This window comes from Pseudomonas sp. BF-R-24 (genome assembly GCF_019947335.1).
GTDB classification, from domain to species: domain Bacteria; phylum Pseudomonadota; class Gammaproteobacteria; order Pseudomonadales; family Pseudomonadaceae; genus Aquipseudomonas; species Aquipseudomonas jessenii.
In genome coordinates, this window is sequence record NZ_JAGYGG010000003.1 from 57672 (window position 1) to 115342 (window position 57671).

Consider the following 57671-nt stretch of genomic DNA (forward strand, 5'->3'; position numbering starts at 1 on the left):
GTGATCTCGCCGATAACGTTTTTAGCAACGGCGTCAGGCTTGATGATGGAGAAAGTACGTTGAACAGCCATGGTGTAACTCCAGAAACGGTAATTTACGAAAAATTAAACCCGCGAATTATACGCGGGTTCTCGGGTATTGCCTAACCTGCTCGACAGACTCAGTCTGCCTCTTCGATCCAGGCGGCCTGAATGGCTTCAAGCACTTTCTCGCCGCCGCGGGTCGGATCATCGCTGAACTCCGGCAATGCCAGCACCCATTGGTGCAGATCGACGAAGTTCACGTAACGCGGGTCCACCTCAGGCTTGCTTTCAGCCAACTGGATCGCGATTTCCAGCACATCAACCCATTTCAGACTCATTTCAGATCCTTGAATCAGTGCGGTGCTTCGGCCGCATGGTTGAGCGAATACTTCGGAATCTCGACGGTCAGGTCTTCGGTACCGACCTTGGCCTGGCACCCCAGACGGGACTCGCGCTCAAGACCCCAAGCCTTATCAAGGTAGTCCTCTTCCAGCTCATCAGCCTCTTCCAGCGAGTCGAAACCCTCGCGGATGATGCAGTGGCAAGTGGTGCAGGCACAAACGCCGCCACAGGCACTTTCCATCTCGATGTGGTGCTCGTGGGCCAGTTCGAGGATGGAAATACCCGTCTCAGCTTCAACAACCATGCCTTCGGGGCAAAACTTCTCGTGTGGCAGAAAAATGACCTGCGGCATCGTTATTCCTCAATCTCATTCAGGTTGCGCCCCGCCAGCGCGGCTTTCACCGTCGAGTCCAGGCGGCGGGCAGCAAAGGCGTCGGTCACTTGCGACAGACGCTTGGTCTGCTGCTCGATGGCGTAACCATCGGTACCTTTCATCAGTTCGGTCAGTTCCTGCACCTGCAGGTCGATGACCATGCGCTCGTCGGCGTCGAGCAGTCGGTCGCCGTCGGCCTCCAGAGCAGCCTGCACCGCCTCGATCAGGCGCTGGGCATCGACCTGCTGCTCACGCAGTACGCGGGCAACCTTGTCATCGTTGGCGTGCTGGAACGAATCCTTGAGCATCTTGGCGATTTCGCCGTCGGTCAGACCGTAGGACGGCTTGACCTGGATGCTGGCTTCGACGCCCGAACCCAGTTCGCGGGCGGACACACTGAGCAAGCCATCGGCATCGACCTGGAAGGTCACGCGAATCTTCGCTGCGCCGGCCACCATCGCTGGAATGCCACGCAGCTCAAAGCGCGCCAGGGAGCGGCAGTCGCTGATCAGCTCGCGTTCGCCCTGCAATACGTGGATGGCCATGGCCGACTGGCCGTCTTTGTAAGTGGTGAAGTCCTGGGCACGAGCGACGGGGATGGTGGTGTTGCGTGGAATCACCTTCTCCATCAGGCCGCCCATGGTTTCCAGCCCCAGGGACAACGGAATCACGTCAAGTAGCAGCAGTTCATCGCCATCGCGCTTGTTGCCGGCCAGGGTATCGGCCTGGATCGCAGCACCGATGGCCACCACTTGATCCGGATCGATTTCAGTCAGCGGCTGGCGACCGAAGGCTTCGGCGACGGCTTCGCGAACGCGAGGCACGCGAGTCGAACCACCGACCATGACCACGGCATGCACGTCTTCCAGTTCGACACCGGAATCACGCACCGCGCGGCGGCAGGCCTTCAGGCTGCGAGCGACCATCGGCTCGATCAACGCATCAAAGGCTTCACGGGTCAGTTCGGCTTTCCAGGCGCCATGCGCCACTTCGACCGACGAGGCACTGGTCAGCGCTTCTTTGGCGGCACAGGCAGTCTGCAGCAGTTGACGCTGCGCGCCCGGATCAAGGTCGGCCGACAAACCGGCGCCCTCAATGATCCAGCCGGCAATCGCGTGGTCGAAGTCATCGCCACCCAGGGCGCTGTCGCCGCCGGTGGCCAACACTTCGAAGACACCGCCGGTCAGGCGCAGAATCGAAATATCGAAGGTGCCGCCGCCCAGGTCGTAAATCGCGACCAGACCTTCGGCGTGCTGGTCCAGACCGTAAGCCACGGCTGCCGCGGTCGGCTCATTGAGCAAGCGCAACACGTTCAGACCGGCCAGCTTGGCCGCGTCCTTGGTGGCTTGACGCTGAGCGTCGTCGAAATAGGCCGGAACGGTGATCACCGCGCCCACCAGCTCACCGCCCAGGGTCGCTTCGGCACGCTGACGCAGAACCTTGAGGATGTCGGCGGAGACTTCCACCGGGCTTTTCGGGCCCTGGATCGTCTCGATGAACGGCATGTGCGATTCGCCACCGACAAAGCGGTACGGCAACTGATCACCCAGCTGCTTGACGTCGGACAGACCACGACCCATCAAGCGCTTGACCGACAGCACGGTGTTCAACGGATCGGTGGCGGCGGCCAGCTTGGCGGATTCGCCAACTTCGACGCGATCGGCATGGTAGCGCACGGCAGACGGCAGGATGACCCGCCCTTCTGCGTCAGCCAGAGGCTCGGAAAGTCCACTGCGCAATGCAGCGACCAGCGAATTGGTAGTGCCCAAGTCGATCCCCACAGCCAGACGACGCTGGTGCGGTTGAGGACTTTGGCCGGGTTCGGCGATCTGCAGTAGGGCCATCGTTATCAGGACTTATCTGTATATCAGGCGTGCGACCGGAGCGGCACTGGGTTAATCGTCGAGGCGCTCTTCTAACTGGCGCACTTCGTAGGTGAGCTTGTCGAGGAACTGCATGCGCCGCATCAGGCGTTCGGCCCGTTCACGGTGCGCGGCATCGTTCCAGCAAGCTGCGAAGCTTTGGTTCAGTTCATCCTGGGCAGCCTTGAGGCGGCGCTTGAAGACGGCAACGCCATTCAGGTCGGCGCTGTCCTGCAGGTCTTCGAGCTCTTCGCGCAACTCCATCTGCTGCAGCAGGAACTCCGGATCATGCACCGTGACCTCCAGCGGCAGCTCGCCACCATTCAAGGCGAGCAGGTAACGCGCGCGCTTGGGTGGACTCTTGAGCGTCTGGTAGGCCTCGTTGAGGCTCGCGGATTGTTCCAGCGCCAACCGCTGCTCGCGCTCGGAAGCGTCAGCAAAACGGTCCGGATGAACGCCGCGCGCCAACTCACGGTAGCGCGTAGCCAGCTGATCGAGATCCAGATCGAAACTCGGTTGCAGCTCAAATAAAGCGAAATGACAAGGAGTACCCACGACAAGCCTCAGATGTTGAAGCTTTCGCCGCAGCCACATTCACCGCGTACGTTGGGGTTGTTGAACTTGAAGCCTTCGTTCAACCCTTCCTTGACGAAATCGAGCTCGGTGCCGTCCAGGTAGGCCAGGCTCTTCGGGTCGATGATCACTTTCTCGCCGTGACTCTCGAACACCTGGTCCTCTGCAACCACCTCGTCGACAAACTCCAGCACGTAGGCAAGGCCGGAACAGCCCGTGGTGCGAACACCCAGACGAATCCCTTCACCTTTGCCGCGCCCGTCGAGGGAGCGCCGCACGTGTCGAGCAGCCGCTTCTGTCATGCTGATAGCCATCGGTGACTCCTTACTCGTCGCCAAAACTCGAAAATCAGATCAAGCCTTTCTTCTGCTTGTAATCGCGAACAGCCGCCTTGATGGCGTCTTCAGCGAGTACCGAGCAGTGGATTTTCACTGGCGGCAGGGCCAGTTCTTCAGCCAGCTGGGTGTTCTTGATGGTTTCCGCTTCGTCCAGGGTCTTGCCCTTCATCCACTCGGTGGCGAGGGAGCTGGAAGCGATAGCCGAACCGCAGCCGTAAGTCTTGAACTTGGCATCTTCGATGATGCCGGCTTCGTTGACCTTGATCTGCAGGCGCATCACGTCGCCGCACGCCGGAGCGCCGACCATGCCGGTGCCGACATCAGGATCTTCCGCGTCCATCTTGCCGACGTTGCGCGGGTTTTCGTAGTGGTCGATGACCTTTTCGCTGTAAGCCATGATTCTCAATCCTCACTCATCAGGGCCGCTCTTGAGACCCTGTAGTTACGCTGCATGTACCGCCGCGCTGCTACAGGACCCGTATCCGGCGGCTTCTTTGTTTAGTGTGCCGCCCACTCGATCTTCGAGATATCGACGCCGTCTTTGTACATGTCCCACAGCGGCGACAGAGCGCGCAGCTTGGTAACGGCCTCGCAGACTTTCTGCGCGGCGTAATCGATTTCTTCTTCGGTGGTGAAACGGCCGAAGGTGAAGCGGATCGAGCTGTGTGCCAGTTCGTCGTTGCGGCCCAGGGCGCGCAGTACGTACGAAGGCTCAAGGGACGCCGAGGTGCAGGCCGAACCGGACGAAACCGCCAGGTCCTTGAGCGCCATGATCAGCGACTCGCCTTCAACGTAGTTGAAGCTCAGGTTCAGGTTGTGCGGAACGCGGGCGGTCATGCTGCCGTTGACGTACAGCTCTTCCAGGTGCTCGACCTGCTTGTAGAAACGGTCGCTCAACGCCTTGATGCGCGCGTTCTCGGCAGCCATGTCTTCCTTGGCTACGCGGAAAGCTTCACCCATGCCGACGATCTGGTGGGTCGCCAGGGTGCCGGAACGCATGCCGCGCTCGTGACCGCCACCGTGCATGGTCGCTTCGATACGCACGCGCGGCTTGCGGCTTACGTACAGGGCGCCGATGCCTTTAGGACCGTAGGTCTTGTGGGCGGAGAACGACATCATGTCGACTTTCAGCTTCTGCAGGTCGATCTCGACCTTGCCGGTGGACTGAGCGGCGTCGACGTGGAACAGGATGCCCTTGGAACGGAGCAGTTCGCCGATCGCCGCGATGTCGTTGACGGTGCCGATTTCGTTGTTCACGTGCATGACCGAAACCAGGATGGTGTCGTCGCGCAGTTCGGCTTCGATCATCTCCGGGGTCACCAGGCCATCGGTACGAGGCTCGATGTAGGTCACTTCGAAGCCTTCACGCTCCAGTTGGCGCATGGTGTCCAGGACAGCCTTGTGCTCAATCTTGGTGGTGATCAGGTGCTTGCCTTTGGTGGCATAGAAATGTGCCGCACCCTTGATTGCCAGGTTGTCGGATTCGGTGGCACCGGAAGTCCAGACGATTTCACGCGGGTCGGCGTTGACCAGGTCAGCGACCTGACGACGAGCGTTTTCAACGGACTCTTCAGCTTTCCAGCCGAACACGTGGGAACGGGACGCCGGGTTACCGAAGTTTCCGTCGACCAGCAGGCATTCACTCATTTTTTGCGCAACACGCGGATCAACCGGGGTGGTCGCAGAGTAATCAAGGTAAATCGGCAATTTCATGGACTATCTCCTAAATCAGGCTGGCTGGCGTGCCGCTAGCTCTTTGGCTGTCATTCGACGGCGGACGCTTCAATCTTGTCCAGGCGTGGCGCCTTGCTGTTGCAACGGCGCTGGTCCTGACGCTGGGCTACTTCTTGCACCTCACGGCGAGTCACAAGGTCAGCCAAGCTGATACCGCTCAGAAATTCGTGAATTTGCAGGCTCAGATCGCACCACAAGTGGTGGGTCAGACAGGTGTCGCCTTGATGGCAATCACCCTGGCCCTGGCATTTGGTTGCATCGACCGATTCGTTCACCGCATCGATCACCTGGGCGACCTGGATGCCCTGCATGTCGCGGGACAATTGGTAGCCACCACCCGGACCGCGCACGCTGGACACCAGATTGCTGCGGCGCAGCTTGGCGAAAAGCTGTTCGAGGTAGGACAGGGAGATGCCTTGGCGCTCGGAGATATCGGCCAGGGACACCGGCCCGTGCTGCGCGTGCAACGCCAGGTCAAGCATGGCGGTCACGGCGTATCGGCCTTTTGTAGTCAGTCGCATGGACAATTACCACGGAGTTCGGAATGAGGCGAGTATGCAATTCCCGAGTATTTAAGTCAACTATAAGACCTAGTACTTTAGTCAGGTTTACCCGCAAAAGAGCGGCAGCATCATAGCAAAGGCCGGCCATATACAGCCAGCAGTACCGCGTTATCGTTCATCGCGAGCAAGCTCGCTCCCACACTGGACCGCGTCAGCCTGTACAACTTGATCACCTGTGGGAGCGAGCTTGCTCGCGATGAGTTCGACTCGGTTTAGCTGGCCTGACTCTGATCCTTGTCCTTCACACAGGCGAAATCTTCTTCGCGCAGCTCAGGCAGATCTTTCGCACAGTAATTGCTGCCCAGGTCCTTCAACGCCCCGCACATCCCCTCCAGACGACCATCGACCGCCTGCAGGTGATCGAGCAGCTGACCAATGGCACGCGCCACCGGGTCAGGCATGTCTTCGCTGAGGCCGTAGGCATCAAAACCGATCTTCTCGGCCATGGCCTTGCGCTTGGCGTCCTGCTCGACATCGGACTTGACGATGATCCGCCCCGGAATACCCACCACCGTGGCACCCGGCGGCACTTCCTTGGTCACGACAGCGTTGGAACCCACCTTGGCACCGGCACCGACAGTGAACGGGCCGAGCACCTTCGCGCCCGCCCCGACCACGACGCCATCACCCAAGGTCGGGTGACGCTTGCCCTTGTTCCAGCTGGTGCCGCCCAGGGTCACACCCTGATAAATAGTGACGTCATCGCCGATCTCGGCGGTTTCACCGATGACGATGCCCATGCCATGGTCAATGAAGAAACGACGACCGACCTTGGCCCCCGGATGGATCTCGATCCCGGTCAGCCAGCGGCCGAAGTTCGACACCAGCCGCGCCAGCCATTTCAGGTCCGCGCGCCACAGCATCGCCGACAAACGGTGGATCCAGATGGCATGCATGCCCGGATAGCAAGTCAGGACTTCAAAAGCGTTACGCGCCGCCGGGTCTCGGTGGAATACGCTCTGGATATCTTCACGCAAACGCTCGAACATCATTAATCCTTCCGCTTAAGGAGCTCACCACGGGCCGCTTTTTGGGTTTCCGTGAGGATGCCACGCAAAATATTCATTTCCGCCCGGCTGACCGAGCTGCGTCCGTACAACCGGCGCAGGCGCGCCATCAAGTGCCGTGGCTTTTCCGGATCGAGGAATTCGATGGCCACCAGGGTCTGCTCCAGGTGCTCATAGAATCGCTCCAGCTCGTCCATGGTCGCCAGCTCAGCGCTTTTGACCGAGGCCACTTCTTCCTTCTCGACCTTGCTCGGCTGACCTTGGGCCGCCAGCCAGGACATGCGCACTTCATAACCCAACACCTGCACCGCCGCCCCAAGGTTCAGCGAACTGAACTCAGGGTCTGATGGAATGTGCACGTGATAATGACATCGCTGCAGCTCTTCGTTGGTCAGGCCGGAATCTTCACGACCGAACACCAGAGCGATTTCCGCACCCTGCCCCGCTTCCTCGACCACCTTCGTTCCGCATTCGCGGGGGTCGAGCAGCGGCCAGGGAATGCGCCGGTCGCGAGCACTGGTACCAAGCACCAGGTTGCAACCGACCAAGGCATCTTCCAAGGTGGCGACGACTTGCGCGTTTTCAAGGATGTCCCCGGCACCGGAGGCACGGGCATCGGCCTCGTGATGCGGGAACACACGAGGCTCGACCAGCACCAGCCGCGACAGCCCCATGTTCTTCATGGCACGCGCAGCCCCGCCGATATTGCCCGGATGGCTGGTATTGACCAGGACGACACGAATGTTTTGCAGCAAGGGAGGCGCTCTCGAACACAATAATCGGGAGCCGAATCTTACAGCTGAACCTACCGTTAAGCCATGAAAGCGAACGTCGTCCTTCTCCTGTAGAAACTTTCTGATAGAATGCCCGGCTTTCTTTAACAACCTTAGGTGACACATCCATGCAGCCCATGCTGAATATCGCGCTGCGCGCCGCCCGCAGCGCCAGTGAATTGATCTTCCGCTCCATCGAGCGCCTGGATACCATCAAGGTCGACGAAAAAGACGCCAAGGATTACGTATCCGAGGTGGATCGCGCCGCCGAACAGAAAATCATCGACGCCCTGCGCAAGGCATACCCGAATCACTCGATCCTGGGTGAAGAGACCGGCATGCACGCCGGCACCGGCATCGAAGGCGAAGAGTACCTGTGGATCATCGATCCGCTGGACGGCACCACCAACTTCCTGCGCGGCATTCCTCACTTCGCTGTCAGCATCGCCTGCAAATACCGCGGTCGTCTTGAGCACGCTGTTGTTCTGGACCCGGTTCGCCAGGAAGAATTCACCGCCAGCCGTGGTCGCGGCGCTCAACTGAACGGTCGTCGCCTGCGCGTCAGCGGTCGCACCAGCCTCGACGGCGCCCTGCTGGGTACCGGCTTCCCGTTCCGTGACGACCAGATGGACAACCTCGACAACTACCTGGGCATGTTCCGCGCCCTGGTTGGCCAGACTGCCGGCATCCGCCGCGCCGGCTCTGCAAGCCTGGACCTGGCCTACGTGGCCGCCGGCCGTTTCGACGCCTTCTGGGAATCGGGCCTGTCCGAGTGGGACATGGCGGCAGGCGCCCTGCTGATCCAGGAAGCTGGCGGCCTGGTGAGCGACTTCACCGGCGGTCACGACTTCCTTGAAAAAGGCCACGTCGTTGCCGGCAACACCAAATGCTTCAAGGCAGTCCTGACGGCCATCCAGCCGCACCTGCCAGCCTCGCTGAAGCGCTAAGCTTCCAGCGACAGAAAAAGCACCCTTCGGGGTGCTTTTTTTATGCCTGGAATTTGCCCCCCCCCTCAAACACCGCAAATCCAAATGTGGGAGCGGGCTTGCTCGCGAAGAGGCCGTGTCAGTCAATTGAGATGGCGACTGACACACCGCCTTCGCGAGCAAGCCCGCTCCCACAAGGGATTGGGGTGGTGCATAAATCGCGGGCACAAAAAAGCACCCCGCAGGGTGCTTCTTTTTTAATCCAGCGTCAGCAGATCAGTGAGCCGTCTGATTATCCGACAAGATCAACTTGCCCTCTTTATCCACAGGGATCTGGTTCCCCGGATCACGATCCATGCGCACCTTGCCTTCCTTGCCGTCCAGCGAATAACGCACGTCGTAACCTACAACCTTGTCACTGATGTCGTTAACCGTGTTACAGCGAGTCTGGGTGGTGGTGTAGGTGTCACGCTCCTGCATGCCTTCCTGCACCTTGTTACCGGCGTAACCGCCACCGACAGCACCTGCGACCGTGGCGATCTTCTTACCGCTGCCGCCACCGATCTGGTTACCCAGCAAACCACCTGCCAATGCACCGACCACCGTACCGGCGATCTGATGTTGATCTTTCACCGGCGCCTGCCGGGTGACCGCTACATCCTTGCACACTTCACGTGGAGTCTTGATTTGTGTCTTGACCGGCTCAACGGCGAGTACTTGTGCGAACTCCGGGCCGCTTTTAACCAGGCTGTAGGTGGCCACAGCACCCCCGGCAGTCACACCGACAGCACCCAGTACAGCACCAACCAGCATCGACTTGTTCACATGAACCTCCTGGACCATCACATGCGGGATAAACCCGCGCTTCTCCCTGCCTTGGAGCACAAAAAAAGGCGCGAGTTCAACTCGCGCCTTTTTCGGACTACATCGCTGAAAGAAGCTTCCTTCAAGGACGGTCGTCGACTTCCTTCTCGGTATTGGCCGGAGGAATCAGGTCTTCCGTGCTCAGGTTCAGCCAGATCAGCACCACGTTCGCGATGTAGATCGACGAGTAAGTACCCGCCAGAACACCGATGAACAGGGCGATGGAGAAGCCGAACAGGTTGTCGCCACCGAAGAACAGCAGGGCCGCGATCGCCAGCAAGGTGGAAATCGAAGTCGCCATGGTCCGCAGCAGGGTTTGCGTGGTCGAGATGTTGATGTTCTCGATCAGGCTGGCCTTGCGCAGTACCCGGAAGTTCTCACGAACCCGGTCGAATACCACGATGGTGTCGTTGAGCGAGTAACCGATGATCGCCAGCACCGCCGCCAGTACCGTCAGGTCGAAGGTGATCTGGAAGAACGACAGGATACCGATGGTCACGATCACGTCGTGGATCAGGGACACGATCGCACCGACCGCAAACTTCCACTGAAAGCGGAACGCCAGGTAGATCAGGATGCCGCCCAGCGCCATCAGCATGCCGAGGCCGCCCTGGTCGCGCAGCTCTTCACCCACCTGCGGGCCGACGAACTCGACGCGCTTGACCGTCGCCGGGTTCTCGCCGCCCACCTTCTGCAAGGCTTCGGCCACCTGGTGACCCAGTTGCGGGTCTTCGCCAGGCATGCGCACCAGCAGGTCGGTGGTTGCACCGAAGTTCTGCACGATGGCTTCGTGATAACCCGCGGTCACCAGCTGCTCACGCACCTGGGTGACGTCGGCCGGACGCTCGTAGGTCAGCTCGATGAGCGTGCCGCCGGTGAAGTCCAGGCCCCAGTTCATGCCCTTGGTGGCGACGCTGAACAAGGCCAGCACCGTAAGGAACAATGTGACGCCGAACGCAAAGTTGCGAACGCCCATGAAGTTGATTGTACGTAACATGGCAGCCCCTTAAATCCACAACTTCTTGAAGTCACGACCGCCGAAGATCAGGTTGACCATCGCGCGGGTCACCATGATGGCCGTGAACATCGAGGTAAAGATCCCGAGGGACATGGTCACTGCGAAGCCCTTGACCGGGCCGGTGCCCATGGCAAAGAGGATGCCGCCGACCAACAGTGTTGTCAGGTTGGCGTCGAGAATCGCGGTGAATGCCCGGCCGAAGCCTTCGTTGATTGCGCGCTGCACGGTCATGCCGGCGGCGATCTCTTCACGGATCCGCGAGAAGATCAGCACGTTGGCGTCGACCGCCATACCCATGGTCAACACGATACCGGCGATACCCGGCAGGGTCAGCGTTGCACCCAGCAGAGACATCAAGGCCAGCAGCATCACCATGTTCACCGTCAGCGCGACAGTGGCGATGATGCCGAAGAAGCGGTAGATGGCGATGATGAACAGCGAGACGAACAGCATGCCCCACAGCGATGCATCGATACCCTTGGTGATGTTGTCGGCACCCAGGCTTGGACCGATGGTGCGTTCTTCAGCGAAGTACATCGGAGCGGCCAGACCACCGGCACGCAGCAGCAGCGCCAGTTCGGACGACTCGCCCTGGCCGTTCAGGCCAGTGATGCGGAACTGAGCACCCAGCGGCGACTGAATGGTCGCCAGGCTGATGATCTTCTTCTCTTCCTTGAAGGTCTGAACCGGCACGTCTTTCTCGACGCCGTTGACCACCTGCTTGGTGTAAGTGGTAACCGGACGCTGCTCGATGAAGATCACCGCCATGCTGCGACCGACGTTCGAACGGGTCGCACGGCTCATCAGCTCGCCGCCGTGGCCATCCAGACGGATATTCACTTCTGGCCTGCCGTGCTCGTCGAAGCCAGCCTTGGCGTCGGTTACCTGGTCACCGGTGATGATCAGGCCACGCTCGATCAGCGCAGGAGGACGGTTGCCCTCACGGAACTCGAAGGATTCGGAAGTGGCTTTCGAAGCACCCGGCTCAGCCGCCAGACGGAACTCGAGGTTGGCCGTCTTGCCGAGGATACGCTTGGCTTCGGCAGTGTCCTGCACGCCCGGCAGCTCAACCACGATGCGGTTGGCGCCCTGACGCTGGACGATCGGTTCGGCAACACCCAGCTCGTTGACGCGGTTACGTACCGTGGTCAAGTTCTGCTTGATGGAGTATTCACGGATTTCCGCCAGCTTGGCCGGGGTCATCGCCAGACGCAGCACCGGTTGACCATTGAGGTCGGCCGGAACAATGTCGAAATCGTTGAAGTTCTTGCGGATCAGCGTACGGGCCTGTTCGCGGGCTGCTTCATCAGTGAAGCCCAGCTGAATGGCACCGCCCAGTTGCGGCAGACTGCGATAGCGCAGCTTCTCTTTACGCAGCAGGCTCTTGACGTCGCCTTCGTAGACTTTCAGGCGCGCGTCGAGGGCTTTGTCCATGTCCACTTCCAGCAGGAAGTGCACACCACCGGACAAGTCCAGACCCAGCTTCATCGGGTGCGCAGCGAGGTTGCGCAGCCATTGCGGGGTGGTTTGTGCCAGGTTCAGCGCGACGACGTAGTCATCACCCAATGCCTTGCGCACGACGTCCTTGGCCGGCAGCTGGTCTTCAGCCTTGGTCAGGCGAATCAGACCGCCCTTGCCGCCCTCTGCCAGCGTGGCAGCCTTGACGTTGATCCCGGATTCCTTGAGCGCAGCGCTCACGCGATCCAGATCAGCCTGATTGACTTGCAGTGCAGTGCTTGCACCGCTGACCTGAATGGCCGGGTCATCAGGATAAAGATTGGGAGCGGAATAAATCAGACCGACCGCCAGCACCGCCAGGATCAGAATGTATTTCCACAGAGGATATTTGTTCAGCATCACGCCGCCCGTTTATGACGCGGGGCGCCTTGCGCGCCCCGTCGATTGAAAATGAAGTTGAAACTTAGATCGCTTTGAGCGTGCCTTTTGGCAGCGTGGCGGCGATGGCGCCTTTCTGGAACTTCATTTCGACGGTGTCGGAAACTTCCAGAACGACGAAATCGTCGGCCACTTTAGTGATCTTGCCGGCGATGCCGCCGGTGGTCACAACTTCGTCGCCTTTCTGCAGGCTGCTCAGCAGGTTTTTCTGCTCTTTGGCGCGCTTGGCCTGTGGACGCCAGATCATCAGGTAGAAGATGACCAGGAAGCCGACCAGGAAAATCCACTCGAAACCGCCGCCCATAGGGGCTGCCGCAGGTGCAGCAGCGTCTGCCATGGCATTAGAGATAAAAAAGCTCATTTAGCACTCCAGTTGCAAATGTTGAATCTTGGGGTCAGTAAACTCAGTCCAAAGGCGGAACAGGCAACCCGCGTTTGGCGTAGAAGGCATCGACAAAGGCGGCCAATGTACCCTGTTGAATAGCCTCGCGCAAACCAGCCATAAGCACTTGATAATGGCGCAAGTTATGGATGGTATTGAGCATGCTTCCCAGCATTTCGCCGCACTTGTCCAGGTGATGCAGATAAGCGCGGGAGAAGTTCTGGCAGGTATAGCAATCGCAGGTCGGATCGAGCGGCGAATCATCATGGCGATGGAACGCGTTACGGATCTTCAGCACGCCGGTATCAATGAACAGATGCCCATTGCGGGCATTACGGGTTGGCATCACGCAATCGAACATGTCCACACCGCGGCGCACACCCTCAACCAAGTCTTCCGGTTTGCCAACGCCCATAAGGTAACGAGGTTTGTCAGCCGGCATCATGCCCGGCAGGTAATCCAGCACCTTGATCATCTCGTGCTTGGGCTCGCCCACCGACAGACCGCCGATGGCCAGGCCGTCGAAGCCGATCTTGTCCAGGCCTTCCAGGGAGCGCATGCGCAGGTCCTGGTGCATGCCGCCCTGAACGATACCGAACAGCGCCGCCGTGTTGTCGCCATGGGCTTCTTTCGAACGCTTGGCCCAACGCAGGGACAATTCCATGGAAATACGGGCAACGTCTTCGTCGGCCGGGTACGGCGTGCATTCGTCGAAAATCATCACGATGTCGGAGCCCAGGTCACGCTGGACCTGCATCGACTCTTCCGGGCCCATGAACACCTTGGCGCCGTCGACCGGGGAAGCGAAGGTCACGCCCTCCTCCTTGATCTTGCGCATGGCGCCCAGGCTGAACACCTGGAAACCGCCGGAGTCGGTCAGAATCGGGCCTTTCCACTGCATGAAATCGTGCAGATCGCCGTGCTTCTTGATCACTTCCGTGCCCGGGCGCAGCCACAGGTGGAAAGTGTTGCCCAGAATGATTTCAGCGCCCGTCGCCTCGATATCCCGTGGCAGCATGCCCTTGACCGTGCCGTAGGTGCCCACCGGCATGAAAGCCGGGGTCTCGACGGTACCGCGCGGGAAGGTCAAACGACCGCGACGAGCCTTGCCATCAGTGGCCAGCAGCTCGAAAGACATACGACAGGTGCGACTCATACAGTTTCCTCTGGGCCCGATTCTTTAGGGGCAGTCGGCGCAGGATTACGCGTGATGAACATCGCATCACCGTAGCTGAAAAAGCGGTAACCGTTGTCGACCGCGGCCTTGTAGGCAGCCATGGTCTCGGGATAACCGGCGAACGCCGAAACCAGCATCAACAGCGTGGATTCAGGCAAATGGAAGTTGGTGACCAGGGCATCGACCACATGAAACGGCCGGCCCGGGTAGATGAAAATGTCGGTGTCGCCACTGAACGGCTTGAGCACGCCATCGCGGGCGGCGCTTTCCAGGGAACGCACGCTGGTGGTCCCCACGGCCACCACACGACCACCGCGAGCGCGACAGGCGGCAACCGCATCCACCACGTCCTGGCCGACTTCCAGCCATTCGCTGTGCATGTGGTGGTCTTCGAGCTTCTCCACCCGCACCGGCTGGAAAGTGCCGGCGCCAACGTGCAGGGTCACGAACGCAGTCTCGACGCCCTTGGCGGCAATCGCCTCCATCAGCACCTGATCGAAATGCAGCCCCGCCGTCGGCGCCGCCACCGCGCCCAAACGCTCGGCGTAGACGGTCTGGTAACGCTCGCGGTCGGCGCCTTCATCCGGGCGGTCTATATAAGGAGGCAACGGCATGTGCCCGACGCGGTCGAGCAGCGGCAACACCTCCTCGGCGAACCCCAGCTCGAACAACGCATCGTGACGTGCCAGCATCTCGGCCTCGCCACCGCCATCGATCAGGATCTTCGACCCAGGCTTGGGCGACTTGCTGGACCGCACATGGGCCAGCACGCGATGACTGTCGAGCACCCGCTCCACCAGGATTTCCAGCTTGCCGCCGGAAGCCTTCTGGCCAAACAGCCGCGCCGGAATCACCCGGGTATTGTTGAACACCATCAAATCGCCGGGGCGCAAATGCTCCAGCAAATCAGTGAATTGACGGTGTGCCAGGGCGCCGCTGACCCCATCCAGGGTCAACAGGCGACTATTGCGCCGCTCGGCCAGCGGATGGCGGGCGATCAGCGAATCAGGGAGCTCGAAGGTAAAGTCAGCAACGCGCATGATGGGGTTCGTCTAGCAGGGCCGGGAAGTCTAGCGGAATTATCAAAAATTCTCCATGTACCTGATTGACCAGCGGTTATCTCATCTCTATACTTCGCCGCCATTGAGCCCTGATGGCGGAATTGGTAGACGCGGCGGATTCAAAATCCGTTTTCGAAAGGAGTGGGAGTTCGAGTCTCCCTCGGGGCACCAAAATTAAGAAAGGTCTTGCTTAGCAAGGCCTTTTTTTTCGTCTGTAGAAAAGCCACAGACTCTCTGAAGGAGCCGGCTTGCTGGCGATGCTTTTGACCCTGCTCTTCCACACTACCCGCACCGCCGGAACATTTCACAAGGATTCCCCCCATGGAATTGCACCTGGAAACCGTCGCCCTCTTCTCCCTCAAACTGGCTTACGAATCGGAAGATTCAAGCCCGATTTTGCGTGACGATCTGGTGATGGGTGACTACCAGCGGGATGTGTTTGAGTTGCTGGTGCGTCGGGGGGATATTGAGGGGATTCAGTTGAAGGTGGATGAGTGTGTGGGGTTGGCGCTGGAGGCTGTTGGGGGTGTGGATAAGCCGTTGGGGCGGGAGTTGGGGAGGTTGGCGGGGGAATTTGCCGGGACTCTGGTGATGGAGGAGCTTGATGCCCCGCTCATTGCGCTTAAGGATTATCTGAAAGATATTCAATGAAGGCAGGCAGCCTAAAAGCCGGGAACACCAGATAGCCGGGCCGACACGGGTCGCTACGCCTTATTCGAAAATAAATCTGTCCCCTTTTCCGCTGTCCCCTTTTCCGCTTGTCCCCTTTTCCGCTTTTCCGGACCGTCCCCTTTTCCGCACCCTTTCTGCAGAGAAAAATGTCGACTTGGGCCGAAGTGCAAATGTGGCTCGAGCTGACTTGGATATGCCCCTGGCTCCGGATCCTCTAACACGGTTTCTGGATGCAATATCGGTAGAGATGGCTGTACCCGGCGTCTTCTTGAGTGGAATTGAGAACTTCGATGGTTGCGCGTACGCACTATGCTGGTGCTATCGACTGGGATAGCCAATAAATCGTCCACTTTCCCTTATGGGTATCCTGCAGGTAAGATTGCGAGACATCGAATTGCCATCATTCGTTATTTTCACTCTACTAAAGGGATATTTTATGAGCCTCAGAATTTTATTGGACGACCAGATAAACAAACTTTTTAGCGACAACCCAGAGTTACAAACTGTTAACAAAAACCCATTCGAAATAGCTGTAGCTTCATTCGCAAACCTAAAACATCTTAATGGGATTGAGCTAGATGATCTAGTAGATGGAATAATGGGTGAAGGTGGAGATGAAGGAATAGACCATTGTTACTTATTTTGTAACGGATCTCTTATCGTAGATGAAACGCATCCAATAAATAAAGAAAGCCATGTAAAAGTAAAATTTTTTCAAGCGAAAAAAGAAACCGGCTTTTCAAGTGACGGATTTCGTAAGACAAAAGAGGGAATTGAAGAAATTTTCGATCTAGAGATCGATCTGAAAAACCTCACGAAAATAGGCGCCAATCCAGACTTTATAGAAAAAGCAGACCTGATTCGAAAAATATATAGAGCCTGCGGACTTGCTAGAGCTAAGTTTAGCTGTGAGGTCTTCTATATAACAGTCGCAACCGACTTAAACATTCCTCAAAAAATAAAACACCTAGAACAACAGCTAATAAATAACTCTTTAAACATCCCATTTGAAGTTAACTATCTAGGTGCCCAGGAGCTTCTGAACCTGACCGAATCCATCGACGAACTAATCGAAGTAAACTTCATATCTCAACCTCTAGAGATTAAAGAACGCGACGTTAAAACTAGCGGATACTCAGGATTCGTCACTGGAAATGAACTAGTAAAATGTTTACTAGATGAAAAAGGCAAATTCAGAAGCCATTTGACGGAAGGTAACGTTAGGTTTTTCTTGGGCGAAGACACTTCAATAAACACGTCAATAATAGAAACAGCCGGAAGCAAAATAAAATCTGACATATTTTGGGCGATGAATAATGGATTGACGATAATTGGCGACGCAGTGGCCCCGCTAGGAAGCAATCAATACTCTGTAACGAACCCACAAATAGTTAACGGATGCCAAACCATTCACTGCCTTCATGCAGCATATGAAGAAGCCGGCGAGCTTCCGAAAAATTTAAAGGTTTTCGTAAAGATTGTTAACACTAATGACTTAGAAGTTCAGACTGACATCATTAGCGCAACCAACTCGCAAAACCCTGTTAAAACTGCCAGTTTAAAAGCAAATGATAACATCCAAAGAAATATTGAAAAACACCTCGGAAAATCAGGAATATATTACGAACGAAGAGAGAATTATTACAAACGCCAGGGTCATACGGGAAACAAAGTAATCGGGCTTCTTAAAATGGCTCAAATCATTAATACTGTCGCAAACAAAGAAGCTGTAATCTCACTCAACGATACTGGCGGACTTTTTTCATCAGAAGCGAAGTATGGTGCACTGTTTTGCGATTCAGCCGACTTCGATATTTATAAATTCTCTGTCCTTCTATATCAAAAAGCATGGTCACTAAAGAACTCCGACTTAAGAACAAACACATATAGCGAAGAACACAAAAGCATAGTCTCTAAAGGCGGCCTGCTTTTTCTTCATGTAATGAGCAGCCTTCTGCTATCCGCCTCTACTTATGGAAAAAACAACGAAAGCAGTTTACAGATATCGACATTAGACATCGGCGCACCGACACGCAAAAATGAATTCGTAAAGAGAAAGGAAAGCGCATTCAAACTTCTGGAAAATGAAGCCTGGATCAAGACCTGCTATGAAAAATCTCGCGGCTTAATATTTGAAGCCATTGAAAAATACTCGACCACAAGGGGCAAAGAATATGGTTCTGTATTTAAATACCGTCCCTTTGACAGGGAATTTTTAAAGCCAACCATTTCCGAACACTTAAATCCAACTGCCGTCACCTCTTAATCTTTTGGCAGCCCCTTGTTAAGTGTGACAAGGGGCTTACTTCTTACTTATTTAGCAATCAACTCCAATAACGCCGCCATTCTCGAAGCGAATTCGGTGTAGAAAAATGGGGCGGATTTATTAGTAGGGTCATCCAATAATAAATCTGTCCCATCTTCCACACCCATCAATAAAAGCAATGCGTTCTACCTCATCACCTTGTTCCAATCTATTTCGTGTCCAGCTTCTTGAAGTTCCCGGCCCAGCGCTTGCTGCCAATTGCCCTCCATTGACTCATAAACTACGCCAGCGTAATCACTCGGAATTTCCAACGTCCCTCGCTTAAGCGCGCAGACTTTTCCTCGCCCGAGTCGACCGATGAAATACCCAAGCTCCAGGATTACATTTTGGCGAGCACGTGGTTCGGGCGTACCACCCCGAACGCAGCCTTCATCATCAGGAGTGAGTAACACCACAGCGAAACCTACATCACCGAATGCCTCTACTTTCTCGATGACGGTCCGCCCCTGATTAGCTTGCTCATGCAAAATGACTGCTTCGAAACCTAATTTTTCAAGAAAACGGGCTACCGTCTCGCGTGAACCGTCATCATGGCCATGTACTACAAACACGCGGCGCGAGAGCGTTTCAGAAACGGCACCTACAGTAGGCGCGCCGTTAGACTCTTGCTCATAGTCTGCAAGATCCTCTTTAAGTGTCCGCTGGGCTTGGCCAAGGAGAGCGACAGCTGTCTTGATGTGCTTCTCGATGGGCCCGATATAGTCTGGTGTAGTTGAATCACCCCAGAAACGCGGGTAGTAAGTGAGATCAGCTGCGCCTTGGAAATGGTTGTAGGTAGAAGTGTTTTCACCGAAGCATCGTGCAAGGGTGTCCTTAATGGCCACTTCTAGCCCTTCAAGCTCAGGCGTGTTACCGCGGCGCACAGTACTCAGCTCAAACGCTTCGAGTTCGGAGATTCGATCCTGGAGTCGTTCAATTCCTCGCTCAATACCTTGTCGAGACATCTGAGGTTTTGAAGCGGTAGGCGTCGCAGGGGGCTTAGCTCGGGCCATCGAAGACATACTCCTTTAAGTGGTGAAGAACAGTATCCCATAATGAGAAATCACCCAGCATCCACCAGCCCATATCCCTGACGACATAGTCTGGCTGCTAGCCACGTAATATATGGATCCCGATAGCCTCCTCCGGGCACCGAACTTTGAAAAAGGTCCTGCGTAGCAGGACCTTTTAACTGCCCGGGATGTTTTCTCTGCAGCTTAAACCTGCCACCTTCAGGCGAAAGGAGCATGCGTCGGACTCTGTTGGAGGTTGCAGTGAAGAAGCCCGCACGCTAACCTCCCAACCGTCGCTGCCAATTCAGCGACCGGGTGTGGTAACCCGAGTTATTCAAGGCGCAACAGCGCCCCAATCACGTCATCAGGCGCTTTTTTTATGCCTGCGGCGTGAGTTATGGCGGCTGTGCGTGGGACGCCCTCGGGCGTGCCGGTTTCCTTGATACCCGGTTTACCACCCTGCGCACAGCTGTCACCCATTCGTGTGGTAACGAACGTGGCAGCTCCTCGTATCAAGGAATTGGATAATGCGCAGTATCAATCCGTTTGAAATTTGGCTTTTCCCCCTACGCAATTCCCAATCGCGAAACGCCCTCCCCCATTGCCTCTCCATCCTCGGAGGTGGCCAATGACCGAACAAACTGAACTCAAAACCATCGGCCTGACGCCCGCGATCTACTGCGCGGATCAAGCGCTGTTTCATGTCACTCGCGGCGTTCCTCTCGGCGATGCGTTGTCCATGGCCTCCGATTTTCTGTTCCTGGCCAAGACGCTCACTGAAGATGCTGCTTATGCCAGAGATACCGACCGTCACGCTTGGGCTGCGCATTATCTGACCTCAATGAGTAAGGCGTTGGTGGATGATGCGGTGAAGGTGCTTACTCGGGATCGAGATATTGAGCTGGCGTCTAAGCGGACGGTGGCTACGACTGAGGGGTAGTGGGCGAAGCGCCAGGATAGTTTTTGGTTTCAAAAGTCAGGCGTGACGCTGTGAGAGCGGGCTTGGTTGCGGTGGCCGGGGTATTCAGCGGGACACGTGGATGCCTTGCGTTTTTCGCGAGCAAGCCCGCTCCCACAGGGGGTTGCGGTGGGCTGGCGGGCATTGTTTGGCCCCAGTGTGTGAGTGGGTTTGTGGTGCAATCTTCAGCATTGAGGGTGGTTGGGCTGGCGCTATCGCGAGCAAGCTCGCTCCCACAGGGGGGTTGTGTGGCGGGTGGTATTTCGGCTTGGCCTTGAGGTTTTTCGGGGCTTTTTGTGTTCGGTTCGGGGGATGGCTTTCGGTTTACGGCGGAATGGATCGGCGGATCTGCTCCGTAGAATGCCCTTGGTTCTGATGCTTCTTCTCACCTGTAATGCTTGCTATACATCAGCCTTCGACAAGCCCTTCGGGCATTAGGCCAGTGTGTGAACGCCCCTTGCGGCACTCATCTAGACTTAATGGATAGTCGTAGGCAGAACCGAGCACGTCGCTTTGGTGCAGGTCGATCAACAGCAGCGTGGCAAGCTGCCCTTTATGCCCAGTAGAGGCGTGGCGAAGACCGCGCCGGGCACAACAAGATGCCCGCTCAGGGTGCCCTGGCCAACGGCCTGAAAATGCCACGATACCGTGACGTGGTGTGAGTGCCGCAGCCGACACTTTCGGACGACCGACGACCATCTGGTTTGTCCGTGACCGTGAGGATTGCTGAATGCCTGATGAGATGTTGCACCTGCCTGTGGTCAACAGTCTGCTGGAGCGCCACAAGGGCTCTGCGGGTGCGCTGTTGCCCATTCTTCATGATATTCAGGAACGCATCGGTTACATCCCCGATGTCGCCGTCCCCGAGATTGCCCATGCCCTCAATCTGAGCCAGGCCGAGGTTCGCGGGGTGATCAGTTTTTACCATGATTTCCGTACCGCGCCACCAGCCAAACATATCCTGCGGCTGTGCCGGGCTGAGTCGTGCAAGAGCCGTGGTGCCGAGCAGTTGGCCGCGCAGTTGCGCGAGCGTCTGCAACTGGACGATCACGGCAGCAGCGCGGATGGCAGCATCAGTTTGCGTCCGGTGTATTGCCTCGGTGCCTGCGCCTGTTCGCCTGCCCTGGAGCTGGATGGCCGGGTGCATGCGCGGCTGAGCGCTGAGCGTCTGGATGCCTTGCTCGATGCTTGCCGGGAGGACGCGTGATGCCGACTCTCTATCTGCCCTGTGATTCGCTAGCCCGTGCCGTGGGTGCCGATGAGGTATCCGTGGCCCTGATCACTCAGGCCAAGGAACGCAATCTGACGCTGGAGCTACAGCGCACCAGTTCGCGCGGCCTGTACTGGCTGGAACCGCTGCTGGAAGTGGACACGCCGCAAGGCCGTTTCGGCTTCGGCCCACTGACCGCGGCCGATGTGCCGTCCGTGCTCGATGCGTTGCAAGGCGAGCCGTCCAGCCACCCACTGGCCTTGGGCCTGGTGGAAGAACTGCCTTATCTCAAGACTCAACAACGCCTGCTGTTTGCCCGTGCCGGCATCACCCGGCCGCTATCGCTGGACGATTACCGCGCTCACGGCGGTTTCGAGGGTTTGAACCGAGTCATCGCGGTGGGTGGTGAACAGACCGCGACGGAAGTGTTCGATTCGGGCCTGCGTGGCCGTGGCGGCGCGGCTTTCCCCGCCGGGATCAAATGGCGCACGGTGCGCGCGACCGAAGCGGCGCAGAAGTACATTGTGTGCAACGCCGACGAAGGCGATTCCGGCACCTTCGCCGACCGCATGTTGATGGAAGGCGACCCCTTCCTGCTGATCGAAGGCATGGCCATTGCCGGTCTCTGCGTCGGGGCCACTTACGGCTACATTTATGTGCGCTCGGAATACCCGGATGCCGTGGCCACGCTGCGTGCGGCGTTGAACATCGCCCGAGATGCCGGTTACCTCGGCGCCAATGTCGGCGGCAGCGGTCAGGCTTTCGATATGGAAGTGCGCGTCGGTGCCGGCGCTTACATCTGCGGTGAGGAAACCGCGTTGCTGGACTCCCTCGAAGGCAAGCGCGGGATCGTCCGCGCCAAGCCGCCAATTCCTGCCTTGAAGGGTCTGTTCGGCCTGCCGACGCTGGTGCACAACGTGCTGACTTTGGCCTCGGTGCCGCTGATTCTGGCCAAGGGTGCGCAGTTCTATCGTGATTACGGCATGGGCCGTTCTCTGGGCACCATGCCCTTCCAGTTGGCGGGCAATATTCGTCATGGCGGTCTGGTGGAACGGGCCTTTGGCCTGACCCTGCGGGAGCTGGTGGAAGACTACGGCGGCGGGACCGCCAGTGGCCGGCCGCTGAAGGCCGCACAGGTTGGCGGCCCCCTCGGCGCTTGGGTGCCACCTTCGCAATTCGATACACCGCTGGATTACGAGGCCTTCACCGCCATTGGAGCGATGCTCGGTCACGGTGGTGTGGTGGTGGCTGACGACAGCCTGGACATGGCCCATATGGCGCGTTTCGCCATGCAGTTCTGCGCCGAGGAATCCTGTGGCAAATGCACGCCGTGCCGCATCGGTTCGACCCGTGGCGTTGAGGTGATCGACCGCCTGCTCGCCGCGCCAGACGCGAGCGGTCGCGATGAGCAGGTGATCATCCTCAAGGACCTGTGCGACACCCTGCAATACGGTTCGCTGTGCGCATTGGGCGGCATGGTTTCCTTCCCGGTCGCCAGCGCCCTCAAGCACTTCCCCGCCGACTTCGGCTTGCAGCCCTCGGAGGCCGAGCAATGATCACTCTCTTCGACCCGAAAACCGATATCGATCTGGGTACGCCAGCCCGCGACAGCCAGGTGCAAGTCACCCTGAACATCGACGGCCGCAGCATCAGCGTGCCTGAAGGCACCTCGGTGATGCGCGCCGCCGCGCTGCTGGGCACCACCATTCCCAAACTCTGTGCCACTGACAGCCTGGAAGCCTTCGGCTCCTGCCGCATGTGCCTGGTGGAGATCGACGGCATGCGCGGCTACCCTGCGTCCTGCACCACGCCGGTCACTGAAGGCATGACCGTGCATACCCAGACGCCAAAGCTCGCGACTCTGCGCCGCAATGTCATGGAGTTGTACATCTCCGATCACCCGCTGGACTGCCTGACCTGCTCGGCCAATGGCAACTGCGAACTGCAAACCGTCGCCGGCCAGGTCGGCCTGCGGGAGGTGCGCTACGGATATGAAGGCGAGAACCATCTGGAGGACGTGAAAGACACGTCCAACCCGTACTTCGATTACGACCCGAGCAAGTGCATCGTCTGTAACCGTTGCGTGCGCGCCTGCGAAGAAACCCAGGGCACCTTCGCCCTGACCATTACCGGGCGTGGTTTTGAGTCCCGCGTGGCTGCGGCCGGTGGCGAGAACTTCCTCGATTCGGAATGCGTGTCCTGCGGCGCCTGCGTGCAGGCCTGCCCTACCGCGACACTGATGGAAAAAAGCGTGGTCGAGCTGGGCCAGCCGGAACGCAGCGTGATCACCACCTGTGCCTATTGCGGCGTGGGTTGCTCGTTCCGCGCCGAGATGAAAGGCGACCAGTTGGTGCGTATGGTTCCGGACAAGAACGGCCAGGCCAACCACGGCCACTCTTGCGTCAAAGGGCGTTTTGCCTGGGGCTACGCCACCCACCCGGATCGCATCACCAAGCCAATGATCCGCAAAAACATCAGCGACCCTTGGCAGGAAGTCAGCTGGGATGAAGCGGTGACTTACGCCGCCAGCGAATTCCGACGTCTGCAGCAAAAATATGGCCGCGACTCCATCGGTGGCATCACCTCCAGCCGCTGCACCAACGAAGAAACCTATCTGGTGCAGAAACTGGTGCGCGCCGCCTTCGGCAACAACAACGTCGACACCTGTGCGCGGGTCTGCCACTCGCCGACCGGCTATGGCCTGAAACAAACCCTGGGCGAGTCCGCCGGCACCCAGAGTTTCGACTCGGTGATGCAGGCCGATGTGATCCTGGTGATGGGCGCCAACCCCAGCGACGCCCACCCAGTGTTCGCCTCGCAACTCAAGCGCCGCCTGCGTGAAGGCGCGCGGCTGATCGTCATCGATCCACGGCGCATTGATCTGGTGGATACGGTGCATGCCCGCGCCGAATATCACTTGGCTCTGCGCCCTGGCACCAACGTCGCCATGCTCAATGCCTTGGCCCACGTGATCATCACTGAAGGCCTGCAAAACCAGGCCTTTATCGACGCCCGTTGCGAGGGTAGCGACTTCGCGATCTGGAGTGAATTCGTCAGCCACGCGGAAAACTCGCCGGAAGCCCTTGGCCCGACCTGCGGTGTACCCGCTGCCGACATTCGTGCCGCTGCGCGCCTGTATGCCACCGGTGGCAATGCGGCGATCTACTACGGTTTGGGCGTCACCGAACACAGTCAGGGCAGTACCTCGGTGATGGGCATCGCCAACCTGGCCATGGCCACCGGCAACATCGGTCGCGAAGGCGTGGGCGTGAACCCGCTGCGGGGGCAGAACAACGTTCAGGGCTCCTGCGACATGGGCTCCTTCCCCCACGAACTACCTGGCTACCGGCACATCTCCAACGAGGTGGTGCGGGCGCAGTTCGAACAGGCCTGGAATGTCACCCTGCAACCCGACCCGGGCCTGCGCATCCCCAATATGTTCGAGTCGGCACTGGCCGGCAGTTTCAAGGGCCTGTATTGCCAGGGCGAAGACATCGCCCAGAGCGATCCGAATACCCAGCACGTCACCGCCGCTTTGTCGGCCATGGAGTGCGTGGTGGTGCAGGACATTTTCCTCAACGAAACCGCCAAGTTCGCCCACGTGTTCCTGCCGGGCAGTTCGTTCCTGGAAAAAGACGGCACCTTTACCAACGCCGAGCGACGTATCTCGCGGGTACGCAAAGTCATGGACCCGCTGGGCGGCAAGGCCGACTGGGAAGGCACGGTGGCCCTGGCCAATGCCTTGGGTTACCCGATGAACTACACGCACCCGTCGCAAATCATGGATGAAATCGCCAGCCTGACGCCGACGTTCACCAACGTCAGCTACGCCGCACTGGATAGCCACGGCAGCCTGCAATGGCCGTGCAACGCCGAGGCACCGGACGGCACGCCGACCATGCACATCGAGGAATTCGTGCGCGGCAAGGGGCGCTTCATGCTGACCGGCTACGTGCCCACCGAGGAGAAGGTCAACAGTCGCTATCCGCTGCTGCTGACCACCGGGCGCATCCTCAGCCAGTACAACGTCGGTGCTCAAACCCGGCGTACCGACAACGTCGCCTGGCATGACGAAGACCGCCTGGAAATCCACCCGACCGACGCCGAGAGCCGTGGCATCAACGAAGGTGACTGGGTCGGTATCGGCAGCCGCGCCGGGCAAACCGTGCTGCGTGCGCGGATCACCGAACGGGTCGCACCGGGCGTGGTGTACACCACGTTCCACTTCCCGGAATCGGGGGCCAACGTGATCACCACCGACAACTCGGACTGGGCCACCAACTGTCCGGAGTACAAGGTCACCGCCGTGGAAGTCAGCCGCGTTTATCACCCTTCGGAGTGGCAAAAACGCTTCCAGGAATTCAGCGATGAACAGCATCGTCTGCTCAAGGACCGGGGCCGTGGTGCCAAAGCGGAGGTACGCCGATGAGCACGAACAACCTGATCAAGATGGCCAACCAGATCGCCCAGTACTTTGCCAGCCAGCCCGACCAGCAACAGGCGGTGCTGAGCGTGCGCAATCATATGCAGATGTACTGGGCGCCCAGCATGCGCAAGGAGTTGCTGGCCTGGCAGACGGAACATCAAGGGGCGGACTTGCACCCGCTGGTGCAGGCGGCGGTGACTGGGGCGGGTTGGGAGGCATAAAACTGTAGGAGCGGGCTTGCTCGCGATGGACTCAAAAACACCGCGCTAATCCTGGATTTGCGCGTTATCGTTGACGACCATCGCGAGCAAGCTCGCTCCTACGCGTCTTTGCGTGATGCCGTCACCGTCACTTCAATGGCCCGGACACTGATCGCCGCGAATGTCGCGGTCATCAGCACGCCGTTGAAACCCAGCAGGATCGCCAGCACCCGCGACACACCCAGTTTGGGCACCAGCTCTCCATAGCCGATGGTCAGGCCGGTCACGAAGGCGAAGTAGATACCGTCTAACGGGCCCCAGCCTTCCAGGTGGGCGATGATGAGGCCGAACGCAATGATCACCAAAAGCAGTATCGAGAAGATCGGCCAGACCACTTTTAAATAGAACCAGACGGCTTTGTAGAACTCGTGGCGAACGTTTGATGCACGGGCGAGGTTCATGGCATGGGCTTCCTGGGGTTTGACTGACCTGCAGTTGAATGCGCGGCGCTAATACCCCGTTCAGCTTGGCACAGGCGCTGAAAACTGCGACTTACGGGGCGTTATCTCTGACGAGGACTATGACAAAGATGACGCCCCGCAAACTATCCAGAAACCGCCCACTGTTGAATTCGTTGTAGGAGCGAGCTCGCTCGCGATGGTCGTCAACGATAACGCGTGTTTACAGGATAAACGCGGCGCCGTTGAGTCCATCGCGAGCAAGCTCGCTCCTACAGTGTTCGGGTCAGTTCGTGTCAGTTCGCTTCAGTTTCCCGAATCAGCTTCTTGTTGATCTTGCCGACGCTGGTCTTGGGGATTTCGGCGACGAATTTGAACTGCTTGGGAATCGCCCATTTGTTGATGCGGCCGCCATCGACGAAGGCTTGCAAATGCATCTCCAGAATCTTGCGGTCGAGGTATTGCCCGGGCTCGCAAACGACCATGGCCATCGGGCGTTCACCCCATTGTTCGTCGGCAATGCCCACCACGGCGACGGACATCACGCCCGGGTGTTCGCTGATCAGGCTTTCCAGTTCCAGCGAGCTGATCCACTCACCGCCGGTCTTGATCACGTCCTTGATGCGGTCCTTGATTTCCACGCCGCCCAGCTTGTCGATCGAGGCCATGTCGCCGGTGTGCAACCAGCCGTTGTGCCACAACTCCGCGCCTTTGTCCGGGGCTTTCAGATAGCCCTGGGTCAGCCACGGCGCGCGTACCACGATCTCGCCCAGGGACTCGCCGTCATGGGGCACATCTTTGCCGTCGGCGTCGATGATCTTCAGGTCGACCAATGGCACCGGGGTGCCGGTCTTGATGCGGATCGGCAGTTGCGCTTCGGCGGACAGCTGCAGGTCTTCATCGCGCAGGTACGTCAGGCACAGCAACGGGCAGGTCTCGGACATGCCGTAGCCTGCGTGCACCACCATGCCTTTGACATTGGCTTCGCTGGCCACGCCGAGGGTCAGCGCGCTGCCGCCCAGGAGCATTTTCCAGCCATCGAAACGGGTCGCCTTGCCTTCCTCGCAGTTGAGGATCATCTGCAGGATGGTCGGCACGCAGTGGGAGAAGGTCACCTTCTCTTCACGGTACAGCTTGACCAGGCTGTTGGGTTCGTAGCGGCCGGGGTAGACCTGCTTGATGCCCATCAGGGTCGCGACATACGGTACGCCCCACGCATGCACATGGAACATCGGCGTGATCGGCATGTACACGTCGTCGGAGCGCAGCAGCGGCTGGCCCTGATAGACGCCCAGGGTGCCGACGGCATTCAGGGTGTGCAGCACCAACTGGCGGTGGCTGAAGTACACGCCTTTCGGGTCGCCGGTAGTGCCGGTGGTGTAGAACAGCGTGGCGACCGAGTTCTCGTCGAAATCGGGGAAGTCGTACTGGTCCGAAGCCAGGGACAGCAGGTGCTCGTACTCGCCCAGCACCGGCAGCGAGGTCGTGGTCGCCTCGTCATCGGTGAGCTGCAGGTAGCCTTTAACGGTTTCCAGCCGACCGTGGATCTGCTCGACCAGGGGCAGGAAATCATCATGCACCAGCACCAGGTCATCCTCGGCGTGGTTCATGGTGAACAGCACCTGCTCCGGCGACAGGCGAATGTTCACCGTGTGCAGCACCGCGCCGATCATCGGCACGGCAAAGAAGCATTCCAGGTAGCGGTGGCTGTCCCAATCGAGCAGGGCCACGGTGTCACCAGCCTTGACCCCGGCCGCCGTCAGCGCATTGGCCAGGCGGCGAATACGCTTGTTGAGGGTCTGGTAGCTGTAGCGCAGCTTGTCGGCGTAGACGATTTCCCGGCCCGGCTCGTAGCGCACGCCGGACAGCAGTAATTGCTTGATCAGCAAGGGGTAGGCATAGGCGCCGTCGGCGGGCGGAATTATTTTTGTCGCCATCATGTTTAAGGTTCCTTGTCCTTTCGATCAGAACTGATCGGCTTGCAGCTCGTAGAGGCAGTCGCTGCCGGCCTTGGCCGATGCGCTCAACGAGTGGATACGCGGCAGCAACCGGGCGAAGTAGAAACGCGCGGTGGCCAGTTTGCTGGTGTAGAAATCGTCCTCGCCATCGCCGCTCATGACGGCCTTGGCCATGCGCGCCCACATGTAGGCGTAAGCGGTGTAGCCGAACACATGCAGGTACTCGACCGAGGCCGCGCCGATTTCGTTCGGGTTGTTTTGTGCCCGGTCCAGCAGCCACGCGGTCAGGTCGTCGAGAGTGTCGACGGCGGCGTTCAGCGGTTGGATGAACTCGGCAAGGTCAGCGCCAACGTTGGCGGTGAAGTTGCGGATTTCCGAAGCGAACAAGCGGTAGAGCGCCCCGCCGCTGCCGACGATCTTGCGCCCGGCCAGGTCCAGGGACTGGATGCCGTTGGTGCCTTCGTAGATCTGGGTGATGCGCACATCACGCACCAGTTGCTCCTGACCCCACTCGCGGATGTAGCCGTGGCCGCCGAAGATCTGCTGGCCATGGATGGTGGTTTCCAGGCCCATGTCGGTGAGGAAGGCCTTGGCCACCGGCGTCAGCAGCGATACCAGATCCTGCGCGCGCTGGCGCGTCGGTGCGTCTTCGCTGTACTTGGCGATATCCAGTTGCAGGGCCACGTAGCTGGAGAACGCACGGCCGCCTTCGTTCAAGGCTTTCATGGTCAGCAGCATGCGGCGCACGTCCGGGTGCACGATGATCGGGTCGGCGGCCTTGTCCTTGAATTGCGCACCGGTTGGTGCACGGCTTTGCAGACGGTCACGGGCGTATTCGACGGCGTTCTGGTACGAGCGCTCGCCTTGGGCCAAGCCCTGGATGCCCACGCCCAGACGCTCGTAGTTCATCATGGTGAACATCGCCGCCAGGCCTTTGTTCGGTGCGTCGACGATCCAGCCGGTGGCGCCGTCGAAGTTCATCACGCAGGTGGCGGACGCCTTGATGCCCATCTTGTGTTCGATGGAGCCGCAGGACAGCGCGTTGTTTTCACCCAGCGAACCGTCGGCGTTGACCAGCACTTTCGGTACCAGGAACAGCGAGATGCCTTTCGGGCCGGCCGGTGCATCGGGCAGCCGCGCCAGTACCAGATGGATGATGTTTTCCGTCAGGTCGTGCTCGCCACCGGTGATGAAAATCTTGCTGCCGCTGACCTTGTAGCTGCCGTCGGCCTGGGGTTCGGCCTTGGTGCGGATCAGGCCCAGGTCGGTGCCGGAATGGGCTTCGGTCAGGCACATCGAACCGGTCCAGGTGCCGGCGTACATGTTCGGCAAGTAAGCCGCTTTCAGTTCTTCGCTGGCGTGGGCCTTGATCGACAGGCAGGCACCGGCGGTCAGCATCGGGTACAGGCCGAACGACAGGCTGGCCGAGTTGACCATCTCTTCGACCTGGGCCGAAATCGCCTTGGGCATGCCCATGCCGCCGTACTGCGGATCACCGCCGACACCCACCCAACCGCCCTCGGCGAAGGCTTGATAGGCCTGGGCAAAACCGTCCGGTGCGGTGACCGCGCCGTCGTTCCAGGTGCAGCCCTGTTCGTCGCTGGCGCGGTTCAGTGGCGCGATTACTTCGCCGCTGATCTTGCCGGCCTCTTCGAGGATGGCGGCAGCGGTCTCTTCATCGATCACGTCGGCCAGGCCGGGCAATTGTGCCCAGAGCCGGGACACCTGGAAAACCTCGTTGAGTACGAAGCGCATGTCGCGCAGGGGAGCTTTGTAATCAGACATCTTGGCTTACTCGGAAGTGGTCACGGCATGGGGCATGCCGGGACGTTCAGTGGATTCGGTGTTTTCGGTTGCCGCGACAGAACCGGGCTTGGGTGCCCGTTCGCGCAGCAGGAAGTACGACAGAGCGGGAATCAGGATCAGCGCGCCGAGCATGTTCCACAGGAACATGAAGGTCAGCAGGATGCCCATGTCGGCCTGGAACTTGATCGGCGACCAGACCCAGCACACCACACCGGCGGCGAGTGTGATGCCCACCAGCCCGACTACTCTGCCGGTGAAGGACACGGCGTTGCGGTAGGCCTGGGACAGCGGCAAGCCCTGCCGCTGGAAGTGCAATTGCACGCTGAGCAGGTACAAGGCGTAGTCGACGCCGATGCCCACCCCGAGGGCGATCACCGGCAAGGTCGCGACCTTCACGCCGATACCCATGGCCACCATCAAGGCTTCGCAGAGGATCGAGGTCAGCACCAGCGGCAACAGGGCCACCAGTGTGGCGCGCCAACTGCGGAAGGTGATCAGGCAGAACAGCGTCACCGCCGCATACACGTACAGCAGCATGGTGCGGTTGGCTTCGCGCACCACGATGTTGGTCGCGGCCTCGATCCCGGCGGTACCGGCGGCGAGCAGGAACTGGCGATCCTCGCTGCTGTTTTCCTTGGCGAACTTGTCGGCAATCGCCACCACGGCATCGAGGGTTTCAGCCTTGTGATCCTTGAGGAAGGTGATCACCGGCATCAGCGAGCAGTCGGTATTGAACAGCTCCGGCGAGTTGACCGAGGCTTGCTGGGCGGCGTAGTTGAGCACGTCCTGGTTGCGCTGGATGCTGTTGAGCTTGGGGTTGCCTTCATAAGTACCGGCAGTGATCTGCCGTACCGCGTTGACCAAGGACGCGGTCGCCTGCACGCCCGGATACTGTTGCAGCTCCCAGGCCAGGCGGTCGGCCAGCACCAGGGTCTTGTAGTTCAGGCAGCCTTCCGGCGCGGTCTTGATCATCACCGCGAACAGGTCGCTGGACAGCGCGTAGTGGCTGGTGATGTAGGCGTTGTCGCGGTTGTAGCGCGAGTCGGCGCGCAGCTCCGGCGCCCCGCTTTCCAGGTCGCCGATCTTCAGGTTCAGGCTGACCATGAAACCGCCGATGCCCATCAACACTGCGACCAATACGGCACCGGTGGCCCACTTGCGCGTGGTGAAGCGGTCGAGCAGGTCCCACAGTTTGCCGAAGCCTTTGTGGTGTTCGGCGCGGTTGTCGATTTTCAGCGCACGCTCGGCGGCTTTCGCGCCCACACCGACATAGGACAGCGCCACCGGCATCAGCAACAGCGAGGTGAAGATCAGCACCGCGACGCCGATGCTGGCGGTGATCGCCAGGTCCTGGATCACCGGAATATCGATCAGCATCAACACGGCGAAGCCCACGGCATCGGCCAGCAACGCGGTGACACCGGCGATGAACAGACGGCGGAAGGTGTAGCGCGCAGCGATCAGTTTGTGGGTGCCGCGGGCGATGTCCTGCATGATGCCGTTCATCTTCTGCGCCGCGTGGGACACACCGATGGCGAAGATCAGGAACGGCACCAGCACCGAGTACGGATCGATGGCGTAGCCGAGCCAGGCGACGATACCCAGTTGCCAGACCACCGCGACCAGCGAGCAGCCGACCACCAGCAGGGTGCTGCGCACGCAACGGGTGTAGGCGTAGATGATGATCAGCGATGTGACGACGGCCAGGCCGAAGAACATCATCACCTGGATCAGGCCGTCGATCAGGTCGCCCATGAGTTTGGCGAAGCCGATCACCCGCACCTTGTAATGGCCGGTGCCTTCGACCCCGGATTTACGCGCAGCGCTGTCACCGGCGTATTCGATCTTGTCGCGCAACTGCTCTTCGAGCATCTGCGAGAAGGCGTGGTAGTTGATGCGTTGACCGCCGGCGGCGGCTTTGTCCATCAGCGGTACGATCAGCATGCTCGATTTGAAATCGCTGGCTACCAGGCTGCCCACCACACCGGCGCGGGAAATGTTCTGGCGCAACTGTTCGATCTGTTCAGGCTGCCCCGAATAGGTGTCGGGCATCACCGGGCCACCCTGGAAACCGTCCTCGGTGACTTCGGTCCAGCGCACGGCCGGGCTCCACAGCGACTTCATCCACGCACGGTCGACGCCTTCGGTGAGGAACAGCTGATCGTTGACCTGCTTGAGCACGTCGAGGTATTCGGGGTCGAAAATATCGCCCTGGGTGTTCTCGACCACCACGCGCACCGAGTTGCCCAAACCGCGCAGCGAAGCGCGGTTTTCCAGGAAGTTCTGGATGTAGGGCTGGCTCTGGGGAATCATTTTTTCGAAGCTTGGGCGCAACTCCAGGCGAGTCACGGCCATGAAGCCCAGCACCACGGTGGCGAGCGCCATCAGCAGCATGAACAGCGGGCGGTAGTTGAACACCAGCCGCTCGAGGAGGTTGCCGGAGCGGTGGTCGAAATCTCGCAGTTCGCGGATCACCGGCATGGCGTCTTGTTTGATATTGCCCATGTCTGGGTTCTCGCTCTTAGGGTTCGAGGGCTGGATCGGCGGACAGCGTCCGGGCACCACGGCTGCCTGCCAGCACCAAGGCGCCATTGGCGGACTGGGTGGCGCCGGCGACCGGGGTCGGTGCCGGTTGCTGCTTCAGATGCAACTGCGCGCCCGTCCCTTGGCTGACCAGCATCTGCCCGCCCTGGGTGAACAAGCGATAATTGCCACGGGCATCGATCAGGCCCGCGGTGATGCTGACGTGCAGGCCGGTGTCCAGTGCGGTCCAGCTCTGGCCGCCGTCGGTGCTGCGCAGCACGTTGCCGCGCAGGCCATAGATCAGCACTTCGCCAGGCTTGCCGAGCACGCCGAAGAAGCTGCCTTGATAAGGCGTCGGTACCGCATTGAAGCGTTGGGCGCTGTCGTCCCATTTGAGCAGCAGGCCTTGCTCGCCGGCGATGTACACACTGTCGCCGGTAGAGGCGATGGCGTTGAGGTGGAAACCCTGGGGGTTGTCGGTACGGTCCTGGAATGGCGTCCAGGTCAGGCCACCGTCGTCAGTGCGCAGAATCAGGTTGAATACCCCGACCACATAGCCGGTTTTGTCGTTGGCGAACCAGACGCCGAGCAGCGGTTTGTCCGCGCCCTGATCGGCCAGTCGTTGGCCTTCCATGGCCAACTGGGGCCATTGCTCATTGCCCGGTTCGGCGCTGGCCAGCGCCGTGTAATGCTTGACCAGCAAGGCGCCGATCTGACGACCGTCGAGCTGCTTTTGCCAAGTCGCGCCGGCGTCGCTGCTGTGCAGCACCACGCCGTCATTACCCACCGCCCAGCCTTGGGTGGTGGTCGGAAAATTCACCGCAGTGAGGTCGGCACTGGCCGGTACGGCGGCCTGTTGCCAGTGGTTTCCCGAATCATCGGAAAACAGAATATGGCCACGCTGGCCGACGGCAATCACACGCCCGCCGGCGCGGGTCATGCTGGACAACGGGCTGTTGATCGCCAAGGCACTGACTCTGGCGGGCAGGTCCAGTACATCGACGTAATCGGCCGCCTGGGCGATGCCCTGCGACAGGCCGAGCACAACGCCAAACGCCAGCTGCAAAATATTGTTTTTATACGAACACATGCTGCGTCCTCTTCGGAAAACCGCGCCGGGACACACATCGGTGTGCCTGACGTTCAAACCTTGCGCCGTGCAGGTCATGTGGAAGCGAGCCTGCTCGCGATGGACGTTAACGATGACGCGTGCTGTCTGGATGCCCGCGTCGCCCTCTGGTCCATCGCGAGCAGGCTCGCTCCCACAATGGATCGTGCGAGCGTCTGCTTGCGGTTGGCTTAGCGAATACCGGCGCCGGCCAGGGATTCCGAAGACCACTGGGCCTTGGAGAGCGGCTCGATGTACTTGATGCCGCCGTAAGGGCCGACTACGCCGTTGATGTTGTAGGAACCACCGACCAGGTCGTAGATCATGAACGGCGTGGAGTCCGGAACCTGCTTGTCATAGCTCTGGCTCAGGAAGGCGAAGGAACCGCGATAGAGCTGACCACGGGCGTCATATTGATCCGAGGCCAAAGCGGTCCAGCTGTCTTCGTCGAGGTAGAAGCGGCGCTTCTGGTAGATGTGACGAGCACCGGCCTTGAGGTTGCCTTCCACGACCCATACACGGTGTTTTTCCCAGCGTACGAAGTCAGGTGACAGGTGATTGGCGGTGGTCAGCGACTTCGGATCCTGCACGTAGGTCAGCTTGTAGGTGTTGTAGGGCACGATCATTTCCTGCTTGCCCACCAGCTTCCAGTCGTAGCGATCCAGCGCACCGTTGAAGACGAACACGTCATCGTAGGTGCCCGCACCGGCGGTACCCGGGTTTGGCGTGTCGTAAGCCAGGCTCGGAGCCAGTTTCACTCGACGCTGCCCCGGCAAGTACTGCCAGGCGCGACGTGGTTGCTGCAACGGGTTGGCGGCATCCTTGAGCATGATCGCCTCACCGGCGCGGCGCGCAGGGCCGGTGTATGCCAGCTTCATCTGGTAGTACACGTCGGCGCTGCTGATCGGCTGCGAGAGGTTTTCATAGATCGGGTAGGAGATGTTCGCTTGCCCGGTGGTCGCCAGGCTTGGAACGCCCGCGGAGTCAACGTTCCAGGAGTCGTACTTGGAACTGATGCTGACGCCTTGGTAGCGCAACAGGAAGTTCCACATCGCTTCATTGCCCGACTGCGGAATCGGGAATGGAATGCCCGGCAGCACGTTGTCGATGGCCAGGCCACCTTCCAGGGACTTGGCGCCGCTGGCGTTCTTCACGCCGTTATCCAGAATCGCTTGAGGCAGCGAAACGGTGCGGTGCGTCGGGAACACGTCGACACGGAACGTCGGGAAACGCTTGGCCAGTTCTACCGTGGTCGCCGTGAGCATGCCCTTGTACTGATCGACGTTCTTGCCGTCGATCACCAGTACCGGTTTTTCACTGGCAAACGGGTCCGGGCGCATGCTGTCGCCGGCCTTGAAGCTGGCCGGCGGGGTGGTCAGGCCACCGTTGTAGGCAGGAATGGAACCATCAGCGTTCCCGGCTTTTTCAGCCCCTACCTGTGTCAGGCTGGTGCCCAGCTTGGCAGCTTCCTGAGTTGAAACAGCAGCCTGTGCCTGAGCGGCGAAGACCATGGCCAGCGAAGCGGCCAACACGGTTTTTACAAATTTCATCTTGTTATTCTCCTGCTTGCATTGAGCAAATCAGTGGTGAATCAGAATGTTGTTTTCATCGTCAGGTACACGGCGCCACGGTCCTCAGTCGTGGCACCACCTCCGGAGAAGGACGAGTAGCCACCGGCGTAACAGGCGTAGTTTTCGTTGCCGCTAAAGGCGTTCGGGGTGGAGCCGTCACCGCCCTTGGAGCCGGTGCTCACACCGCTGACGTTGCACTTGTCGGTTTCGCCAAAGGAGTCCACGTACTTCAGGTCGACAAAGTATTTGTTGTAGACAATGGCACCCACGCCCACGGCATAGTTGCCGGTGTCCTTGGCACCGCCACCGGAGACCGGCGACACACCATCGAGACCGACGTTGACGGACATCGGCGCGTTGAGATCGACACCCGGGAAGACCTGGTACCAGGTCGGTGTGAAGTTGACCGCCAGACCCCAGTTGTCACGGGTCGGCGCGTCGATGCCGCGATAGCTGTCCTTACCCTTGTAGAGCGCTTCGTTCTTGCTATCGAGCTTGAGCAGGTTGCTGTAGTACAGCTCGGCAAGCACAGTCGCCTGATCGAACACCGGGGTTTTCGGCAGGGTCATCAGACCGTTGAGCGTCCAGTGCAGGGTGTCGCCTGTGGCGCTCATGCTGTCGCCACGGCTCGGGGTGTCATAGACCACACCGGTGGCGTCCGTACGTGCAGGCAGCAGGCCAAGCCCTTGCCCCAGGCCCAGCGGGCTGCGGGTACTGACGATCGCCGGGATACTGGCCAGTGGCATGTTGTGACGAACGTTCAGGTCCGAACCCACGCTCACGCCACCCACGTCCTTGGACAAGCTCAAGCCAAGGATCTTGATGTTGTCGGCATAGGCCAGTTGATAGGTGGCGGTGTCCAGCGAATTGAGGGTGTTGATCACCGCTGGCACCTGCCCCGCCGGACGGGTGCCGTTCGGGTTGGCCGAGGTAATGCCTCTGGCGTCCAGATAGGCTTGTGGCAAGATTTCCGAGGTTTCGCGGTAGTAAACGCCGAGGGTGCCATCCAGCCAGGCCGGCGACCATTTGGCCATGACGCCCCAGTCACCGCTGTCATGCGGAGTCAGGTCCTTGCCACGACGCACATTGGTCAAGGCGTTGCACGGCGCCAGGCCACAACCTAGCGGGCTGCCCGGTACCACGGCGTTGGTGTTGCCCAACAGGAATGATTGCGCGCCGAAGCCGACCAGGTCGGAACCACCGTAATAGGTGCCCGCTTCCGGCAGACGCGCGGCATCCCAATTCAGGAAATACTGGGCACCCACGGTCAGCTCGGGATTGACGGTGAACGACATCGACACCTGGTTACGCGGAACGAACAGTTCCTTGGCCTCGGTACCCGGCGACGCGGCAAGCTTGGCCAGGTCGAGGCCGGACTGGCCATAGCTGACCGAGTGCACCGGGTTGAGAATGGTCTCGCCCCAGAACACGTTGTGTTGACCGGCCTTGGCGCTGAACATCGACTCCTCGCCCACTTCGGTGCTGTAGAACACGAAGGCATCGAGGATTTCGCCCGAAGGACCGCTGTAGTAGCGCTGGGCATAATTGCTCAGGTGCGAGCTGCCGTTGCCGACGTTGTCACGGGTGACCCCTGCCAGGCGCGGGTCATTGGCGATCAGGCCCGAGGTCGATCCATTGCCGTTGACGAACGGGTTGGAGTTGGAGCCGGTGTTGTCATAGGCCTTGTCGTACCAGCTGGCGGCGCTGACGCGAAAGCCCATGGCGTTCTTGTAGACCACGTCCATTTCGGTCAACAGATCGATACGGTTGGTGATGTTGGTCCCGGCCTTGCGGAAGTTGTAGTCGCCGTCGTTATTGTTCGGCGTTCCCAACATGCGTTTGTCGGCACTTTCGGTGCGCACGCCATAGTTGTACTTGATGGTGTTATCCACGCGGACGTTCCAGTCCGGATTCCCCGTCTCGATCTCGACCGCATGGGCCGCAGGTACCGTTGCCGCGAGAATGGCTGAGGCCAGCAAGGTGTAGCGTGGAGCGGTGAAGCCGTGACTCTTATTGTTGTGCATTGCGTTGTCTCCGCTTTTTTGTCTTTGTTTTAAGCGCAGCCGCCCTCGCGCAAACATTGATGGGTTTGCGTTTAAGGAATGAGGGCAAATGCCGGTTGGCGTACTGCCAGTCCAGCTCCTTGTACTAGCGATCCAGCTCCAGGATGAGTGCTTCAGCTTGCTGCCAGTGGCCAAATCCTGCGGCCGGATTGAGGTGGCCGACATCGCCCAGATTGAGCAATTCGGCACCCCAGCCTTCTGCCATGCGGGTGACTGCAGGAAGACTGGCCAGGTGATCGTTGGTGCTGCCGGCCACGATGCTGCGAAATGGCAGCGGGCCTTGTGGCAGAGGATTCCAGCCCTGGCTACGCAGGGTTTCGGAAGACGGATAGTTTGACGGCCAGACCGCATCGAGGTCCGGTGGCGCGGCCAGCAAAGCGCCCTTGATCGGACGGCTGTAGTGAGCAGCCCAATGCGCGACCATCAGCACGCCGGCGCTGTGGGCCACCAGAATCACGGGGCCGTCGATTTGTTCGAGTTCGTGTTGAATCGCCCGCACACGGGCCATGCAATCGAGTTTGTCGGTCTCCAGCGGCGCAACACTGCGCACGTTGCTCAGCCTGGCGGCAAGCAATGTTTGCCAATGTTCGGCCACGTGCTCGCGCAGACCCGGAACGATCAGAATGGTGGCGGCAGTTTGCAGTTTGTCCACGGTCAACACCTTCGCTTTCTCGATAACTCGACTGGCTGTTTTCGCCAGGGGCTTTTTGTAGTGTCGACATTAAAGAGCGCCCACCCGAAGCGCTTTACATTGGACGTCATGCACTTTTCTTTTGATGACAAATTGTCCGACAGCAGGACAGTGCGACCACTGGTCGAAAATCCCCGCAGGTTGGCGCAAGGTCACTGTAATCAACGGATGAGCGCTGATGGCTCCATGCAGCGTAGAAGATTGGTGACCGTATGGCATGAAATCCATCAACGACATGACAACTGTTCAACTGTTGATACGCTGGATATAGTCGCCACGCTCACGCCAACCGCCATCGGCACAGGGAAGACTTTCGCATGACCAAGCTTGTTCGCGCCGCTGTCTTGACCAACTACCTGGAGGTCACCCAGTACCTGGGTTTCAACCCGCGCGACGTGCTGGCCGCTGTCGGCTTGAGCAGGGCCCAACTGCAAGCCCCTGAACACCGCATCCATATCGATGCCGCCGTCCGTTTGCTGGAAGACTCGGCCGCCGCCAGCGGCTGCCAGACCTTCGGCCTGAGCATGGCCGAATCGCGCCAGCTCTCGGACTTCGGCGTGGTCAGCCTGCTGCTCAGCCACCAGCGCACGTTGCGCGATGCCTTGCAGGTCGTAGTGGATTACCGGCACCTGATGAATGACTCGCTGGCCATCTTCATTGAGGAGGCTGGCAAGATGGTGATCATTCGCGAAGAGGTGGTCACCGAAACGCCGATGCCCAGCCGCCAGGCCACGGAGCTGGCCATCGGTGTAATGTTCCGGCTGTGCTCGGCCCTGCTGGGCTCACACTGGCATCCCTACAGCGTCAACTTCATGCACCAGCCACCGGACAACCTGCACCTGCATCGCCGGCTGTTCGGCTGCAACCTGGAGTTCGGCAGCGAGTTCAACGGCATCGTCTGCCCTGACATCAGCCTCGACATGACCAACCCCAACGCAGACCCGGCCATGGCCCGCTATGCCCAGGGCTACCTCGACTCGCTGCAGAACCACGAAGGCGCCTCGATGCTGTTCGAGGTGCGCAAGGCCATCTACCTGCTGTTGCCCATGGGGCGCGCCACCATTGAGCAGGTGGCCCAGAGCCAGGGCATGAACGTGCGCACCCTGCAACGCCGCCTCAAGGACGACGGCTGCGCCTTCAACGACGTGATCAACGACGTGCGCCGCGACCTGGTGCTGCGTTACCTGGACAACCCCAACTACTCCCTCAGCCGCATTGCCGACATGCTCGGCTACTCGATGGCGAGTTCGTTTACCCGCTGGTTCATCAGCCAGTTCGGCATGCCGCCGGCGACGTGGCGTGCGCAGAAGCAGGCTGGGGCGAAACCGTCCTGACAGCAGGGCAAAAAAAAACGGCGACTGCTGGTACAGTCGCCGAAAGCGCGAGATTGGAACTGCAATCCCTGTAGGAGCGAGCCTGCTCGCGATGGTCGTGAACGATTACGCGTAAAACCAGATGCCCCGCGGTGCTCTTGGGTTTTTCGCGAGCAGGCTCGCTCCTACAGGTTTTAATCCTTGCCGATGTTCAGAGCCCCCAGCGCAGCAGCAACAGCACCAGCACGACCAGGAACACCGTCTCCCCCACCATCAGCAGAATCGGCTTGATCCCGACCGCTGCCAGCTCGCGCAAGCGGGTCTTCATGCCCAGGGCACTGATGGAAATCACCAGGCACCAGCGCGACAGTTCGTTGACCGATCCTTGCACCGCAGGCGCTATCCATCCGGTGCTGTTGATGCAGGCCAGAATCAGAAAACCGACGGCGAACCACGGCAACAGCGGTGGACGCTTGCCGGTGGGATCGGCGCCTTGCATGCGGGTGATCATCGCCGCCGTGACGATCACCGGCAGCAGCATCGCAACGCGCATCAGCTTGACCACCGTGGCCGTGTCGCCGGTCTCGGTCGACATGCTGTAGCCGGCGCCGACCACCTGGGCCACGTCGTGGATCGTGGCGCCGAGGAACACACCCGCCACCTGCGGCGACAACTGCAGCCAGTTGGCGATCATCGGATAGACAATCATCGCCAGAGTCGACAGCGCGGAAACCCCGATGACGGTGAACAGGGTCGCCCGCTCTTTCTGCGGATGGTTCGGCAGCGCCGCTGCCAGCGCCAAGGCCGCCGAAGCGCCACAGATGGCCGTCGCGCCGCCGGTGAGCATGCCGAACAGGCGCTGGAAGCCCAGGGCCTTGGCGGCGATCACAGACACGCTGATGGTCACCACTACCAGGATCACCACCAGTGCAATCGGCTTCCAGCCCAGCGCGGCCATTTGCTCCAGGGTGATGCGCATGCCCAGCAGCGCCACGCCGATGCGCAGCACGGTGCGGGCGGTGAACTCGATACCGGCCTTGCAGGGGCCGTCATCGGCGAGAAAATTCAGGGCCATGCCCAACAGCAAGGCAAACAGCATGACCGGCGCACCGTAGTGCTCGGACAAGAACGACGCGGCGGCCGCGACAATCAGACTGACGATTAACCCAGGTGCCAGTTCGCGCGAGCGAGTGTGGATACGGGTAAGAGCAATGGCACTCATGGCGCGGACTCCTCGGATGCGATGACGATAAACGCCTGGCCGTCGATGATCTCGACCGGGTAGTTGGTGACTTTGACCTGCCTGGAGTTGAGCAGGTAGCCGCTGTGCAAATCGAAGCGCAAACCATGGGCGAGGCATTGAATCACCCGGCCTTCAAGACGCCCTCCGCATAGGGAAGAGCCCTGGTGCGGGCAGCTGTCGTCAATGGCAAACAACTGCCCGTCGACGTTGAACAGCGCCAGGCTTTTGTCTTCGAACTCGAACAGCGCCCGGCCACCGGCCTGCGGGTGCTTGCCTGCTGGCACGGGAATGCGCCGGGTCATGCTGGCTGCCGCTCGCGATCACTTTCCCTGAGGGCTTCGGTCATGGCCGCGAGCAGCGCCTGAGCAGGTTGTGCGCCGATCACCGTCATGCGGTTGTCGAACTTGAAGCTCGGCACGCCACTGGTCGCGTCGGGGGATCCTTCAAACGGCGTGGCATCGCCCTTCAGGCAATCGAGCACCCCGTCCGGAGCGACACCGCAGGAGCGGGCAATGGCAAGCAAAGTCTCACGGCAACCGAGGTTTTCGCGCCTCAGGAAATAAGCGGCGAACAGTCGTTCGAGCAACATTTCACGCTGACTGGCATTGCCCAGTGCGCTGGCACGCTCGAACAAACGATGGGCGTCCGCGGTGTTGGGCATCGTCTCGATACGGCTGAGGTCGATGGCCAGTCCAACCGCGCCGGCAGCCTGCTGCACCTGATTCTGACGCATGGTCATTGCGTCGGCATTGCCCAGTCGCCTGCGGTAGAAATCGGCGAAAGGTTCACCTTCTACCGGTATCTGGGGCAGCAACTGCACGCCATGCCACACCGTGGTGATCTGCACATCCGGGTAGCGACTGCGAAACTGCACCTGCGCATGCTCCAGTTGGCGTTTGCCGATCAGGCACCAGGGGCAGATAAAATCGAAAAACACATCAATACGTAAACGACGACTCACAACTTCACCTCTATCCCGGCTGCACTGACGGGCTCAGGCACGCTCTGACCCTCAAGCCGGGCGATATCTTTTTGGTAATGACACTTGGCATAGAAGAACACCGCTGCCGCCGCGAGGCTGACCAGTGGCACTAATTGGAAAGCGGCATGCAGGCCGATGAGGTCGGACACACGGCCAGTCAGGAACGGCCCGGGTGCCAGCCCCAGCAGGTTATTGGCCAGGGTCAGCGTGGCGAACGCCGTACCGTGGACGGAGTAATGGGTCAGGTTGGCAACCATCGCACCGGCGGGGCCGGTGGTGCCGGTGGCAATCGCCATGCCCAGACAGACCAGCGCCAGTTGCACAGGCCCTGCCGACAATGCGAACGCTGCCGACAGCAGCAGGCAACTGCCCAGGCAAAAACCAATGGCCAGGCTGACCTTGCGCTCCGGCGAGTTCCGACACAGGCGATCGCTGAGCATGCCGCACAGGATCATCCCCGCACCGCTGCACAACACGATGATTGCCGCCATGCCACCGGCCTTGTCGGTAGGCATGTCGTAGTAGCGGTTGAGGTAGCTGGGAATCCACACCATCACCGTACCGCCGACGAACAACTGCAAGCCGCTGGCGATGTAGGTCGACACCACCGAACGGCTGGACCACAGCGTGCGCAGCGGACGCTTGACCGCGGCAGCCGTCTTGTTCGCAATCTGCGCGGCACGTCGTGGCGCTATGCGCGCTTCCTTGACGATGAGCGGATAGAGCATCGCCAGCACCAGGCCAAACAGCGACATGCCGGCGAACGACCAGCGCCAGCCCAGCTTGGCGGCAATCGCACCGCCCAAAGCCATGCCCAACACCGAACCGAACATGCCGCCAGCCATGAAGGCACTGGCCAGGGTGGCCCGCATGTGTTTGGGGAACACCGAAATCACCACCGCGATGCCCACGCTGCCGTAGGCGGCTTCGCCGACGCCGACCATGAACCGCGCAATGAACATCTGCTGGTAGTCCTGAGCCAGCGCACAACCCAGGGTCGCCACGCTCCACAGGAAAGCCATCAGCGCCAGGCTCTTGACCCGACCGAAGCGGTCGGCCATCAACGACAGGGGAAATGTCAGTAGGCCGACCATCAGGGCAACGATGCCGCTAAGCAGACCCAGTTGTCCGTCGCTCAACGCCCACTCAGTCTTGAGCAGGGGGAATACCGCGTTCAGTACCTGACGCGACATGTAATCGGAAATCAACAGGCCGAACGTCAAGGCAAAGACGATCCAGGCATATTGGCGCGCAACGCCGACTCCGCAGGAGTCGTCATCGTCAGCGGCTATTGGGTGAAAGGCCATGCAGCCTCCTCAAGAGCTTTGTTTTATTTTTGTTATCAAGCGTGAAACGGTCAGGCGGACGAGAGGTCACGGCCTCTCGCCCCGACCCTCGGTCATCCGCGTTGCGGTACACCTTTCTGCCCGGCCTTGCGGTTGGGGGCCATGCCGTTGGCCAACAGGGTTTCTTCGATGGTTTCGTACTGCACGCCGATGCGGTAGATCTCGCGGGCTTCTTTGCCGGTGGCGATTTCACGGCCCAGTTCATGGGCAATGCGCACGGTTTGCCGGATCTGTGCAACCGAGCCGAAACGATCGCCCTTGTGATCAATGATAGTGTCTTCATTGCCCACGCGCGGGTGCATGCCCATGGCCATCGACATGGTGTTGAACGGCATGACGTTCTTGAGCAGCGATTCGGAGGTCAGGGTGCAACCGTCCGGCGCGCGATGGATGAAGTTGAAGAAGTTGAACGGGTTCGGGCCGTCGAAACCGCCGCCGATGCCGATCCAGGTCAGGTTCAGCGGGCCCTTGTAGATGCCCCTGCGCACCAGGCGCTCGAGGGTTTCCATGGCGTGCATGCCGGTCAACTGGAAGTGTGGCTGGATGCCGTTGTCCATCAGGCGCTTGAGGTGCTCGGCCACCCAGGCCGGACCTGCCGGTACGGTCATTTCGCTGTAGGCGGCGTGGATCAACGGGTTGTCCAGGGAGGTGCCTTTCAGGTACTCCGGATACAACAGTTCCATGATGTTCATTTGCGTGGTGTTGATCGCTACCGTGACCTGATCCGGTTTCGGCGTCAGCTCGGCCAGCATGTGGCGAGTGTCGTCGGACAGCCACTTGGCCGCTTCGCCATCGCTTTCCGGAGCGAAGGAAATCGAGCCACCGACCTGGATGATCATGTCTGGCACGGCTTCACGCACACCGGCGATCAGCTCGTTGAACTTCGACAGACGCTTGGAGCCCTTGCCGTCCAGTTCGCGCACATGCAGGTGCAGCACGGTGGCGCCGGCTTCATAGCATTCGACCGCTTTCTGGACTTGCTCATCCATGGTCAACGGGATGTCTTCCGGGAAGTCTTCCGGCATCCACTCCGGGCCGTACGGGGCCACGGTAATGACTACCTTTTCCATGTTTTCGGGGTGCAGGGAATCGTCGAAGAATTGCATGGTTACTCCAGTTCTTATGCCAGTTCTTATGATTGTCTCGCCCACCCGGGGTCGTGCCGGGCAGACGTGTTTACGAGTGCGAATGCTGCGAGTGCGGATGCAGGTGGCGTTCGATCAGAACGTCTTGTCGCCGATAATCCCGGCACGCTCCATCTTGCGATGGCACGGCGGGTAATCCATGACGGCGTAATGCTGGGTACTGCGGTTGTCCCAGATGGCGATGCTGTTGGGCTTCCAGCGCCAGCGCACCTGATACTCAGGGATGTACGCCTGGCTGATCAGGTAACGCAGCAACTCGCCGGCGCCGGGGTTGGCGTCCTGGCCGAAGCGCACCCGCTCAGGGGTGTGGTAGTTGCTGAAGTGGGTGGTGAAAGCGTTGACGAACAGCACCTTCTCGCCGGTTTCCGGATGGGTGCGCACCACCGGGTGTTCGGCGTCCGGGTACATCGCCTTGAGCGCCAGGCGTTTTTCAATCGGCATGGCGGCACCGAAGCTCGCTTCGATGCTGTGGCGGGCACGCAGGTCGGCGATCTTGACCTTTACGTCTTCCGGCAAGTTCGCATAGGCCTGGACCATGTTGGCCCACATGGTGTCGCCGCCCACTGGCGGGCATTCCACGCAACGCAGCACGCAGCCCATCGGCGGTGCTTCGCGCCAGGTGGCGTCGGTGTGCCAGGCGTTTTCATAGCGGTCCATCGGCTGGTCAGGATTCTTGTAGATCTGCACCAGCCCCGGATGCTCCGGATCACTGCCGGCCACCGGATGATCCTCCAGCTCGCCGAAGCGCCGGGCGAAGGCCACGTGCTCGGCGCGGGTGATGTCCTGATCACGCAGGAACACCACGCGGTGCTTGAGCAACTGGGCACGAATCTCGGCAAACAGACCATCGTCATGCACCGCGTCGGCCAGGTTGACGCCGATCAGTTCGGCGCCAATGCTGCAGGTCAATTGTTCGACTTTCATGGCTGGCCGCTCCTTAAACGACGAAAATCGATGAGCCGGTAGTCTTGCGCGATTCAAGGTCGCGATGGGCCTGCACGGCGTCCTGCAGGGCGTAGTGCTGGTTGATCTCGATCTTGATCCGGCCGCTGCCGACATGGTCGAACAACTCACCCGCCAGGGCGGCTTTTTCCGCAGGGTCGCTGATGTAGTTGGCCAGGGCCGGACGGGTCAGGAACAGCGAGCCTTTCATCGCCAGCATCACCGGGTCGAACGCCGGGATCGGGCCGGATGCGGTACCCACGCAGACCATCAGGCCACGGGGTTTCAACGAATCCAGCGAACCCATGAAGGTGTTCTTGCCAACGCTGTCGAACACCACGTTGACGCCCACGCCATCGGTCAGTTCGCGAACGCGAGCGGCGACGTCTTCATGGCTGTAATTGATCGTATGGTCGCAACCGTGAGCCCGGGCGATTTCCGCTTTTTGCTCGGTCGAAACCGTGCCGATCACGTTCAGGCCCAGCAACTTGGCCCATTGCGAAACGATCAGACCGACACCGCCAGCGGCGGCATGCAACAGGATGCTGTCGCCCGGTTTGAAGTCGTAGATGCGGCGCATCAGGTACGAGGACGTCAGGCCACGCATGGTCATCGCGGCAGCGGTCTCGAAGCTGATGGTTTCCGGCAGCTTGATCAGCGGCGCGGCCGGGATCAGGCGCTCGGTGCTGTAGGCGCCGAGGGTGTTGAGGAAACCGGTGTAGGTGACGCGATCACCGACCTCGACGTTGGTGACCCCTTCACCAACGGCCTGGACTACGCCAGAGGCCTCGACGCCCATGCCGTTGGGCATCGGAATCGGGTAGGTACCGTTACGGAAATAGGTGTCGGCATAGTTCAGGCCAACCGCCACATGACGAAGGCGAACCTGGCCGGGACCGGGCTCGCCGACTTCGACGTCCTCATAACGTAGAACTTCGGGACCACCGGTTTCGTAGAAGCGTACGGCTTTGGCCATTTTTCTTATTCTCCAATCTGCAATATGGGCGTGTTGCATCGAATTGCGCTGATTGGACTGTAGGACGAGGCCTGTTGAGACGCTTCTCATCAGACGACAATGGCTTTTCATTTGGTGACAGGCAGAAACGGGATCGTTCTAGCCGGTCCCGTCGTCACCTGCGCTATCATCGCCCGCCTCGATTCCCCAAGAGCCTTGACCCCGGATGTCCGAAGCACTGCCACTGTCCAACGATCACCCAGCCCTGCCGCCGGTCCTGGCCGGCCCGCTGTTGCGGCGTCTTGAGCCCATGCGGCTGGTGCTGTGGCTGGTGGGTTCCCGGGCGCTGGCGCTGACCTTGCGTTTGCAGGGCGTCGGCGATATCCGACTCGATGCCGGGCAATGCACCGTGATTGCGGTGGGGGCTCATGCCTTTGTGCACTTGATTGATGTGCAACTCGATTGCGCCCTGCCCCGGGATGAATCGATCGACTATGACCTGCTGATCGATGGCACAGAAAAAGGCATCGCCGATTGGGCACCGCACCTGCTGTATGGCGATGCCCATTGCCCGAACTTCGTCCTGCGCGCACGGGTCGATCAGTTGCTGCACGGTTCTTGCCGCAAACCTCATCACCCGGCGACAGACGGCTTGCTGTGCGTCGACCGGTTGCTGGCCCAGGAACACGCGGCAAAGGACCGCCCGGCACTGCTGATGATGACTGGCGATCAGGTCTACGCCGACGATGTCGCGGGGCCGATGTTGCGGGCGATTCACGCCTTGATCGAGCGTCTGGGCCTGTTCGGGGAGCACCTCGAAGGCGCGGTGGTCAGCGACAGCGCCAGGCTCTACGAGCATCCGGCCAGTTACTACCACCGCGCGGATCTGCTGCCGGCACTGCAAAGCAATGAAACCCTGCGCGAGCGATTTTTCGGTGGCGCGCGCAAGCCGATTTTCACCAGCAGCAGCGCCGACAATCACCTGGTGACCTTCGCCGAAGTCATGGCCATGTACTTGTTGGTCTGGTCGCCAGTGCCCTGGACCCTGATCGCGCCCCAGGCACCGACGCTGACGCCGCAAAGGCTCAAGCGCTACGCCCTTGAGCAGACGCGCATCGATGCCTTCAAGGCAGGCCTTGGCGACGTCGCGCGGGCACTGGCGCATCTGCCGACGCTGATGATTTTCGACGACCACGACATCACCGATGACTGGAACCTTTCCGCGCAATGGGAGGAAACGGCCTACGGCCATCCGTTCTCCCGGCGCATCATCGGCAACGCGCTGCTGGCGTACATGTTGTGCCAGGGCTGGGGCAACAACCCGGATGCGTTCACTACCCTGCTGGAAAAGTCCGGAGCCTTGAGCGAAAGCGCACGCGACCTTCACCTCGACAGCACGGTTCAGGATGACTTGATCAGTGATCTGCTGAAGTTTCAGCACTGGCATTACGTACTGCCGACCACCCCGGCCATGGTGGTGATCGACACCCGCACCCGGCGCTGGCGCAGCGAAATGAACCTCAAGCAGCCTTCCGGTTTGCTCGACTGGGAAGCCCTGAGCGAACTGCAACAGGAACTGCTGGACCACCCGAGTGCGATCATCGTTTCGCCGGCGCCGATCTTCGGCGTCAAACTGATTGAAACCGTGCAGCGGGTATTCAGCTGGTGCGGTTATCCACTGCTGGTGGACGCGGAAAACTGGATGGCCCATCGCGGCGCGGCACAGGTGATCCTGAACATTTTCCGCCACTCGCGCACCCCGGGTAACTACGTGGTGCTGTCGGGGGATGTGCACTATTCCTTCGTCTACGAAGTGCTGATCCGCCACCGCAAGGCCGGACCGCGCATCTGGCAGATCACCAGCAGCGGCATCAAGAATGAATTCCCGCCCAGCCTGCTCGAGTGGTTCGACCGCCTCAACCGCTGGCTGTACTCGCCACGCTCACCGTTGAACTGGCTGACCAAACGTCGACGCATGCGCATCGTGCCCCACGTGCCCGAACACGCCGAAGCGGGTGAGCGGCTATGGAACTCGGCGGGGATCGGCCAGGTGTTCTTTAATGAAAAAGGTCAGCCGCAGGACATTTTTCAGCACAACGCCAATGGCTCGCCGAAGACGCGGATGGTGGCCCCCGAAAGCGGCGAGTGATCACAAAGAACTGTGGGAGCGAGCTTGCTGACGATTGCAGTCTGTCAGTCACTTTAGGGGTGACTGTCACACCGTCATCGCGAGCAAGCTCGCTCCTACAATTGATCGGAGTCGCTCATGGACCTCACCCGAACCTTGATCATCGGCAACTCCGGCTCGGGCAAAAGTTGGCTGGCCGAGCGAATGGCCGGGCAGTTGCAAGTGCCATGGGTCTATCTGGATTCGATTCACTGGCTTTCGGACCGGCACAGCATCGCCCGCCCACGCTCACAGGCGCTGGGCCTGGCGCGGATCGCGGCCGATGAGGAGCGCTGGGTGATCGAAGGGGGTTACGGCTGGATCGTCAGTGAAATCCTCCACCGGGCCACGGCGTTGATCTGGCTGTGTATCGATGACGTCGATTGCGTTGCCAACATTCGCCGGCGGGAAGCCAACGATGACGAACGATTCATTGCAATGCTGGAGTGGGCTAGCAACTATCGCACCCGTGACGACTCAAGTGGATTTGCGGCGCATCAGCGGATGTTCGATGACTTTGGTGCCTCGAAGATCCGCCTGACCAATCGGGTTGAAATCACCGACTTCGCTTCAGAAGCAGGAATATTACCCATCGGTTAAAGCACAAAACCTGTGGGAGCGAGCTTGCTCGCGATGACGGCAGCACATTCGACATCAATGGTGACTGACCCATCGCTATCGCGAGCAAGCTCGCTCCCACAGGATTGCGGTGCCCTGGGAGCGTATTTCAAGCCACCTTCACCACACCACTCACCCCCCTGACAATCATCTCCACCTCCCGCTCATCAAGGGTCAGCGGCGGCAGCAGGCGAATGGTTTTCCCCCGCGTGACATTGATCAACAAGCCATGATCCCGGGCGGCGATCAGGCTCAGGTCGCGGATCGGTTGCTTGAGTTCGATGCCGATCATCAGGCCCTGGCCGCGTATTTGCGAGACGTTCGGGTTGCCCGCCAGTTCTGTGCGCAATCTTTCGAACAGGCGCGCCCCCTGAAGCCGGGCGTTTTCCAGCAGCCCTTGTTCTTCGACGATATCCAGCACGGTGCATCCGACCCGGCAGGCCAGCGGATTACCGCCGAACGTGCTGCCGTGGCTGCCCGGCGTGAAGAGTTCGGCTGCCTTGCCACGGGCCAGGCAAGCGCCGATGGGCACGCCGTTGCCCAGGCCTTTGGCCAGGGTCATGACGTCCGGGACGATGCCTTCATGCTGGAACGCGAACCACTGGCCGGTGCGGCCGATGCCGGTCTGGATTTCATCGAGCATCATCAGCCATGAGCGCCGGTTGCACAGTTCCCGCACGGCCTTGAGATAGCCCGGCGGCGCCAGTTGCACGCCGCTTTCGCCCTGGATCGGCTCCATCAGGATCGCCACGATCCGCGAGCCAAAGGCCTGTTGCACCTTGTCCAGCGCGCCGAGGTCGCCGAACGGCACTTTGACGAAATCCCCCGGCAGCTTGTTGAAACCCAGGCGCACCGCCGGGCCATCGCTGGCAGACAAGGTGCCGAGGGTGCGGCCATGGAACGCATTCTCCATGACCACTACCAGCGGCTGCTCGATGCCCTTGTGCCAGCCATGCAGCCGGGCGATTTTCAGTGCGGTTTCGTTGGCTTCGGCCCCGGAGTTGTTGAAAAACGCCCGGTCCATGCCCGCCAGCTGCGTCAGTTTCTGCGCCAGCCGTTGCTGCCAGTCGATGCTGTAGAGGTTCGAGGTGTGCAGCAACAACCCGGCCTGCTCGGTAATGGCGGCAACGATTTTCGGATGGGAGTGGCCGACGTTGGTCACCGCCACACCGGCGACCGCATCCAGGTATTCGCGACCGGCCTGATCCCACAGGCGAGTACCCAGGCCCTTGTTGAAACTCAAGGCCAGGGGTTGGTAAGTGCTCATCAGGCAGGCGGCGGTCATGACATCAAGCTCCAGCAAGGGTCGGTGTTTTTGCAGTATGGTTAGCCACCAGAGCTGGATAAACACCGTAAAACTTCAATCATTTAAAAGCAGAGCTTGATAATGGATTTGTTCCAGGCAATGACCGTCTACGTGAAAGTGGTGGAGACCGGCAGCATGACCGCCGCCGCCTTGCAGTGTGAAATGTCCACGACCATGGTCGGCAATCACCTCAAGGCCCTGGAGCAACGGCTGGGTGTGCGCCTGCTCAACCGCACGACGCGGCGCCAGCGGCTGACCGAGTTCGGCGCCGCGTATTACCAGCGCTGCCTGGAAGTGCTGGGGTTGGTGGCCGATTCCGAGCGACTGGCCGAGCAGGCTCTGGACGAACCGAGCGGCACCTTGCGCATCACCGCGCCCCTGACCTTCGGGACCGAGCGCCTGGCCCCGGCATTGAGTGAGTTCAGCCGGCAAAACCCGCGGGTGAAACTCGACGTGGTGCTGACCAACCGACGCCCGGATCTGCTGGAAAACGGTCTGGATGTAGCGTTTCGCCTCGGGGCACTGGAGCCCTCCAACCTGATCGCCCGCCCGCTGATCGACTACACCCTGACCATGTGCGCGTCACCGGACTACCTGGCCCGTCGCGGCACTCCGCAAACACCTGAAGACCTGCGCCATCACGACTGCCTGTCCTTTGCCTATCCGGCCGGAGATGACTGGCAATCGGTGCAAAAGGAATGGCGCCTGGCCGGTCCCGATGGCGAAGTCAGCGTGGGGGTCGGCGGGCCGATGCTGATCAACAGTTCGGCCGGTCTGCATCAGGCGGCGCGCACCGGCATGGGCATCGTGATGATGCCCGACGCCCTGGTCGAGCAGGACCTCAAGGACGGAAAGCTGTTGGCCCTGATGCCCGATTACAGTCCGCCCAGCCGGCCGATGCACCTGGTCTATGCCCAGGATCGCCACCGTTTGCCGAAGTTGCGCCGCTTCGTCGAATTCGCCATGCAGCTGTGGGGCAAGCACTGATCCGCTGACCGACGATTCAGTGCCAGGGTCGTCGATTCCCCATTCACTACATCCCCGCCTTCACCAGCACCGGCTGTTCCTGATAACGATCCGGGTACAGCTGTTTCAACTGCGCGACCTTCGGCAAATCGTTGATCACGATGTATGGATAGGTCGGATGCTCGGTCAGGAAATCCTGATGCTCCTCCTCCGCCGGGTAGAAACCGTTGAAGGTTTCAAGTTTGGTCACGATCGGCTTGTCGAAGACATGCGCGGCGTCGAGCTGGGTGATATAGGCCTGTGCGACCCGCTGCTGCTCAGCGTTTTTGGTAAAGATCGCCGAGCGGTACTGGGTGCCGCTGTCCGGGCCCTGGCGGTTGAGTTCGGTCGGGTTGTGCGCCACTGAAAAGTAGATCTGCAGCAAGGTGCCGTAACTGACCTGGGCTGGATCGAACGTGACTTCGACCGACTCCGCATGGCCGGTATTGCCGTTGCTGACGCGCTCGTATTGCGCGGTACTGGCCGCCCCGCCCGCGTAGCCGGAGACAGCGTTTTTCACGCCTTTGACATGCTGGAACACCCCTTGGACGCCCCAGAAGCAGCCGCCGGCGAACACCGCGGTTTCGCTGCGGGCCTGGGTGGTTTCATCAAGGGCCGGCGGTGGAATGATGACCGCCTTTTCGGCACCGCCGAAAGAGAAGGCCGAGCATTGGCTGATGATGCCGGCAGCCGCCAGCCCCAGCAGGGTACGGCGCCAGGTAAAGAGTGTTTTCATGGGGCGAACTCCTGAAGCGTTGAACAGTTATCAGCCGAAAGTGAAGGCGTAAGCCGACGCACCCGGATCAAGAAACTCGATACTGAAGGTCCGGTCGGTCACGCCGCCGCTCTGGCGTACCAGTTGATACAAACGCTGGTCGGTCACGGTGCCGCTGCCATCGGGTGCCACGTCCATGCCATGGGCATCGCCGGGGGCCTTGCCGTCGATCAGCACCTTGAAACGCACCGGTTTGCCATCGGCGCCAGGGCCGAGCACCAAATGCAAATCACGGGCGTGGAAGCGATAGACGATGCGGCTGGCCGGTGCGCTGGCGGTGGCCCGCTCCGGGCCCACATGCCACTGGCCGCCCAGGCTCCAGTCGTTGAGGGCCAGTTGCGCCGGCGGGTTGTAGGCCGCGACCTTGTCCGGCACCAGCGCGGTTTCGGGCACGAAATGCTCAGCGCGCTGGTAGCCGACATAGGTTTCCGGCGACTGCACGGCGTCCTTGTCCGGGGCCATTTGCACGCCATCGGCCTTGGCACTGATCAGCCCGTCGGCGACCTTGGCCGCCCCCGCCTCGCGCAGCAATTGCTGGATGACCCGCTCCGATTCGGCGTACGCGCCTTCGCCGAAATGGTGATAACGAATGCGTCCCTGGGCGTCGGCAAAGTAATGCGCCGGCCAGTACTCGTTGTTGAAGGCGCGCCAGATCTTGAACTCGTTATCGATGGCCACCGGGTAGTTGATGCCCAGGTCTTTCATGGCCTTGGTGACGTTGCTGACATCGCGTTCGAAGGCAAACTCCGGCGCATGCACGCCGATCACCACCAGGCCCTGATCGCGATACTTCTCGGCCCAGGCTTTCACATAGGGCAGCGAGCGCAGGCAGTTGATGCAGGAGTAGGTCCAGAAATCCACCAGCACGACCTTGCCTTTCAAGGCCTGGGCATCGAGGGGTGGCGAGTTGAGCCATTGCACGGCGCCCTCCAGTGACGGCAGGTTGCCTTCGACCGGCAAGGTGCCCGGGGTTTTGTCTGTCACTTGCACCGCGCCGGCGGAGGTCGAGTTTTGCGCCATCATCGCCCCGCTGTTACGCGGTAACTTGCCGGACAGTTTCTCCACCAGCGCTTGCTCGATACCACTGGTCGACGCCGTGGAAAACCGCGCCAGAATCCCCGTATCCAGACCCAGGGCAATCGCTGCCACACCGGCCAGCATCGCCGCGCCAAGGCCGCGACGCAGCCATTCGCCCGCGCCAATCGAACGCTTCATCGCGGTGAAGACTTTGCCGCCCAGCAACAAGGCCAGCGCGAGGGAAGTGGCGGCACCGGCGGCGTACGCCAGCAGCAAAAAGGTGGTTTGAATGCTGGCGCCTTGCAGCGCCGCACCGGTCAGCAGCAGGCCCAGGATCGGCCCGGCGCACGGCGCCCACAGCAGGCCGGTGGCCACGCCGATCAGGAGCGAAGCACCAGGACGTGGCCGTGCATCGGCGCCCGCCGCCTCCGACAAACGACTACCCGCCGCCACCAGTGGCCGGGTCAGACGCTCGGCCAGTTGCGGCAGCAACAGCGTCAGACCGAACAACGCCACGAACACCAGCGCCAGCCAACGCCCGTACTGATTGAGTTGCACCACCCAGCCACCGCCCACCGCCGCCAACGTGGCGACCAGCGCGAAGGTCAGCGCCATGCCCACCAGCAGCGGCAACCCGCTTCTGACGAAGGGTTGCCCGGTGCGGGCGAAGACAAACGGCAATACCGGCAGAATGCACGGGCTGACAATCGTCAGCACACCACCGAGATAAGCGAGGACCAGCAGCCACATGGCGATTACCTGCAAAAAGTGAGTGGAAGGGGATCACACCGTCTTCGGCACGAACTTCATCGCCAGGCCGTTCATGCAGTAACGCAGACCGGTGGGTTTCGGGCCGTCGTCGAAGACATGCCCCAGATGCCCGCCACAGCGCCGGCAATGAACCTCCTCACGGACCATGCCGAACGCACGGTCCTGGCGGGTCGCCACGGCCTTGTCCAGCGGTGCCCAGAAACTTGGCCAACCGGTGCGGCTGTCGAATTTGGTCGCCGAGGAAAACAGCGGCAGCTCGCAACCGGCACAGACGAACGTGCCATCGCGGTGCTCGTTGTTCAGCGGGCTGCTGTAGGCCCGCTCGGTGCCCTCTTCGCGCAGGATGTCGTACTGCTCGTCGCTCAGAAGAGCGTGCCATTCGCTGTCGCTGTGGGTCACTTCGAATACCTCCGCTGCGCTGGCTTCACTGATCAAGGCCGAGCCTGTGGAAAACTTCGGCAACAGGCCGATCGCCAGGGCTGCCACCCCCAGCCCGCCGCTCGCTACAAGAAATTGCCGTCGTGAAAACATGTTCGTCTCCAAAAATCCAGGGGTGTTTCATAGAACACAGCCTAGGCTTTGGGTGATCGCCAAATCCTCACGGGAAGTTAAACAATTCGTGATAACTCGGGCGCCGAAAAACCCGCACAATGCATATGCCACAGCTGTAGGAGCGAGCTTGCTCGCGAAGAACCTGAGGGCGCCACGGGGTGTCAGGTGTCCCGCGTCATCGTTGGCTTCCATCGCGAGCAGGGCTCGCTCCTACAGTAGGGGGCATTACGCACAATGCGCCGAAGGATTGAGCTGTATGGAACAGACCAAACGCGTCCTGGTGGTCGAGGACGATATGCATATCGCCGACCTGATCTGCCTGCATCTTCGCGACGAGCAGTTCGAGGTGGTGCATAGCGCCGATGGCAATGAAGGCATGCGCCTGCTGCAGCAAGGCAACTGGGACGCACTGGTCCTCGACCTGATGCTGCCCGGTGTCGACGGCCTGGAAATCTGCCGCCGCGCCCGCGCCATGGCCCGCTACACGCCGATCATCATCACCAGTGCGCGCTCCAGCGAAGTGCACCGGATTCTCGGCCTCGAACTGGGTGCCGACGACTACCTGGCCAAGCCCTTTTCCATGCTTGAACTGGTGGCCCGGGTCAAGGCGTTGCTGCGCCGGGTCGATGCCATGGCGCGCAACCTGAAGATGGACGCCGGCAGCCTGCTCACCGACGGCCTGGCCATCGACCCGATCACCCGCGAAGTGTCCCTCGATGGACGACGCCTGGACCTCACGCCCCGGGAGTTCGACTTGTTGTATTTCTTCGCCCGCCAGCCCGGCAAGGTGTTTTCGCGCATGGACCTGCTCAATGCCGTGTGGGGCTACAGCCACGAAGGCTACGAGCACACGGTCAACACCCACATCAACCGCCTGCGTGCCAAGATCGAGGCCGACCCGGCGCAACCGGTGCGCATCCTCACGGTCTGGGGGCGCGGCTACAAATTCGCCACCGGGGAGGAACCACGGCCATGAGGCTGACCCTGACGCAACGCCTGTCCCTGGTGTTCGCCGTGCTGCTGCTGGTGTGCTGCGGCACGTCGGCGTGGTTGCAGGTGCGCTCCAACCAGATGCATGAGCAGGAAGTGGTGCAAGGCTTGTCCCGGGACCTGGCGCAGCACATCGCCAGTGACACGGTGCTGATGGACACACAGGGCCTGATGCCCAATGCCGTGCGTGACCTGTTCAGCAAGCTGATGCAGGTCAACCCGAGCGTCGAGGTATACCTGCTGGACACCGCGGGCAAGATTGTCGGCAGCGCCGCGCCCGAAGGCCGGATCCGTCGTGAGCGGATCGACCTGGCGCCGATCCAGCACCTGTTGCGGGGCGATGCCCTGCCGATTCTCGGCGACGACCCGCGCAGCGTCGATGCGCGCAAGGTGTTCAGTGCTGCGCCGCTGAAGGTCGACGGCAAGCCGGCCGGTTATCTCTACGTGGTGTTGCTCGGTGAAGACCATGACCGCCTGGCCGAACGCGGTGCGACCAGTGCAGCGCTCAACACCGCACTGTTGTCCATCGGGCTGGTGGCGTTGCTGTGCCTGATTGCCGGTCTCACCGCATTTGCCCTGATCACCCGGCCGTTGCGCCGCTTGACCGAAACCGTCAGCCAGTTCGACATCGATGGGGTGCCGGTCACACCGGCCCTGCCCGTCGCGGTGGAGAAAGCCGCGAGTCACGATGAAATCGCCGTACTCGATGCGGCGTTCCGACAGATGCAGACACGCCTGGGCGAGCAATGGCGCTCGTTGACCCGCCAGGATCAGGAGCGCCGCGAACTGGTGGCGAACATCTCCCACGACTTGCGCACGCCGCTGGCCTCGTTGCACGGTTATCTGGAAACCCTGTCGCTCAAGGACGCCACGCTGTCCCCTGCCGACCGCCGTCGCTATCTGGGCATCGCGCTGGACCAGAGCCGCAAGGTGGGTGGTCTGGCGCAGTCGCTGCTGGAACTGGTGCGGCTGGAACATGGCTTCGTACAGCCGGTGCTGGAACGCTTTTCCCTGACTGACCTGGCCCAGGACATCTTCCAGAAATTCGAACTCACCGCCGAAGCGCGTCAAGTCAAATTGAAGGCCACTTTTGCCGCCAACGTCTCGGCGGCCTGCGCCGACCTTGGGCTAATCGAGCGGGTGCTGACCAACTTGTTCGACAACGCCCTGCGCCATACCCCGGCCGGTGGCGAGGTCGAACTGGGTCTGCGCCCGCAAGGCTCATTCATCGAAGTCACGGTCAGCGATACCGGCCCCGGCATCGCCCCGGAACTGCGCGAAGGGTTGTTCCTGCGGCCGTTCAATATCGGCGGCGCACGCCGTGATGGCGGGTTGGGGTTGCGGATCGTGCATCGCATCCTGCAATTGCACGGGCGCGAGATTCAGTTGATCGATGTGCCGGGGCGGGGTGCGACGTTCCGGTTTTCGCTGCCGATCGATGAAGAAACGGCGACTGCGTTGGCGGTGCGGTCGATGAACCTGAATACCCCGCGGCAGGCCTGAAAAGTTGTGGTGCCTGACAGGGCCCCATCGCGGGCAAGCCCGCTCCCACAGGGTGAGTGGGTGTACGCAAGATCTGCGAACAACCCAAACCACTGTGGGAGCGAGCTTGCTCGCGATGGTCTCAAGGGCACCGCGTACACCCGGAATGAACGCGTTATCGTTAACGTCCATCGCGAGCAGGCTCGCTCCTACAGGGGAGCAAAAACATGACCGGCCGCCTGTTGATCCGTGACAACGCCGCCCCGGTCCAATAGATTAGTCGGCCTGAAAAAGCCCCCGGGCTTTTTCGCCCCTATTCAAGTTCAAAGAAGTAGTGAAATTTCAATGTCCGATTCCAATACCGCTGAAACCGTAGTCACCTTGTCGTCCAAAGCGGAATACGAAAACTCCATCAATCTTTCACAACACGTGCCTCAGGCCAAGACCATCAGCGAGATGGTGCTGGACGCGTTCCAGTCCACCCGCGAAAGCGACCAGATCCGCGAACTGCGCGCCGCGATCCGCCAGGCCCACGACAGCTTCGATGACGATAAAGCCTACGAACTGATGGGCCAGCTCAAGCAGCTCAAGGACGCCGAGGCTGCCGATATCGCCGCCCTCGAAGACCTGAGCGGCAAATTCCCGATCAGCCGCATCCTGTCCAGCTTCAAGGACGATCCGGCGTTCCAGGAAATCGTCTACGGCCTGGCCCTGAAGGTGCTGAACCAGACCCATCAGGCCATCAGCAACCCGAGCGGCGGCAAGAGCAAAGCCGCCAAGGCGAAGAAAGAAGTCGAAGTGTTCACCATCAGCAAGGACGGCATCAGCGTCACCCTGCCGCTGCGCACCCCGCGCTCGCGCCTGAGCGTCGATCGTGAAGCCCTCGAATTCCTCGGCTTCACCTTCGTTGGCGAAGGCGAAGAGGCGGAACTGGAAAGCGAGACGTTCCTGGACAACAGCGGCACCGAGCAAGCGGTCAACCGCAAGAACATCATCACCGCCCTGCAGCAGCAGACCGCGTTCGACGGGTACAGCATCGCCACTCAGTAATACCTGTTGTTGTGGCAAGCCCCCTCGCCACAAGGTCCTGAGCGACCGACTCAAGAGCCCCGCCATCAGTGCGGGGCTTTTTATTGCCCGTGATTCGGGCAAAACCGCGATTACTCTTCCAGTATCGACGCAGAACAC

The 57671-nt window shown here is 60.2% G+C and carries 52 protein-coding genes and 1 tRNA gene (1 of these 53 only partly in view); 16 read left to right on the plus strand and 37 right to left on the minus strand.

Annotated features, from left to right (window positions below; all coding sequences use genetic code 11):
* The 11 genes from ndk to trmJ all read right to left on the minus strand — a co-directional run.
* Positions 1-71 carry the beginning of a nucleoside-diphosphate kinase gene (ndk, locus tag KGA98_RS03180; protein WP_007903599.1) on the minus strand. 355 nt of this gene lie to the left of the window's left edge, so 71 of the gene's 426 nt are visible here — the first part of the coding sequence; it begins with the start codon at positions 69-71; its stop codon lies beyond the left edge, outside the window.
* Between the two features lie 89 nt (positions 72-160).
* On the minus strand, positions 161-361 hold the full coding sequence (iscX, locus tag KGA98_RS03185) for a Fe-S cluster assembly protein IscX (protein ID WP_008070969.1): 201 nt from the start codon (positions 359-361) through the stop codon (positions 161-163).
* Positions 362-375: 14 nt separating this feature from the next.
* Positions 376-717: an ISC system 2Fe-2S type ferredoxin gene (fdx, locus tag KGA98_RS03190; protein ID WP_007998670.1), complete on the minus strand. Its 342-nt coding sequence runs from the start codon at positions 715-717 to the stop codon at positions 376-378.
* A gap of 2 nt (positions 718-719) precedes the next feature.
* A complete protein-coding gene (gene hscA / locus KGA98_RS03195; RefSeq protein WP_057716301.1) occupies positions 720-2582 on the minus strand; it encodes a Fe-S protein assembly chaperone HscA in 1863 nt (620 codons plus the stop codon).
* A 51-nt stretch (positions 2583-2633) separates the two neighbouring features.
* Positions 2634-3155 carry a co-chaperone HscB gene (gene hscB / locus KGA98_RS03200; protein WP_057716302.1) on the minus strand — a complete coding sequence of 174 codons (522 nt, stop codon included), beginning with the start codon at positions 3153-3155 and terminating at the stop codon, positions 2634-2636.
* Positions 3156-3163: 8 nt separating this feature from the next.
* Positions 3164-3487: an iron-sulfur cluster assembly protein IscA gene (gene iscA, locus KGA98_RS03205; RefSeq protein ID WP_003227904.1), complete on the minus strand. Its 324-nt coding sequence runs from the start codon at positions 3485-3487 to the stop codon at positions 3164-3166.
* Positions 3488-3521: 34 nt separating this feature from the next.
* The gene (gene iscU, locus KGA98_RS03210; RefSeq protein WP_028620148.1) at positions 3522-3908 is read right to left on the minus strand and encodes a Fe-S cluster assembly scaffold IscU; all 387 of its coding nucleotides are present in this window, start codon (positions 3906-3908) and stop codon (positions 3522-3524) included.
* Positions 3909-4009: 101 nt separating this feature from the next.
* Complete coding sequence (locus tag KGA98_RS03215) at positions 4010-5224, minus strand: IscS subfamily cysteine desulfurase (protein WP_057716303.1); 1215 nt, start codon at positions 5222-5224, stop codon at positions 4010-4012.
* A gap of 50 nt (positions 5225-5274) precedes the next feature.
* Positions 5275-5766: a Fe-S cluster assembly transcriptional regulator IscR gene (gene iscR, locus KGA98_RS03220; RefSeq protein WP_007903581.1), complete on the minus strand. Its 492-nt coding sequence runs from the start codon at positions 5764-5766 to the stop codon at positions 5275-5277.
* Between the two features lie 254 nt (positions 5767-6020).
* The gene (gene cysE / locus KGA98_RS03225; RefSeq protein WP_102670196.1) at positions 6021-6797 is read right to left on the minus strand and encodes a serine O-acetyltransferase; all 777 of its coding nucleotides are present in this window, start codon (positions 6795-6797) and stop codon (positions 6021-6023) included.
* Positions 6798-6799: 2 nt separating this feature from the next.
* Positions 6800-7570, minus strand: coding sequence for a tRNA (cytosine(32)/uridine(32)-2'-O)-methyltransferase TrmJ (trmJ, locus tag KGA98_RS03230; RefSeq protein WP_008053257.1), 771 nt, complete (start codon positions 7568-7570; stop codon positions 6800-6802).
* Positions 7571-7716: 146 nt separating this feature from the next.
* Here trmJ and suhB point away from each other — a divergent pair, with 146 nt between their 5' ends.
* Positions 7717-8535, plus strand: a complete 819-nt coding sequence (suhB, locus tag KGA98_RS03235; RefSeq protein ID WP_008053258.1) for an inositol-phosphate phosphatase — start codon at positions 7717-7719, stop codon at positions 8533-8535.
* Positions 8536-8790: 255 nt separating this feature from the next.
* On the opposite strand, the gene KGA98_RS03240 is transcribed toward suhB, so the two are convergent.
* The 6 genes from KGA98_RS03240 to queA form a co-directional block, all read right to left on the minus strand.
* The gene (locus tag KGA98_RS03240) at positions 8791-9339 is read right to left on the minus strand and encodes a glycine zipper 2TM domain-containing protein (RefSeq protein ID WP_223501124.1); all 549 of its coding nucleotides are present in this window, start codon (positions 9337-9339) and stop codon (positions 8791-8793) included.
* A gap of 121 nt (positions 9340-9460) precedes the next feature.
* On the minus strand, positions 9461-10375 hold the full coding sequence (gene secF / locus KGA98_RS03245) for a protein translocase subunit SecF (protein ID WP_154861686.1): 915 nt from the start codon (positions 10373-10375) through the stop codon (positions 9461-9463).
* Between the two features lie 9 nt (positions 10376-10384).
* Entirely contained in the window at positions 10385-12253 is a 1869-nt protein-coding gene (gene secD / locus KGA98_RS03250; RefSeq protein WP_057716306.1) for a protein translocase subunit SecD, read from the minus strand.
* Positions 12254-12317: 64 nt separating this feature from the next.
* Positions 12318-12653: a preprotein translocase subunit YajC gene (gene yajC / locus KGA98_RS03255; RefSeq protein ID WP_007956696.1), complete on the minus strand. Its 336-nt coding sequence runs from the start codon at positions 12651-12653 to the stop codon at positions 12318-12320.
* Between the two features lie 43 nt (positions 12654-12696).
* Positions 12697-13812: a tRNA guanosine(34) transglycosylase Tgt gene (gene tgt / locus KGA98_RS03260; RefSeq protein WP_162130301.1), complete on the minus strand. Its 1116-nt coding sequence runs from the start codon at positions 13810-13812 to the stop codon at positions 12697-12699.
* 14 nt (positions 13813-13826) lie between these two features.
* Positions 13827-14891 carry a tRNA preQ1(34) S-adenosylmethionine ribosyltransferase-isomerase QueA gene (gene queA / locus KGA98_RS03265; RefSeq protein ID WP_056721282.1) on the minus strand — a complete coding sequence of 355 codons (1065 nt, stop codon included), beginning with the start codon at positions 14889-14891 and terminating at the stop codon, positions 13827-13829.
* A 107-nt stretch (positions 14892-14998) separates the two neighbouring features.
* On the opposite strand from queA, the gene KGA98_RS03270 reads away from it, so the two are divergent.
* From KGA98_RS03270 to KGA98_RS03280, 3 genes are all read left to right on the plus strand, one after another.
* Positions 14999-15083 (plus strand) — tRNA-Leu (locus tag KGA98_RS03270).
* Positions 15084-15233: 150 nt separating this feature from the next.
* The gene (locus tag KGA98_RS03275; protein ID WP_223501131.1) at positions 15234-15563 is read left to right on the plus strand and encodes a hypothetical protein; all 330 of its coding nucleotides are present in this window, start codon (positions 15234-15236) and stop codon (positions 15561-15563) included.
* Positions 15564-16020: 457 nt separating this feature from the next.
* Positions 16021-17850: an AIPR family protein gene (locus tag KGA98_RS03280; protein WP_223501133.1), complete on the plus strand. Its 1830-nt coding sequence runs from the start codon at positions 16021-16023 to the stop codon at positions 17848-17850.
* 185 nt (positions 17851-18035) lie between these two features.
* Here the strand turns inward: KGA98_RS03280 and KGA98_RS03285 are convergent, their stop codons facing one another.
* Entirely contained in the window at positions 18036-18902 is an 867-nt protein-coding gene (locus KGA98_RS03285; RefSeq protein WP_223501135.1) for a TIR domain-containing protein, read from the minus strand.
* Positions 18903-19530: 628 nt separating this feature from the next.
* Here KGA98_RS03285 and KGA98_RS03290 point away from each other — a divergent pair.
* The 5 genes from KGA98_RS03290 to KGA98_RS03310 all read left to right on the plus strand — a co-directional run bounded on the left by KGA98_RS03290 (position 19531) and on the right by KGA98_RS03310 (position 25717).
* Positions 19531-19842 (plus strand): DUF3077 domain-containing protein, encoded by a 312-nt coding sequence (locus tag KGA98_RS03290; protein ID WP_223501137.1) that lies wholly within the window; start codon positions 19531-19533, stop codon positions 19840-19842.
* A 748-nt stretch (positions 19843-20590) separates the two neighbouring features.
* Positions 20591-21067 carry a formate dehydrogenase subunit gamma gene (locus KGA98_RS03295; protein ID WP_223501139.1) on the plus strand — a complete coding sequence of 159 codons (477 nt, stop codon included), beginning with the start codon at positions 20591-20593 and terminating at the stop codon, positions 21065-21067.
* Entirely contained in the window at positions 21067-22626 is a 1560-nt protein-coding gene (locus tag KGA98_RS03300; protein ID WP_223501141.1) for a formate dehydrogenase beta subunit, read from the plus strand. Before KGA98_RS03295 ends, KGA98_RS03300 begins: the two co-directional genes overlap by 1 nt.
* Positions 22623-25499, plus strand: a complete 2877-nt coding sequence (gene fdhF, locus KGA98_RS03305) for a formate dehydrogenase subunit alpha (RefSeq protein ID WP_223501150.1) — start codon at positions 22623-22625, stop codon at positions 25497-25499. Before KGA98_RS03300 ends, fdhF begins: the two co-directional genes overlap by 4 nt.
* The gene (locus KGA98_RS03310) at positions 25496-25717 is read left to right on the plus strand and encodes a formate dehydrogenase subunit delta (RefSeq protein WP_057716316.1); all 222 of its coding nucleotides are present in this window, start codon (positions 25496-25498) and stop codon (positions 25715-25717) included. The genes fdhF and KGA98_RS03310 overlap by 4 nt, the downstream gene beginning before the upstream one ends.
* Positions 25718-25815: 98 nt before the next feature.
* Here KGA98_RS03310 and KGA98_RS03315 read toward each other — a convergent pair whose 3' ends face one another.
* The 8 genes from KGA98_RS03315 to KGA98_RS03350 all read right to left on the minus strand — a co-directional run bounded on the left by KGA98_RS03315 (position 25816) and on the right by KGA98_RS03350 (position 37835).
* On the minus strand, positions 25816-26157 hold the full coding sequence (locus KGA98_RS03315; protein WP_223501153.1) for a potassium channel family protein: 342 nt from the start codon (positions 26155-26157) through the stop codon (positions 25816-25818).
* Between the two features lie 293 nt (positions 26158-26450).
* Positions 26451-28094 carry a fatty acid--CoA ligase gene (locus KGA98_RS03320; protein WP_223501155.1) on the minus strand — a complete coding sequence of 548 codons (1644 nt, stop codon included), beginning with the start codon at positions 28092-28094 and terminating at the stop codon, positions 26451-26453.
* A gap of 24 nt (positions 28095-28118) precedes the next feature.
* Positions 28119-29897: an acyl-CoA dehydrogenase C-terminal domain-containing protein gene (locus KGA98_RS03325; protein WP_154910408.1), complete on the minus strand. Its 1779-nt coding sequence runs from the start codon at positions 29895-29897 to the stop codon at positions 28119-28121.
* A 6-nt stretch (positions 29898-29903) separates the two neighbouring features.
* Complete coding sequence (locus KGA98_RS03330; protein ID WP_223501163.1) at positions 29904-32423, minus strand: efflux RND transporter permease subunit; 2520 nt, start codon at positions 32421-32423, stop codon at positions 29904-29906.
* Positions 32424-32439: 16 nt separating this feature from the next.
* Positions 32440-33531, minus strand: a complete 1092-nt coding sequence (locus KGA98_RS03335; protein WP_223501165.1) for a WD40/YVTN/BNR-like repeat-containing protein — start codon at positions 33529-33531, stop codon at positions 32440-32442.
* 209 nt (positions 33532-33740) lie between these two features.
* Complete coding sequence (locus KGA98_RS03340; protein WP_057716322.1) at positions 33741-35099, minus strand: DUF1329 domain-containing protein; 1359 nt, start codon at positions 35097-35099, stop codon at positions 33741-33743.
* Between the two features lie 41 nt (positions 35100-35140).
* Positions 35141-37144 (minus strand): DUF1302 domain-containing protein, encoded by a 2004-nt coding sequence (locus KGA98_RS03345; RefSeq protein WP_223501167.1) that lies wholly within the window; start codon positions 37142-37144, stop codon positions 35141-35143.
* A 124-nt stretch (positions 37145-37268) separates the two neighbouring features.
* A complete protein-coding gene (locus KGA98_RS03350) occupies positions 37269-37835 on the minus strand; it encodes an RBBP9/YdeN family alpha/beta hydrolase (RefSeq protein ID WP_057716669.1) in 567 nt (188 codons plus the stop codon).
* 356 nt (positions 37836-38191) lie between these two features.
* Here KGA98_RS03350 and KGA98_RS03355 point away from each other — a divergent pair, with 356 nt between their 5' ends.
* Positions 38192-39208 carry an AraC family transcriptional regulator gene (locus KGA98_RS03355; protein ID WP_057716324.1) on the plus strand — a complete coding sequence of 339 codons (1017 nt, stop codon included), beginning with the start codon at positions 38192-38194 and terminating at the stop codon, positions 39206-39208.
* A 190-nt stretch (positions 39209-39398) separates the two neighbouring features.
* Here the strand turns inward: KGA98_RS03355 and KGA98_RS03360 are convergent, their stop codons facing one another.
* From KGA98_RS03360 to KGA98_RS03390, 7 genes are all read right to left on the minus strand, one after another.
* Positions 39399-40409 (minus strand): YeiH family protein, encoded by a 1011-nt coding sequence (locus KGA98_RS03360; protein WP_223501170.1) that lies wholly within the window; start codon positions 40407-40409, stop codon positions 39399-39401.
* On the minus strand, positions 40406-40732 hold the full coding sequence (locus KGA98_RS03365) for a Rieske (2Fe-2S) protein (RefSeq protein WP_057716326.1): 327 nt from the start codon (positions 40730-40732) through the stop codon (positions 40406-40408). Before KGA98_RS03365 ends, KGA98_RS03360 begins: the two co-directional genes overlap by 4 nt.
* A complete protein-coding gene (locus KGA98_RS03370) occupies positions 40729-41391 on the minus strand; it encodes a DsbA family oxidoreductase (protein ID WP_223501172.1) in 663 nt (220 codons plus the stop codon). The genes KGA98_RS03365 and KGA98_RS03370 overlap by 4 nt, the downstream gene beginning before the upstream one ends.
* The gene (locus KGA98_RS03375) at positions 41388-42719 is read right to left on the minus strand and encodes an MFS transporter (protein ID WP_154861659.1); all 1332 of its coding nucleotides are present in this window, start codon (positions 42717-42719) and stop codon (positions 41388-41390) included. The genes KGA98_RS03370 and KGA98_RS03375 overlap by 4 nt, the downstream gene beginning before the upstream one ends.
* 92 nt (positions 42720-42811) lie before the next feature.
* Positions 42812-43864, minus strand: a complete 1053-nt coding sequence (locus KGA98_RS03380) for a 3-keto-5-aminohexanoate cleavage protein (RefSeq protein WP_223501174.1) — start codon at positions 43862-43864, stop codon at positions 42812-42814.
* A 114-nt stretch (positions 43865-43978) separates the two neighbouring features.
* The gene (locus KGA98_RS03385; RefSeq protein WP_057716330.1) at positions 43979-44827 is read right to left on the minus strand and encodes a TauD/TfdA dioxygenase family protein; all 849 of its coding nucleotides are present in this window, start codon (positions 44825-44827) and stop codon (positions 43979-43981) included.
* Positions 44828-44840: 13 nt separating this feature from the next.
* Positions 44841-45821 (minus strand): quinone oxidoreductase family protein, encoded by a 981-nt coding sequence (locus KGA98_RS03390; RefSeq protein WP_046040234.1) that lies wholly within the window; start codon positions 45819-45821, stop codon positions 44841-44843.
* Positions 45822-46026: 205 nt separating this feature from the next.
* Here KGA98_RS03390 and KGA98_RS03395 point away from each other — a divergent pair, with 205 nt between their 5' ends.
* A complete protein-coding gene (locus KGA98_RS03395; protein ID WP_223501179.1) occupies positions 46027-47949 on the plus strand; it encodes an alkaline phosphatase D family protein in 1923 nt (640 codons plus the stop codon).
* Between the two features lie 117 nt (positions 47950-48066).
* Entirely contained in the window at positions 48067-48567 is a 501-nt protein-coding gene (locus KGA98_RS03400; protein WP_223501180.1) for an adenylate kinase, read from the plus strand.
* 127 nt (positions 48568-48694) lie between these two features.
* Here KGA98_RS03400 and KGA98_RS03405 read toward each other — a convergent pair whose 3' ends face one another.
* Complete coding sequence (locus KGA98_RS03405; RefSeq protein WP_223501181.1) at positions 48695-49870, minus strand: aspartate aminotransferase family protein; 1176 nt, start codon at positions 49868-49870, stop codon at positions 48695-48697.
* A 102-nt stretch (positions 49871-49972) separates the two neighbouring features.
* On the opposite strand from KGA98_RS03405, the gene KGA98_RS03410 reads away from it, so the two are divergent.
* Entirely contained in the window at positions 49973-50878 is a 906-nt protein-coding gene (locus KGA98_RS03410; protein WP_223501185.1) for a LysR family transcriptional regulator, read from the plus strand.
* A 46-nt stretch (positions 50879-50924) separates the two neighbouring features.
* Here KGA98_RS03410 and msrA read toward each other — a convergent pair whose 3' ends face one another.
* Genes msrA through msrB form a run of 3 tightly spaced genes read right to left on the minus strand, consistent with a single transcriptional unit; the run spans position 50925 to position 53990 of the window.
* Positions 50925-51632 carry a peptide-methionine (S)-S-oxide reductase MsrA gene (gene msrA / locus KGA98_RS03415; RefSeq protein WP_223501193.1) on the minus strand — a complete coding sequence of 236 codons (708 nt, stop codon included), beginning with the start codon at positions 51630-51632 and terminating at the stop codon, positions 50925-50927.
* A 30-nt stretch (positions 51633-51662) separates the two neighbouring features.
* Entirely contained in the window at positions 51663-53438 is a 1776-nt protein-coding gene (locus tag KGA98_RS03420; RefSeq protein ID WP_223501206.1) for a cytochrome c biogenesis protein DipZ, read from the minus strand.
* 33 nt (positions 53439-53471) lie between these two features.
* On the minus strand, positions 53472-53990 hold the full coding sequence (gene msrB / locus KGA98_RS03425; RefSeq protein WP_223501214.1) for a peptide-methionine (R)-S-oxide reductase MsrB: 519 nt from the start codon (positions 53988-53990) through the stop codon (positions 53472-53474).
* 277 nt (positions 53991-54267) lie between these two features.
* Here msrB and KGA98_RS03430 point away from each other — a divergent pair, with 277 nt between their 5' ends.
* From KGA98_RS03430 to KGA98_RS03440, 3 genes are all read left to right on the plus strand, one after another.
* Positions 54268-54987: a response regulator transcription factor gene (locus KGA98_RS03430; RefSeq protein WP_090453186.1), complete on the plus strand. Its 720-nt coding sequence runs from the start codon at positions 54268-54270 to the stop codon at positions 54985-54987.
* Positions 54984-56504: a sensor histidine kinase gene (locus KGA98_RS03435; RefSeq protein WP_223501222.1), complete on the plus strand. Its 1521-nt coding sequence runs from the start codon at positions 54984-54986 to the stop codon at positions 56502-56504. The genes KGA98_RS03430 and KGA98_RS03435 overlap by 4 nt, the downstream gene beginning before the upstream one ends.
* A gap of 324 nt (positions 56505-56828) precedes the next feature.
* Positions 56829-57533, plus strand: coding sequence for a hypothetical protein (locus tag KGA98_RS03440; RefSeq protein ID WP_223501224.1), 705 nt, complete (start codon positions 56829-56831; stop codon positions 57531-57533).
* Positions 57534-57671: the final 138 nt, after the last annotated feature.

What these genes read in the sequence shown, in the direction of transcription:
- suhB (WP_008053258.1), top strand. Translation starts at nt 7,717, where the DNA reads ATGCAGCCCATGCTGAATATCGCGCTGCGCGCCGCCCGCAGCGCCAGT.
- KGA98_RS03290 (WP_223501137.1), top strand. Translation starts at nt 19,531, where the DNA reads ATGACCGAACAAACTGAACTCAAAACCATCGGCCTGACGCCCGCGATC.
- KGA98_RS03280 (WP_223501133.1), top strand. Translation starts at nt 16,021, where the DNA reads ATGAGCCTCAGAATTTTATTGGACGACCAGATAAACAAACTTTTTAGC.
- KGA98_RS03330 (WP_223501163.1), bottom strand. Translation starts at nt 32,423, where the DNA reads ATGGGCAATATCAAACAAGACGCCATGCCGGTGATCCGCGAACTGCGA.
- KGA98_RS03300 (WP_223501141.1), top strand. Translation starts at nt 21,067, where the DNA reads ATGCCGACTCTCTATCTGCCCTGTGATTCGCTAGCCCGTGCCGTGGGT.
- iscX (WP_008070969.1), bottom strand. Translation starts at nt 361, where the DNA reads ATGAGTCTGAAATGGGTTGATGTGCTGGAAATCGCGATCCAGTTGGCT.
- hscA (WP_057716301.1), bottom strand. Translation starts at nt 2,582, where the DNA reads ATGGCCCTACTGCAGATCGCCGAACCCGGCCAAAGTCCTCAACCGCAC.
- KGA98_RS03420 (WP_223501206.1), bottom strand. Translation starts at nt 53,438, where the DNA reads ATGTGGCTGCTGGTCCTCGCTTATCTCGGTGGTGTGCTGACGATTGTC.
- fdx (WP_007998670.1), bottom strand. Translation starts at nt 717, where the DNA reads ATGCCGCAGGTCATTTTTCTGCCACACGAGAAGTTTTGCCCCGAAGGC.
- cysE (WP_102670196.1), bottom strand. Translation starts at nt 6,797, where the DNA reads ATGTTCGAGCGTTTGCGTGAAGATATCCAGAGCGTATTCCACCGAGAC.
- KGA98_RS03390 (WP_046040234.1), bottom strand. Translation starts at nt 45,821, where the DNA reads ATGGCCAAAGCCGTACGCTTCTACGAAACCGGTGGTCCCGAAGTTCTA.
- iscA (WP_003227904.1), bottom strand. Translation starts at nt 3,487, where the DNA reads ATGGCTATCAGCATGACAGAAGCGGCTGCTCGACACGTGCGGCGCTCC.
- KGA98_RS03410 (WP_223501185.1), top strand. Translation starts at nt 49,973, where the DNA reads ATGGATTTGTTCCAGGCAATGACCGTCTACGTGAAAGTGGTGGAGACC.
- KGA98_RS03320 (WP_223501155.1), bottom strand. Translation starts at nt 28,094, where the DNA reads ATGATGGCGACAAAAATAATTCCGCCCGCCGACGGCGCCTATGCCTAC.
- KGA98_RS03355 (WP_057716324.1), top strand. Translation starts at nt 38,192, where the DNA reads ATGACCAAGCTTGTTCGCGCCGCTGTCTTGACCAACTACCTGGAGGTC.
- KGA98_RS03310 (WP_057716316.1), top strand. Translation starts at nt 25,496, where the DNA reads ATGAGCACGAACAACCTGATCAAGATGGCCAACCAGATCGCCCAGTAC.
- KGA98_RS03295 (WP_223501139.1), top strand. Translation starts at nt 20,591, where the DNA reads ATGCCTGATGAGATGTTGCACCTGCCTGTGGTCAACAGTCTGCTGGAG.
- KGA98_RS03440 (WP_223501224.1), top strand. Translation starts at nt 56,829, where the DNA reads ATGTCCGATTCCAATACCGCTGAAACCGTAGTCACCTTGTCGTCCAAA.
- KGA98_RS03405 (WP_223501181.1), bottom strand. Translation starts at nt 49,870, where the DNA reads ATGACCGCCGCCTGCCTGATGAGCACTTACCAACCCCTGGCCTTGAGT.
- secD (WP_057716306.1), bottom strand. Translation starts at nt 12,253, where the DNA reads ATGCTGAACAAATATCCTCTGTGGAAATACATTCTGATCCTGGCGGTG.
- yajC (WP_007956696.1), bottom strand. Translation starts at nt 12,653, where the DNA reads ATGAGCTTTTTTATCTCTAATGCCATGGCAGACGCTGCTGCACCTGCG.
- KGA98_RS03340 (WP_057716322.1), bottom strand. Translation starts at nt 35,099, where the DNA reads ATGAAATTTGTAAAAACCGTGTTGGCCGCTTCGCTGGCCATGGTCTTC.
- KGA98_RS03430 (WP_090453186.1), top strand. Translation starts at nt 54,268, where the DNA reads ATGGAACAGACCAAACGCGTCCTGGTGGTCGAGGACGATATGCATATC.
- secF (WP_154861686.1), bottom strand. Translation starts at nt 10,375, where the DNA reads ATGTTACGTACAATCAACTTCATGGGCGTTCGCAACTTTGCGTTCGGC.
- KGA98_RS03335 (WP_223501165.1), bottom strand. Translation starts at nt 33,531, where the DNA reads ATGTGTTCGTATAAAAACAATATTTTGCAGCTGGCGTTTGGCGTTGTG.
- iscU (WP_028620148.1), bottom strand. Translation starts at nt 3,908, where the DNA reads ATGGCTTACAGCGAAAAGGTCATCGACCACTACGAAAACCCGCGCAAC.
- KGA98_RS03365 (WP_057716326.1), bottom strand. Translation starts at nt 40,732, where the DNA reads ATGACCCGGCGCATTCCCGTGCCAGCAGGCAAGCACCCGCAGGCCGGT.
- KGA98_RS03395 (WP_223501179.1), top strand. Translation starts at nt 46,027, where the DNA reads ATGTCCGAAGCACTGCCACTGTCCAACGATCACCCAGCCCTGCCGCCG.
- KGA98_RS03285 (WP_223501135.1), bottom strand. Translation starts at nt 18,902, where the DNA reads ATGGCCCGAGCTAAGCCCCCTGCGACGCCTACCGCTTCAAAACCTCAG.
- iscR (WP_007903581.1), bottom strand. Translation starts at nt 5,766, where the DNA reads ATGCGACTGACTACAAAAGGCCGATACGCCGTGACCGCCATGCTTGAC.
- msrB (WP_223501214.1), bottom strand. Translation starts at nt 53,990, where the DNA reads ATGTTTTCACGACGGCAATTTCTTGTAGCGAGCGGCGGGCTGGGGGTG.
- KGA98_RS03435 (WP_223501222.1), top strand. Translation starts at nt 54,984, where the DNA reads ATGAGGCTGACCCTGACGCAACGCCTGTCCCTGGTGTTCGCCGTGCTG.
- KGA98_RS03360 (WP_223501170.1), bottom strand. Translation starts at nt 40,409, where the DNA reads ATGAGTGCCATTGCTCTTACCCGTATCCACACTCGCTCGCGCGAACTG.
- KGA98_RS03315 (WP_223501153.1), bottom strand. Translation starts at nt 26,157, where the DNA reads ATGAACCTCGCCCGTGCATCAAACGTTCGCCACGAGTTCTACAAAGCC.
- KGA98_RS03345 (WP_223501167.1), bottom strand. Translation starts at nt 37,144, where the DNA reads ATGCACAACAATAAGAGTCACGGCTTCACCGCTCCACGCTACACCTTG.
- KGA98_RS03375 (WP_154861659.1), bottom strand. Translation starts at nt 42,719, where the DNA reads ATGGCCTTTCACCCAATAGCCGCTGACGATGACGACTCCTGCGGAGTC.
- KGA98_RS03215 (WP_057716303.1), bottom strand. Translation starts at nt 5,224, where the DNA reads ATGAAATTGCCGATTTACCTTGATTACTCTGCGACCACCCCGGTTGAT.
- KGA98_RS03325 (WP_154910408.1), bottom strand. Translation starts at nt 29,897, where the DNA reads ATGTCTGATTACAAAGCTCCCCTGCGCGACATGCGCTTCGTACTCAAC.
- KGA98_RS03385 (WP_057716330.1), bottom strand. Translation starts at nt 44,827, where the DNA reads ATGAAAGTCGAACAATTGACCTGCAGCATTGGCGCCGAACTGATCGGC.
- KGA98_RS03400 (WP_223501180.1), top strand. Translation starts at nt 48,067, where the DNA reads ATGGACCTCACCCGAACCTTGATCATCGGCAACTCCGGCTCGGGCAAA.
- KGA98_RS03275 (WP_223501131.1), top strand. Translation starts at nt 15,234, where the DNA reads ATGGAATTGCACCTGGAAACCGTCGCCCTCTTCTCCCTCAAACTGGCT.
- queA (WP_056721282.1), bottom strand. Translation starts at nt 14,891, where the DNA reads ATGCGCGTTGCTGACTTTACCTTCGAGCTCCCTGATTCGCTGATCGCC.
- msrA (WP_223501193.1), bottom strand. Translation starts at nt 51,632, where the DNA reads ATGAAAACACTCTTTACCTGGCGCCGTACCCTGCTGGGGCTGGCGGCT.
- tgt (WP_162130301.1), bottom strand. Translation starts at nt 13,812, where the DNA reads ATGTCTTTCGAGCTGCTGGCCACTGATGGCAAGGCTCGTCGCGGTCGT.
- KGA98_RS03380 (WP_223501174.1), bottom strand. Translation starts at nt 43,864, where the DNA reads ATGCAATTCTTCGACGATTCCCTGCACCCCGAAAACATGGAAAAGGTA.
- fdhF (WP_223501150.1), top strand. Translation starts at nt 22,623, where the DNA reads ATGATCACTCTCTTCGACCCGAAAACCGATATCGATCTGGGTACGCCA.